This is a genomic window from Nitrospirota bacterium (genome assembly GCA_016212185.1).
In the GTDB taxonomy this organism is placed as follows: Bacteria; Nitrospirota; Thermodesulfovibrionia; order UBA6902; family DSMQ01; genus JACRGX01.
In genome coordinates, this window is the sequence record JACRGX010000090.1 from 57,133 (window position 1) to 99,228 (window position 42,096).

At 43.6% G+C, this 42,096-nt stretch carries 44 protein-coding genes and 2 tRNA genes (1 of these 46 only partly in view); 16 read left to right on the forward strand and 30 right to left on the reverse strand.

The window, feature by feature from the left end; genetic code table 11:
• On the forward strand, nt 1–21 hold the 3' end of the coding sequence (locus tag HZA10_10485) for a metal-dependent transcriptional regulator (protein ID MBI5196732.1). Its footprint begins 636 nt before the window's first position; only the last 21 of its 657 coding nucleotides appear in the window; the start codon falls outside the window, past its left edge; it ends in the stop codon at nt 19–21.
• Between the two features lie 9 nt (nt 22–30).
• On the opposite strand, the gene HZA10_10490 is transcribed toward HZA10_10485, so the two are convergent.
• The 5 genes from HZA10_10490 to HZA10_10510 all read right to left on the reverse strand — a co-directional run bounded on the left by HZA10_10490 (nt 31) and on the right by HZA10_10510 (nt 4,589).
• Nucleotides 31–345, reverse strand: a complete 315-nt coding sequence (locus tag HZA10_10490) for a hypothetical protein (GenBank protein MBI5196733.1) — start codon at nt 343–345, stop codon at nt 31–33.
• Between the two features lie 198 nt (nt 346–543).
• Nucleotides 544–2,673, reverse strand: a complete 2,130-nt coding sequence (gene recG / locus HZA10_10495; protein ID MBI5196734.1) for an ATP-dependent DNA helicase RecG — start codon at nt 2,671–2,673, stop codon at nt 544–546.
• 87 nt (nt 2,674–2,760) lie between these two features.
• Nucleotides 2,761–3,876: a transcription termination/antitermination protein NusA gene (nusA, locus tag HZA10_10500; GenBank protein MBI5196735.1), complete on the reverse strand. Its 1,116-nt coding sequence runs from the start codon at nt 3,874–3,876 to the stop codon at nt 2,761–2,763.
• A gap of 3 nt (nt 3,877–3,879) precedes the next feature.
• Nucleotides 3,880–4,344, reverse strand: a complete 465-nt coding sequence (locus HZA10_10505) for a ribosome maturation factor RimP (GenBank protein MBI5196736.1) — start codon at nt 4,342–4,344, stop codon at nt 3,880–3,882.
• A gap of 77 nt (nt 4,345–4,421) precedes the next feature.
• Complete coding sequence (locus HZA10_10510) at nt 4,422–4,589, reverse strand: hypothetical protein (protein MBI5196737.1); 168 nt, start codon at nt 4,587–4,589, stop codon at nt 4,422–4,424.
• Between the two features lie 256 nt (nt 4,590–4,845).
• Between HZA10_10510 and trpD the strand changes: the two genes are divergently transcribed.
• The 9 genes from trpD (at nt 4,846) to HZA10_10555 (ending at nt 13,751) form a co-directional block, all read left to right on the forward strand.
• Nucleotides 4,846–5,856, forward strand: coding sequence for an anthranilate phosphoribosyltransferase (trpD, locus tag HZA10_10515; protein ID MBI5196738.1), 1,011 nt, complete (start codon nt 4,846–4,848; stop codon nt 5,854–5,856).
• Nucleotides 5,857–5,974: 118 nt separating this feature from the next.
• Nucleotides 5,975–6,787, forward strand: a complete 813-nt coding sequence (locus tag HZA10_10520; GenBank protein ID MBI5196739.1) for a transketolase — start codon at nt 5,975–5,977, stop codon at nt 6,785–6,787.
• Nucleotides 6,788–7,762 carry a transketolase family protein gene (locus tag HZA10_10525; GenBank protein ID MBI5196740.1) on the forward strand — a complete coding sequence of 325 codons (975 nt, stop codon included), beginning with the start codon at nt 6,788–6,790 and terminating at the stop codon, nt 7,760–7,762. It abuts the gene before it with no gap.
• Nucleotides 7,759–8,421 carry a cell division ATP-binding protein FtsE gene (gene ftsE, locus HZA10_10530; protein ID MBI5196741.1) on the forward strand — a complete coding sequence of 221 codons (663 nt, stop codon included), beginning with the start codon at nt 7,759–7,761 and terminating at the stop codon, nt 8,419–8,421. The genes HZA10_10525 and ftsE overlap by 4 nt, the downstream gene beginning before the upstream one ends.
• Entirely contained in the window at nt 8,418–9,302 is an 885-nt protein-coding gene (locus HZA10_10535) for an ABC transporter permease (protein ID MBI5196742.1), read from the forward strand. Before ftsE ends, HZA10_10535 begins: the two co-directional genes overlap by 4 nt.
• Nucleotides 9,303–9,307: 5 nt before the next feature.
• Nucleotides 9,308–10,489: a peptidoglycan DD-metalloendopeptidase family protein gene (locus HZA10_10540; protein MBI5196743.1), complete on the forward strand. Its 1,182-nt coding sequence runs from the start codon at nt 9,308–9,310 to the stop codon at nt 10,487–10,489.
• A 51-nt stretch (nt 10,490–10,540) separates the two neighbouring features.
• Nucleotides 10,541–11,863, forward strand: coding sequence for a S41 family peptidase (locus HZA10_10545; GenBank protein MBI5196744.1), 1,323 nt, complete (start codon nt 10,541–10,543; stop codon nt 11,861–11,863).
• Nucleotides 11,864–12,161: 298 nt separating this feature from the next.
• Nucleotides 12,162–13,148 carry a potassium channel protein gene (locus HZA10_10550; GenBank protein ID MBI5196745.1) on the forward strand — a complete coding sequence of 329 codons (987 nt, stop codon included), beginning with the start codon at nt 12,162–12,164 and terminating at the stop codon, nt 13,146–13,148.
• Nucleotides 13,149–13,151: 3 nt separating this feature from the next.
• Nucleotides 13,152–13,751 carry a DUF3786 domain-containing protein gene (locus tag HZA10_10555; GenBank protein MBI5196746.1) on the forward strand — a complete coding sequence of 200 codons (600 nt, stop codon included), beginning with the start codon at nt 13,152–13,154 and terminating at the stop codon, nt 13,749–13,751.
• An 8-nt stretch (nt 13,752–13,759) separates the two neighbouring features.
• Here the strand turns inward: HZA10_10555 and HZA10_10560 are convergent, their stop codons facing one another.
• The gene (locus HZA10_10560; protein ID MBI5196747.1) at nt 13,760–14,335 is read right to left on the reverse strand and encodes a hypothetical protein; all 576 of its coding nucleotides are present in this window, start codon (nt 14,333–14,335) and stop codon (nt 13,760–13,762) included.
• A gap of 158 nt (nt 14,336–14,493) precedes the next feature.
• Here HZA10_10560 and HZA10_10565 point away from each other — a divergent pair, with 158 nt between their 5' ends.
• The gene (locus HZA10_10565) at nt 14,494–15,051 is read left to right on the forward strand and encodes a tetratricopeptide repeat protein (GenBank protein ID MBI5196748.1); all 558 of its coding nucleotides are present in this window, start codon (nt 14,494–14,496) and stop codon (nt 15,049–15,051) included.
• A gap of 160 nt (nt 15,052–15,211) precedes the next feature.
• Here HZA10_10565 and HZA10_10570 read toward each other — a convergent pair whose 3' ends face one another.
• The 11 genes from HZA10_10570 to HZA10_10620 form a co-directional block, all read right to left on the reverse strand.
• Nucleotides 15,212–15,445 carry a DUF433 domain-containing protein gene (locus HZA10_10570; protein MBI5196749.1) on the reverse strand — a complete coding sequence of 78 codons (234 nt, stop codon included), beginning with the start codon at nt 15,443–15,445 and terminating at the stop codon, nt 15,212–15,214.
• Nucleotides 15,442–15,648 (reverse strand): hypothetical protein, encoded by a 207-nt coding sequence (locus HZA10_10575; GenBank protein ID MBI5196750.1) that lies wholly within the window; start codon nt 15,646–15,648, stop codon nt 15,442–15,444. Before HZA10_10575 ends, HZA10_10570 begins: the two co-directional genes overlap by 4 nt.
• Nucleotides 15,649–15,870 (reverse strand): hypothetical protein, encoded by a 222-nt coding sequence (locus HZA10_10580; protein ID MBI5196751.1) that lies wholly within the window; start codon nt 15,868–15,870, stop codon nt 15,649–15,651.
• A 74-nt stretch (nt 15,871–15,944) separates the two neighbouring features.
• The gene (locus tag HZA10_10585) at nt 15,945–16,304 is read right to left on the reverse strand and encodes a helix-turn-helix transcriptional regulator (GenBank protein MBI5196752.1); all 360 of its coding nucleotides are present in this window, start codon (nt 16,302–16,304) and stop codon (nt 15,945–15,947) included.
• 105 nt (nt 16,305–16,409) lie between these two features.
• Nucleotides 16,410–16,805 carry a DUF1284 domain-containing protein gene (locus HZA10_10590; protein ID MBI5196753.1) on the reverse strand — a complete coding sequence of 132 codons (396 nt, stop codon included), beginning with the start codon at nt 16,803–16,805 and terminating at the stop codon, nt 16,410–16,412.
• 25 nt (nt 16,806–16,830) lie between these two features.
• A tRNA-Arg gene (locus HZA10_10595) sits at nt 16,831–16,907 on the reverse strand.
• A 130-nt stretch (nt 16,908–17,037) separates the two neighbouring features.
• A complete protein-coding gene (locus HZA10_10600) occupies nt 17,038–17,403 on the reverse strand; it encodes a four helix bundle protein (GenBank protein ID MBI5196754.1) in 366 nt (121 codons plus the stop codon).
• 48 nt (nt 17,404–17,451) lie between these two features.
• Nucleotides 17,452–17,528, reverse strand: a tRNA-Pro gene (locus HZA10_10605).
• A gap of 168 nt (nt 17,529–17,696) precedes the next feature.
• Complete coding sequence (locus tag HZA10_10610) at nt 17,697–18,041, reverse strand: YraN family protein (GenBank protein MBI5196755.1); 345 nt, start codon at nt 18,039–18,041, stop codon at nt 17,697–17,699.
• 246 nt (nt 18,042–18,287) lie between these two features.
• On the reverse strand, nt 18,288–18,611 hold the full coding sequence (gene hisI / locus HZA10_10615) for a phosphoribosyl-AMP cyclohydrolase (protein MBI5196756.1): 324 nt from the start codon (nt 18,609–18,611) through the stop codon (nt 18,288–18,290).
• A 26-nt stretch (nt 18,612–18,637) separates the two neighbouring features.
• The gene (locus HZA10_10620) at nt 18,638–19,120 is read right to left on the reverse strand and encodes an adenosine-specific kinase (GenBank protein ID MBI5196757.1); all 483 of its coding nucleotides are present in this window, start codon (nt 19,118–19,120) and stop codon (nt 18,638–18,640) included.
• A gap of 150 nt (nt 19,121–19,270) precedes the next feature.
• Between HZA10_10620 and HZA10_10625 the strand changes: the two genes are divergently transcribed.
• The 3 genes from HZA10_10625 (at nt 19,271) to HZA10_10635 (ending at nt 23,468) form a co-directional block, all read left to right on the forward strand.
• The gene (locus HZA10_10625) at nt 19,271–19,870 is read left to right on the forward strand and encodes a DUF4390 domain-containing protein (GenBank protein ID MBI5196758.1); all 600 of its coding nucleotides are present in this window, start codon (nt 19,271–19,273) and stop codon (nt 19,868–19,870) included.
• A complete protein-coding gene (locus tag HZA10_10630) occupies nt 19,867–21,861 on the forward strand; it encodes a HAMP domain-containing protein (protein ID MBI5196759.1) in 1,995 nt (664 codons plus the stop codon). The genes HZA10_10625 and HZA10_10630 overlap by 4 nt, the downstream gene beginning before the upstream one ends.
• Nucleotides 21,862–22,115: 254 nt before the next feature.
• Nucleotides 22,116–23,468 (forward strand): sigma-54-dependent Fis family transcriptional regulator, encoded by a 1,353-nt coding sequence (locus HZA10_10635; GenBank protein MBI5196760.1) that lies wholly within the window; start codon nt 22,116–22,118, stop codon nt 23,466–23,468.
• On the opposite strand, the gene HZA10_10640 is transcribed toward HZA10_10635, so the two are convergent.
• From HZA10_10640 to HZA10_10700, 13 genes are all read right to left on the reverse strand, one after another.
• Nucleotides 23,465–24,121, reverse strand: a complete 657-nt coding sequence (locus HZA10_10640) for a molecular chaperone TorD family protein (GenBank protein MBI5196761.1) — start codon at nt 24,119–24,121, stop codon at nt 23,465–23,467. The genes HZA10_10635 and HZA10_10640 overlap by 4 nt on opposite strands.
• 73 nt (nt 24,122–24,194) lie before the next feature.
• Nucleotides 24,195–26,729 (reverse strand): molybdopterin-dependent oxidoreductase, encoded by a 2,535-nt coding sequence (locus HZA10_10645; protein ID MBI5196762.1) that lies wholly within the window; start codon nt 26,727–26,729, stop codon nt 24,195–24,197.
• A gap of 14 nt (nt 26,730–26,743) precedes the next feature.
• On the reverse strand, nt 26,744–27,592 hold the full coding sequence (locus HZA10_10650; GenBank protein ID MBI5196763.1) for a 4Fe-4S dicluster domain-containing protein: 849 nt from the start codon (nt 27,590–27,592) through the stop codon (nt 26,744–26,746).
• A 117-nt stretch (nt 27,593–27,709) separates the two neighbouring features.
• Nucleotides 27,710–29,056, reverse strand: coding sequence for a hypothetical protein (locus HZA10_10655; GenBank protein ID MBI5196764.1), 1,347 nt, complete (start codon nt 29,054–29,056; stop codon nt 27,710–27,712).
• 178 nt (nt 29,057–29,234) lie between these two features.
• Nucleotides 29,235–29,810, reverse strand: a complete 576-nt coding sequence (locus HZA10_10660) for a molecular chaperone TorD family protein (protein MBI5196765.1) — start codon at nt 29,808–29,810, stop codon at nt 29,235–29,237.
• 61 nt (nt 29,811–29,871) lie between these two features.
• Nucleotides 29,872–30,447, reverse strand: a complete 576-nt coding sequence (locus HZA10_10665) for a 4Fe-4S dicluster domain-containing protein (protein ID MBI5196766.1) — start codon at nt 30,445–30,447, stop codon at nt 29,872–29,874.
• Nucleotides 30,448–32,970 (reverse strand): molybdopterin-dependent oxidoreductase, encoded by a 2,523-nt coding sequence (locus HZA10_10670; GenBank protein ID MBI5196767.1) that lies wholly within the window; start codon nt 32,968–32,970, stop codon nt 30,448–30,450.
• Complete coding sequence (locus tag HZA10_10675; protein MBI5196768.1) at nt 32,967–33,332, reverse strand: hypothetical protein; 366 nt, start codon at nt 33,330–33,332, stop codon at nt 32,967–32,969. Before HZA10_10675 ends, HZA10_10670 begins: the two co-directional genes overlap by 4 nt.
• 44 nt (nt 33,333–33,376) lie before the next feature.
• The gene (gene tatA, locus HZA10_10680) at nt 33,377–33,544 is read right to left on the reverse strand and encodes a twin-arginine translocase TatA/TatE family subunit (GenBank protein ID MBI5196769.1); all 168 of its coding nucleotides are present in this window, start codon (nt 33,542–33,544) and stop codon (nt 33,377–33,379) included.
• 213 nt (nt 33,545–33,757) lie between these two features.
• Complete coding sequence (locus tag HZA10_10685; GenBank protein ID MBI5196770.1) at nt 33,758–35,083, reverse strand: sigma-54-dependent Fis family transcriptional regulator; 1,326 nt, start codon at nt 35,081–35,083, stop codon at nt 33,758–33,760.
• Nucleotides 35,080–36,552: a HAMP domain-containing protein gene (locus HZA10_10690; GenBank protein ID MBI5196771.1), complete on the reverse strand. Its 1,473-nt coding sequence runs from the start codon at nt 36,550–36,552 to the stop codon at nt 35,080–35,082. The genes HZA10_10685 and HZA10_10690 overlap by 4 nt, the downstream gene beginning before the upstream one ends.
• Nucleotides 36,549–38,267 carry a phosphate/phosphite/phosphonate ABC transporter substrate-binding protein gene (gene phnD, locus HZA10_10695; GenBank protein MBI5196772.1) on the reverse strand — a complete coding sequence of 573 codons (1,719 nt, stop codon included), beginning with the start codon at nt 38,265–38,267 and terminating at the stop codon, nt 36,549–36,551. Before phnD ends, HZA10_10690 begins: the two co-directional genes overlap by 4 nt.
• Nucleotides 38,268–38,416: 149 nt before the next feature.
• Nucleotides 38,417–39,784, reverse strand: coding sequence for a phosphomannomutase/phosphoglucomutase (locus tag HZA10_10700; protein MBI5196773.1), 1,368 nt, complete (start codon nt 39,782–39,784; stop codon nt 38,417–38,419).
• Between the two features lie 107 nt (nt 39,785–39,891).
• On the opposite strand from HZA10_10700, the gene HZA10_10705 reads away from it, so the two are divergent.
• Nucleotides 39,892–41,397 (forward strand): long-chain fatty acid--CoA ligase, encoded by a 1,506-nt coding sequence (locus HZA10_10705; GenBank protein MBI5196774.1) that lies wholly within the window; start codon nt 39,892–39,894, stop codon nt 41,395–41,397.
• Nucleotides 41,398–41,717: 320 nt separating this feature from the next.
• Entirely contained in the window at nt 41,718–41,999 is a 282-nt protein-coding gene (locus HZA10_10710) for an integration host factor subunit alpha (protein ID MBI5196775.1), read from the forward strand.
• Nucleotides 42,000–42,096 lie beyond the last annotated feature (97 nt).

Consider the following 42,096-nt stretch of genomic DNA (forward strand, 5'->3'; position numbering starts at 1 on the left):
ATTTACGTCAGAAAAACCTGAGTAATGTCTTCATTCCTGCGGCTTGCTCAGGTCCTGAGCCTTATTTTTATAATCATCTATCTGTTCCCTGAGTTTTTTTATCTCCTCAATTGACTGAAGGATGATAAAATCCTTGAGCACTGCCTTTTCCTCTTTTTCTTTCAGCTCCAGCACCCTCCTGCCGATATCCCTGCAAAGATCCTCGACCTTTGCCTCAAGCTTACTGCTTGCATACAGCAATTGCGCCATAGAGGTCTCGGCCTTGAGCCTGTCGGCAAGAAAGGTGGCAACCCATTTTACGCTCTTTACACCTTCGTTAAGGTTTTTCCTTACCCTGTCAATCATAAAACCTCCTTTCCTGTATCCTGTTCTTAATATAACAGCATATGTGTCTGAGAAACTTTAAGGCAACACCTTAATGTCATGCTGCCTTTTTTTATGGTTCAGAGCAAATACTTAAAATTTTTTGCAGCATGACAGATAATAATCATCGTTGCATTTTTAAAGTTTTGAAGATATATATGCCGTTATATTGTCTCCTTCTCAACTTTTCACCAATTCCAGCTTCCCCATCCACTTTTTCTGCAGTCTTTTTTTAAGCAACGGATAATTTTTTAAATACGAGTCGGAATCAGCAAGGACAAAGGCCTCTTTCCTTGATGCCTCAAGAACGGCAATATCCCTTATTATACTGGCAATCTTTAAATCAGGCAGCCCGGCCTGTTTTGTTCCGAAAAATTCCCCGGGCCCCCTGATTAAGAGGTCTTCTTCGGCAATCTTAAAACCGTCGCCTGTTGACTCCATCACCTTGAGCCGCCTCTTTGCATCTTCGCTAAATGGCGGATATGCCATCAGCATGCAATAGGATTCATAACTGCCCCTGCCTATCCTTCCCCTCAATTGGTGAAGCTGTGCAAGCCCGAACCTTTCTGCATGCACAATAAGCATAAGCGATGCATTAGGCACATCCACGCCGACCTCTATTACCGTAGTGGATACAAGCATATCAATATCTCCGGACTTGAAAGAAGCCATAAGGCCTTCCCGCTCCTCCTGTTTTATCCTGCCGTGGATAAGCCCTATTCTCCTGTCCGGGAAAATTTTTTTAAATGCCTCAGCGCCGTCAATGGCGCTTTTAAGGTCCAGTTTTTCCGACTCCTCAATCAGAGGATACACTATATAAACCTGACGTCCTTTGGCAAGCTCGGTGTTTATACGGGAATAAATCTGTTCTTTCTGGCCCGGGAAAAAGACCTTTGTAATAACCGGTTTCCTGCCTGACGGGAGTTCGTCTATCACAGATATATCAAGGTCTCCGTACAATGTAAGCGCAAGCGTCCTCGGAATCGGCGTTGCAGTCATGATAATGATGTCAGGGTTAAACCCTTTTTTGCGGAGGCTGGCCCTCTGGACCACGCCGAATTTATGCTGTTCGTCAATTATTGCGAGCCCGAGGTTTTTAAATGCCACACGCTCCTGAATAAGCGAATGGGTGCCTATGACAATCTGCGTTGCTCCGACTGAAATATCGTCAAAAGGACCTGATTTAGTGCTTGAGGTCAGAAGCGCAGACTTTATGCCGAGAGGCTCAATCATTTTATGTATATTTATAAAATGCTGTTCTGCAAGAATTTCAGTTGGAGCCATAAGGCATGCCTGATAGCCTGATTCCACGGCAGTCAGCATGGAAGCCAAAGCAATAACAGTCTTACCGCAGCCGACATCACCGTGAAGAAGCCTGTTCATAGGCAAAGGTTTCTGCATATCAGTTTTTATTTCATCAAGCGCCCTCTTTTGAGCGCCGGTAAGTTTAAAGGGGAGGCTTTTAAAAAACTCCCCTGCCAGCGTCCCTTCACACCTGAAACTTATCCCCTTTTCATAAACCTCTTTCTTTTTTGTAAGGGCCAGCCCTAATTCAAGCAGGAAAAATTCATCAAACACAAGCCGTCTGTGCGCCGGGCTTAAACCTTTATTAAGCGCGTCTGCATCTGAAAAGTCCTCGGGAAAATGCGCCTCTTTAACTGCGCGGGGCAAAGACATCAGGCCGTTTTTCTGAAGCATATCCTGAGGCATAAAATCTTCAACAACAGCAAGGTGGGAATTTACTGCGTTAAACATCAAGGTCCTTAATTGTTTCTGCGTAAAGCCTTCGGTGGATTTATATACAGGCACAATCCTTGAGGTGTGTATATGCGTGTCATCATTTTCAACGTGTTCAAAATCAGGATTATCCATCTCAAAACCAATTCCTGCAAATGAACCTCCTTTCACAACGCCGCTTAAGATTATCTTTTGCCCCTTATCAAAATATTTTTTCATATAGGGCTGGTTAAACCACTTGCACTTAAGACAGCCTGTGTCATCCTTTACCAGAAGCTCAAATATCTTCATTCTTTTCCGGGGGGTGGTAATAACTTCAGAGGATACAACTTCGGCTAACACCGTCTCGGCATGCCCGAAGGCGAGGCAGGATATTTTCTTCAGATTTTTCCTGTCTTCGTAACGCCAGGGGAAGTAATAAATAATATCTTCCAGCGTTTTGATCCCAAGCCTTGCAAGGAGCAGCGCCCTCTTGGGACCCACTCCCTTTACATATTGCACAGGGGTATCGGCAGAGTAAGATTTATTGACCAGCGCGGATAATTTTTTTATTGCAAAATTATCAATTATCATTTCAAACTGCAAATTTTAACTGCTAAATTTTCAATGATAAATTTACAATGAATATTTTCTCAGCCTTCTCTGTGGTAAATCGCCTTTTTATGAGGTCCGGTTTTCTTTGCGCTTTTTCTCTTTAACAGGCGCCTCTATTTCTACTGCCTGTAATTCTTCTGCCTTCATCTTGTCATACTCGGTATTGCTGATTATATCAATATCCCAGCCGGTAAGCTTCATCGCAAGCCTAACGTTTTGCCCTTTCTTCCCGATGGCTACCGAAAGCTGCTGGTCGTTGACAACAACCATTGCGGATTTTTCCTCTTCATTTATCCCTATTCTTTCCACGCTTGCCGGACTCAGCGCCTTTGCTATAAGCACCCTCGGGTCGTCGGTCCATGGTATTATGTCAATCCTCTCACCTTTAAGCTCCCTGACAATGGACTGCACCCTTGTCCCCTTAATCCCTACACAGGCTCCTACAGGGTCAATCTGCTGGTTCTTTGAGGACACGGTTAATTTCGTTCTGTCGCCTGCCTCCCTGACAATATTCTTAATGGTAACAAGCCCCTCATAAATCTCGGGTATCTCCATTTTGAAAAGCTCGCCGACGAAGTTGGGGTGAGTCCTTGACAATAAAATTACAGGGCCCTTAGGGGTAATTCTGACGTCCTCAATGTACGCCCTGATCGTCTCACCCCTTTTAAGCGTCTCTGTGGGTATTGCCTCCTTTATGGGGAGCGTCGCCTCAGCCCTGCCGAGCGCAACAAAATAACAGCCCTTTTCCTTCCTTATTACAACACCGCTTATAATCTGTCCTATTTTATCCTTGTATTCATCAAAGATAGCGCCTCTCTCAGCCTCCCTGACCTTCTGAAAAAGCACCTGTTTTGCCGTCTGGGCCGCAATCCTTCCAAAGTCAAAGAGCGCCACCGGAGATTCTATTTCATCACCTATATTTTTTGCAGGGTCTACCTTTTTTGCCTCGGCAAGCGACATTTCTTCGTTTGGATTTGCGACCTTCTGGACAATTTTTTTGAATGCGGTTAAAGATATGTCTCCTGTATTTGGGGTAATCTTGATATTCAAATTTATATTTAAGCCGTACTTTTTGCGCGCCGCAGACAAAAGTGCAGTCTCAAGGTTCTCAATAAGAGACTCCTTTGAGATTCCTTTTTCCTTGCTCATCTGTTCAATAATGTTAATCAGTTCACGGCTCATATGTTAAACCTTCACCTCCAGCCTTGCTCTGGAAATATTTTCATATGGGATGGTTACCACCCGGCCCTTTGGCAGAAGCAGTTCTACTCCGGTGTTTCCCGCCCCGGATATTTCACCGATAAAAAATGTCTGATTCTCAATCGCCGTTGACGTAACGATTCTGACAGTCTTTCCTGAAAATCTCCTAAAATCACCCGGCTTCCTGAGAGGCCTGTCAAGCCCGGGAGACGACACCTCCAGTATATATGAAGCAGGCATAGGGTCCTGCACGTCAAGCTGCGCCTCTATTTCACGGCTTGCCTTTGCGCAGTCGTCAATAGTAACCCCGCCTTCTTTGTCAATAAATATCCGCAAAAGAAATTTGCTCCCCATCTTCATAAGTTCCATATCATCCAGTTCAACCCCCATGTCAGACAGTACAGGGGCGGTAATTTCTCTTACTCTCGCTTTTAACTTATCAATATCCATCTTTTTTACAAAAATAAAAGAGTGGGAAGACCCACTCTTTCAGTATAAAAGACTCCGTCGTAAACTTTATAAGATTATCACATTGCAAGCAAAAAAGCAAGGGGCAGGAAATGCTCCCCTGCCCCTCCATTGTTTGAAAATGTTACTTTGCTGGCTGTGCCGGTGCTGGTGCTGGTTCTGGCGCTGGTGCCGGTGCCGGCTGTTCCTGTGCCGGTGCCGGTGCCGGTTCCTCTGGTTTCTTGCAACCTATTGTAAGCGCTAAGGCCGCAATTAATAACATGGAGAACAATAATGCCATAAGTTTCTTCATTGTATATTCACCTCCTTCCAAAATCATATCTCAGGTTATTAAGTCCTGCAAACTAACACATTTAATATCATATCCTCATTAGAATTGTCAAGATTATTTTATGTCAAATTTATGCTTAATTTTCCGCTTGACAGGATATATTGTGTTAAAATAACTTGTTTAAAACCATAACGGAATTTTAAGGAGACGCCATGATTAAAGAAGCCATTAAAATCCTTGTTGAAGGCATAGACCTTTCTGAGAAAGAAATGATCGGGGCAATGAAAGACATCATGGAGGGCAATGCATCTGATGCACAGATTGCCTCTTTTCTTACAGCCTTGCGGATAAAAGGCGAAACAGTTCAGGAGATTACCGGCGCGGCAAAGGTCATGCGTGAAAAGGCGGTAAGGATAAATGCGCCTGAATTCACTGTTGATACCTGCGGCACAGGCGGTGACATGGCTCACACCTTTAATATCTCAACCACTACCGCCCTGATTACGGCGGCCTGCGGCGTGCCTGTGGCAAAGCACGGCAACCGCTCGGTCTCAAGCCGTTCGGGAAGCGCGGATGTGCTTGAGGCCTTAGGCGTAAAAATAGACCTCAAGCCTGAAAAAGTGGAGGAATGCCTAAAGGCCACAGGCTTTGGATTTTTATTTGCCCCGCTGTTTCACCCTGCAATGAAATATGCCATAGGACCCCGGAAAGAAATGGGCATAAGAACTATATTCAATATACTGGGTCCCCTTACAAATCCTGCCAATGCCAAAAGACAGGTTCTCGGGGTTTTTAGCGGCGAACTCACAAAGCCGATTGCAGAGGTGCTCGGGAATCTCGGAACAATACACGCATTTGTCGTTCACGGCGAAGACGGACTTGATGAAATAACAATCACAGACAGGACAAAAATATCTGAATTAAAAAACAACAGGGTTGATACATATTACATAGCGCCTGAGGATTTAGGGCTTTCAAGGGCGATGAAAGAAGATTTGCTCGGGGGCACGTCTGAAGAAAATTCAAAGATAACCATTGATATACTGAACGGTGAAAAAGGACCGAAAAGGGATATCATCCTGATGAACACAGCGGCGGCGCTGATAACCGGCGATGTAGCCAAAAACTTTTCAGACGCTGTAAAAAAGGCGTCTCACGCAATAGATTCAGGCGCAGCTTTAAAAAAACTGGAAGAGCTAAAGGTGTTTACAAACAGGTTTTAGCTAAACAAATCCATCGCCCTATTGCTAATAATTGCCTCATCGTTTTATAATTGTTTTTGTTGTTTAATTCCACTCATAAGGAGTTTAATCGCTAATGACTCACGCTACAGCAGGAAAAATCAGAGATATTAAGGCGCTTGAAGGCATTGCAAGAGAGATAAGGACCTACATCCTCAGAATGCTGACTGAGGCAGGCTCGGGTCACACCGGAGGCTCGCTGTCAGCCGCCGATGTAGCGGTTGCAATCTATTTCTCAAAGATGAACTTTAATCCTGATAATCCAAAATTGAAGGAAAGAGACCGTTTTATCCTCTCAAAAGGACACGCCGCCCCCCTGCTCTATTCCATTTTGGCAAAGGCGGGCTATTTTGACATTGAATCCCTGCTGACCCTCAGAAAAATTGACAGCTCGCTTCAGGGACACCCGTGCTGTGAAACAGTTCCGGGGGTTGAAATTTCAACCGGCTCGCTCGGGCAGGGGCTTTCTGTGGCTAACGGCATTGCCCTCGGATTAAGGCTTGATAAAAATCCGGCGCGGGTTTACTGCATTATGGGGGACGGCGAGATTCAGGAGGGACAGATATGGGAAGCGGCCATGACTGCGGCGCATTATAAAATTGACAATCTCTGCGCTGTTGTTGACAACAACGGCCTTCAGATAGACGGGCCCGTTGAAAAAGTAATGGGAATAGCGCCCGTGCATGACAAATGGACTGCATTCGGCTGGAATGTAATTGAGATTGACGGACATAACATGAAGGAAATACTTGCCGCGCTGGACAAAGCTGAAACAGTCAAAGGCAAACCCACTGTGATAATTGCCCATACAGTAAAAGGCAAAGGGGTATCTTTCTTTGAAGGAAAGGTGGAGTATCACGGCATTGCGCCGTCACGCGAAGAGCTTGAAAAAGCGCTGAAGGAGATTGGATAAATGGGAGAAAGACCGCAAAGCTCAGAAGGAAAGACTACCGTGTTACCGTCTAAAGCCACGAGAGATGCATATGGCGAAACCCTGCTTGAACTCGGCAAAAAACGAAACGACATCGTAGTTCTTGATGCAGACCTCTCAGGCTCAACCAAGACCGTGAAATTCGCAAAGGCATTCCCTGAGAGATTTTTTAATCTCGGCGTCTCTGAGCAAGACATGGTAGGAACTGCCGCAGGGCTGGCAATTACAGGAAAAGTCCCTTTTGCATCAACATTTGCAATATTTGAAACCGGAAGGGCGTGGGACCAGATAAGGCTAGTCGTGTGCTATTCAAATACAAATGTGAAACTCGTTGCCACGCACGGCGGAATAACTGTCGGAGAGGATGGCGCCTCGCATCAGGCGCTTGAAGACATAGCGCTGATGAGGGCGCTGCCCCATATGACCGTGATCGTTCCGGCCGATGCTATTGAGACTGTATCGGTAATCAACGTGATTGCGAACTTTACCGGCCCTGTTTATGTCAGGCTCGGAAGGGCAAAAGTCCCTCAGATTATGCCCCCTGATTACAAGTTCAATCCGGGACAGGCATATACCTTTCATACGGGAAAAGATGTTAATATAATAGCGGCGGGCATCATGGTGGATGCTGCGCTTAAGGCTTCGGCGATGCTTAAAAATGAAGGGATTGACGCAGGCGTTATCAATATGTCAACAATAAAACCGCTTGATGAAAAGACCATCCTGAACGCTGCAAAAAACTCAAGGCTTATCATAACGGCGGAAGAGCATTCAATTATCGGCGGACTTGGCGGGGCCGTGTGCGAATTCCTCTCTGAGAATTATCCCATGTCGGTAAAAAGGATCGGGATAAAAGATACCTTCGGCTGTTCAGGCGCTCCCGATGAATTATTAAAACTTTACAGCCTTACGCCTGAAGCCATCGCAGAAACGGCAAGAGAGGGACTCAGAAAATGATTCAATTCTCCGAGGTCTCAAAATTTTATGACAACGAGGCCGCACTTACGGATATAACCTTTACAATTGAAAAAGGCGAACACATTTATATCACTGGCCCGAGCGGAGCCGGAAAGACAACTCTGCTTAAGCTGATTTATGCCGCAGAACGCCCTGACAAAGGCGCGGTCTCTGTCGCAGGGCAGGACACGGAAAAACTTAAGCAGGGCGCCGTACCTTTCTTAAGAAGAACCATCGGCGTTGTGTTTCAGGATTTCAGGCTGCTGCCGAATGTTACCGTGTTTGACAACATAGCGCTGGCCCTCAGGATTCACGGGATAGACTCAAAAGAGATAAAAGAAAGTGTAAATGACGTACTTTCAAGCATCGGCATGAAGCATAAGGCTCATGAGTTTCCGCGCCATCTTTCAGGCGGAGAACAGCAGATGGCGGCAATAGCAAGGGCCATAGTGTCAAAACCCAATGTTCTGCTGGCCGATGAACCTACGGGCAATCTTGACCCCGGCACTGCAGATACAATCATAAAGCTTTTCAGAGAGATCAACCTGCGGGGCACCACCCTGATTATAGCAACTCATCATGATGCATTGTTTAAAAACACCGGTCACAGGGTAATCTATCTGAGAGAAGGCAAAATTGAAAAGGAGACCACAGATTGAACACCCTTACCTACTTATTTCAGACTGCGGTTAAGAATTTCTGGAGTGAAAAGTGGATGAACCTGCTCACGGTGCTTACAATTGCCGTCGGCCTTCTGATTATAAGCGCCTTTGCGCTCATCACATTAAATATAGACCTAACGCTTAAAAACTGGTCCAGCGGATTCGGCCTTGTCGTATATCTGAAGGATAATATGACTGCGGAAGAAGAAGGTTTAATAAAAAACCATTTTAAAAAAGACACTGACATCACTGCAGTTAATTACATAACAAAAGAACAGGCGCTGAAAGAACTCAGGCAGACATTAGGCAGCGCAACGCACCTGCTTGAGGGATTTGAAAGCAACCCGCTTCCTTCGTCATTTGAGCTTAAAATCAAAAGGGAGTCTCTTACGCCGGCCGGCATAAAAGAAAAGGCGGAGCGCCTGAAACAGCTCCCTGGAGTAGAGGATGTGCAGTACGGAGAAAAATGGCTTGCATCCATGGATTCACTGTCAAAGGGGATGAAGGTCATGACCGTCAGCTTCGGCGGCATTATACTGATAGCCCTTGCGTTTGTTACCTACAGCACTATCAAAATCTTGTTTTACAGAAGGGCTGATGAGATTGATACAATGAAGCTGTTAGGCGCAAGCAGGAGTTTTATAAGGCTGCCGTTTCTTATAGAAGGGCTTTTTATCGGCTTGTCCAGCGGCATAATAGCGCTGTTAGCGCTTTTCGGCATTTATGCAGTTACAACCGCAAGAACCGCAGAGCTCATACCTTCAATCAAATCATTTACAGTATTCTTTCCCCCTGCAGCGTACCCTGTCCTCCCGTTAGGCGGGGCCCTGATGAGTCTCATCGGAAGCCTTTTTGCAATCGGCAGAATTAAGTATTAAACAAAATGGGAAATGGAAAATGGGAAATAAGAAATAGCGGGAAGACAGCATTTTTTCTTGCTTTTCTTATTGCGTTCTCGGTTCTCAGTTCTCAGTTCTCAGTTTTATTCGCAAAAGACCCGAAGGATGAGCTCAAGGAGATCCAGAAAAAACTCAGCAGTGAAAAACAGAAGGTACAGGAGATTATAAAAAAAGAGGGCTCCATTCTTTCAGAGCTTGAAAAAATAGACAGGGCGCTGGCCCTAAAAAGGGAAGAACTTGCACGCTACGACAAACAACTGGCGCAGACCCGCACAAAGATAAGGCAGCTTGGGGGAGATATTACCATCCTTAGCAGCAAGCTTGAAAGCAGAAAACAGTTTTTAAAGCAGCGACTGAGGAGTCTTTACAAGCAGCAGCACGGCGACATAGCGGTCATATTATTTTCGGCAAAAGATTATCAGGACCTCATTAAAAAAAGCCGGTACATCAATTTTATTGCTTATTACGACCGCAAATTAATGGACCTCTACAGCAGCGAAATTAAGGAGCTTAATGAAAAAATGCAGCAGATGGAAGTCCTGAAAAAAGAATTGGAGATAAACAAAAATCAGGTCAAAAGAAAGACAGATGAAATGCAGGCAGAGCGCAGCAAAAAAGACTCTTTGCTTGCATCGGTCAAAAAAGAGCGGAGTTCTTATGAAAAAATGATCAAGGAACTTGAGGAGTCCTCAAAAAGGCTCATGGACCTGATTAAAAAGCTTGAAGAAAAAGAACTGCCGCCTTCCATAACAGGCAAAGGTTTTGCAGTGCTCAAAGGGCTGCTTCCATGGCCCATTGACGGGAAAATACTCGTCCCGTTCGGGAGCTACAAAAACCCTGAATTCAACATCCCTGTTTTTAAAAATGGGATTGAAATCAAGGCAGGCACCGGAGAGGCGGCAAGGGCGGTAGCCGGCGGAAAAGTGGTTTATGCAGACTGGTTTAAAGGCTACGGACAGCTTCTCATAATTAATCACGGAGACGGCTACCATACGCTTTATGCGCATCTTTCAGAGATCTTTCACAAAGTCGGTGATACTGTAAAGGCGCAGCAGGCGGTCGGCAAAGTAGGCGAGTCCGGACTTCTCAATACGCCGAGCCTGTATTTTGAGATAAGATATAAAGGCAAGCCGCTTAATCCGGCTCAATGGTTAAAAAAGAAATAGACAGGACACGTTTCACGGTGTTAACATAGAATATGGAGGAACAAATTAACGATGTTTAAGAAAAAATCAATCACCATGTGGGTGGTGATGCTTGCAGTTATCATTACCGGGACAATAATCGGGCAATGGGGTCTTGCCTGGGTAAACATGGAAGGCGGGCATTACGAAAAATTAAGGGTCTTTGCCGAAGTGCTTACACTGGTCAAGAAAAATTATGTGGAGGACGTCAAAGAAGACGACCTCATCTACGGGGCAATAAGGGGAATGCTTAATTCGCTGGACCCGCATTCATCCTTTATGCCTCAGGATGCTTTTAAGGAGATGCAGGTTGAGACAAAGGGAGAGTTCGGAGGTCTCGGGATACAAATCGGAACAAAAGACGACATGATTACTGTCGTTGCGCCCATTGAAGATACCCCTGCTGACAGGGCAGGCATAAAGGCAGGCGATAAGATTCTTAAGATAAACGGCGAATCAACAAAGGGCCTGAGCATGGATGATGCAGTAAAAAAACTCAGGGGCCCAAAAGGGACGCAGGTAACAATAAACATCTACCGGATGGAATGGGCTGAGCCTAAAGACTTCACCCTCACAAGAGACATCATAAAAATCCGCAGTGTAAAGAGCAAGGTGTTAGAGGACAAAATAGGGTATATAAAAATCTCTCAGTTTCAGGAGCAAACCGCGTCAGACCTTGGAGCTGCCTTGAAAAAATTGGAGCAGGACGATGTAAAATCCCTGATACTGGACCTCAGAAATAATCCCGGCGGGCTTCTGGACTCGTCAGTGGATGTAGCAGGTCAATTCCTTCCTGACGGCAAGCTTGTTGTCTATACAAAAGGGAAGAATGAAAGCAAAAAGGAATATCATACAAAGAACTCCAGGGAACACTTTGAACTTCCAATGGTAGTACTTGTAAATGAAGGCAGCGCCAGCGCATCAGAAATTGTTGCAGGCGCGCTTAAGGACTGGTCAAGGGCAGTAATCGTAGGGGCAACAACCTTTGGAAAAGGCTCTGTCCAAACGGTTATCCCTTTAAGCGACGGCTCGGGCTTAAGGCTTACAGTCGCCCGCTATTATACGCCAAAGGGAACATCCATACAAAACACAGGGATAACGCCTGACATTGTCGCAAAACCAAAGCTCAAAAAAGGTACAAGGGCGCACCCGGTAATAAGGGAAAAAGACCTTGAGAAACACCTTGAGAACGATACAAAGAAAGGGCCTGAAATCACGAAGGACTCTGAAAAAGAGCTTATGGAAATACCGGGAGAGGCGGCTGAATCCTCAGAGGAAGAGGACTTACAGCTCCAGCGTGCGATAGATGTAATTAAAACATTGAAGATATTTAAGGAGATGCAAAAGGCATCTTAGAAACAGTTAACAGTTATCAGTTAACAGTGAACAGTAAAGGATAAACTCAGAGGGGTGCGCAGGATAACCGCGCGCCCCTTCTTGTTTTGTGGATGTCATTCCGGCTTGTCCGGAATCTTTCTGATATAAATAAGGACTGCATGACGGCAAAGCAAGATAGCACTCCATCATAGAAAGCAATCCCCTGCTGAAGGATTTGTCACAGGAACGATTCCGGACAAGCCGGAATGACGGATATTAGGGATATGTGCCCACAGGAATCCCTGAAGAACCTTATTTTTTCTGCTATAATTCAGAAATGATAAAAAGACTTTTATACGCACTCATACTTCTTTTCTTCGTTGTTATGGCCGGAACTCTCGGCTATATGTTCATGGAGGGATGGGGCTTTGTTGATTCCCTCTACATGACGATTATCACCATTGCATCGGTCGGATACATGGAAGTAAACCCTCTCTCACAGCACGGCAGGATTTTTACGATATTTCTCATTGTATTCGGCATGGGCATACTGCTGTTTGGAATATCAACCTTTACGGCATTTCTGGTAGAAGGTGAGTTAAGCGAAATATTAAGGAGGCGGAAAATGGAGAAAAAAATCGCTGATCTAAAAGGGCATTATATTGTCTGCGGATTAGGCGGAACTGGAAGGCATATAATTGATGAGCTTCATAAAACAGGCAGGCACTTTGTTGCCATTGATACAAATGATGACATCTGCAGGGAACTGTCTGAAAAGGGATTGTTGTTTGTCAAAGGCGATGCAACAAGCAGTGTAGTCTTAAAGGCTGCAAACGCCCCGAACGCAAAAGGCATTTTCTGCTCGCTCCCCACTGACGCAGAAAACCTCCTCCTAATACTTACGGCAAGGGGGATAAATTCATCTTTAAAAATCGTTGCAAAGGCAGAGGAAGATGAATCAGATGAAAAGATGCGAAGGGCAGGCGCCGACGACGTTGTCTCGCCGGAATTCATCGGAGGTCTCAGGATGGCGTCAACAATGGTTCGGCCCGAGGCTGTTGGTTTTTTTGATATGATGGTAAAACATGCGGATGAAACTTACAGGCTGGAGGATTTAACTGTAGATGCCGGATGCCCGTTTGCCGGAAAGACATTGAAGGCATCCGGGCTTCCTGATAAAAGAGGGATTAGCGTTGTCGCGGTAAAAAAACGGGGAAAATATATTTTCAATCCATCTGCTGATGAACGGCTTGAAGGAGGAGACGTCCTCATACTTATCGGTGAAACAAACATGATAAGGGAGATTAAGGCGGCGGGAAAATAGGGCATGTCCTCCGGTGAAAAACAGGGCTGGGAAATCCTCACAAAACTCAATCCTGAAGATGTCTGCAAAAGTGCGCAGGCTGCTTACGATAATGCCTCTTCTTTTTATACCTTAAAATCATTGGGCATGGATATCCATATTTCTCCAAAGGAGGAAAAGATTTTCAGCCATGCCCCCGGAAGTCAGGTTATCCTGCAGAGGCTTGCATATTTTTCACACCTTTCAATCCTCAGATATCTGACAGACGCAAAAGACATCCCGCTGTCCGGAGAGTTGATAAAGCCCGTCAATCTGAAAGGCGGCCAGCTTTTTTTCAGAGGTACCCATGTCCTGCCCTGTAATGCGCTCGCTGAGAAATACGGGAATAACATTGAAGGATTTCTTGCAAAAGGCTCTGAACTTGGAGGGGAACAGCTCAAATACGGCGATGCGTCAATTAGACTTTTCCCGCTTCCTGGGATTCCGGTTGTGCTGATATTATGGAGAGCAGATGATGAATTCCCTGCACGCCTTGATTTGCTGTTTGATTCAACCTGCGAGATTCAACTGCCGATTGACATCATCTGGTCTGTTGCCATGATGAGCCTGCTGATAATGATGTAAGCTGATGTCTAAAATCTTAGACTCTTAAGCACCACAGCAAAAAAGTCTTTATCAACACGGTCAAAGTCCTTGTCCCGGGCAATGGCTGTCACACTATAGCGGTTTGTACCTTTAAAAAATATTGAATCTTTTATCTTCAGCAAATTATCATGAATTTTATCTGTATAAACCATTTCAACGCCTTTCACCTTGTTGTTTGGATTTGTGACAATGCGTGAAGACAGAAGCTTCGCATCCGGACGGTTTTTTTTATAAGAACCAAAAATATCTGCAACTGCCGCATCAAGCATTCCCGGAATTGACAGGTCAGGGGTGACCGCAGGCAGTTTCATATGACCTACGGATAAAGAGGCATTAATTTCTTTGTTCACAAAACTCACACTGCCGGGTGCATTTACATCCGCAGTTTCCTGCATCACCCATCCTGCCAACTCAGGGTATTCAAAAAAAAACCCTGTTTTCTTGTCGGCATAACGTTTCAATATTTGAATAGGTTTTGCATCCTCCCCAAGCACTGCTAACGGAATGATAAAGGTCAAAACTAAAATTGTTGATGCTAACATCAATTTTTTTGCCTTATGCATTTGTCACGCCTCACTTTGTAATTGTTAAAGGTAATTGATATTAATGACAAAGAATTTTAACATGGTTTCCGCTCATATGCAAATCGGCAGGTTCAACCTCCCCTCTTGACATCCTCTGAATTGTTTTTCATACTACCAATCAAAAAAGGGAGAAAAAAATGGAAGCAAAAGAATTATTCCGGGAAGGACAAGGCTTCTTCATGGAAGGAAAGTATGGAGAAAGCATCGCATCATTTTCAAAAGCCATTGAGGCCGGAGAGAAAACAGAAATAGCCTTTTTAAGCAGGGGTGTTGCATCTTTCAGGATGGAGCAGTTTGATAAGGCGATGCAGGATTTCAGCTTTGTCATTGACATAAACAGCCAGAATTTCCGGGCTTACTTTTACCGCGGGATATCATATATGGCAAAAGAGGATTATGAAAATGCCATAAAGGATTTTGATAGTACCATAAAAATCAACTCCGGCTACGGAGCCGCCTTTTTCGCCCGCGGCACGGCTTATGCCCAGATAGGGAATGAATATGAAGCGCAGCGGAGCATCCAGTCTGCAATAGCCTGCTCTGAAACATCAATGCAGTGGATTACAGACCACTACGGTATGTTCCGGACGCAGTTTGACCAGGCCATGGCGCTTATGCCGGGTGAAAACGATTTTTCTGAAAGCTACGAAGAGCGGATAAAAAAAATCAGAGAGTCTTTTGAGGAAGAGAAATAGGGGGTTTTATGGAAGGCTTTTAGGGACGGCGGAGAAAAATGGTGCCCCCTGCAAGAATCGAACTTGCGGCACCAGGTTTAGGAAAAGCATCAAGTAGCGAGTGATTATGGATTGGAATTAAGACCTGCGGCTGCCAAGATATTAGCGTAGCACAGATATTTCAAGCTGCAAAAACTTCCTCAGTAGAAATAGCCTTAGATGCATAAAGAACCGCTGCTCTTATATCGTCATTGGCCAAGAAAGGATAATCTTTAAGGAGGCTCTCATAAGTTGCGCCGTAGGCAAGTTTTTCAAGTATAAGTTCCACAGTAAGCCTTGTTCCCTTTATCACAGGCTTTCCGAGCATAATCTTTGTATCTATTGCTATCCTTTTAAGAAGACTCTCATCTTTCATTTCTTCCAGTGCTTCTTTGCTCTTTCAAAAATATCTTCTACCGTCTGCCCTGCATAAAGGCGTCTGGATATCTTCACATAATCGGTAGGCTTGTGATGTAAAAGCGTAAGAAATCTCAGGGCAGCGGTAGGCCCCAGAGTTTTATTCAATGCCTCAATGCCTTTTAACTTGATTTCTGTATCATCAACAGTCTTTGTCTTCATTTATTCAGCCTCTCTTATATATTCTACTGGATTCATAACCTTAATCTCAAGGGACAATTTTTTAGCGTACTTTATCAACTCCTCATCACAGGTTAGGAAAAACTTGCACTTTGCATGAGATGCACAAGCTAAATGCACATTGGGGTCAGACTTACTTATTAACATTTGGTAAAACCCGGCTCCACATCCCGTATTTTTCTTCCCGACTATTATATAAAACATATCTCCATCATGCCATATATAAAAATATATTTCAAAAACCCATCAGAAATTTGGCAATTTGCAGAGAGTCGGACTCATAAACCTTTTTTACTGCGTTTGACATGGTACGCCGCAGGCGCTTCTGCCACATGCAGCAAGCGCTCTTTTTTTTCAGGTTCAAACACAACATGCACCTGTGCGTGAAGCGCTTCTGCTACGCGGCGGAGCATGCTGAGGGAGTGGCCTTCATAGCCGGGAGATTCAAGCCTGCTGATCTGCTGCTGAGAGGTTTTGAGGAGTTTAGCTAAATCTTTTTGTGAAAGCCCCGCCTTACGGCGAAGGGCAGCAATCTGTATCGCAACATCCCATGCTTCTCCGGCACGCTTAAAGCGTTCAGCAAACACAGGGTCTTTTAATTGCTCCTCAAGATAATAATCAAAATTAGTTTTTTTCATTGCCCCATTCTCATATAATTCTACCGTAAAATCCATATCTATGTCAACATCAATTTTGATGTATTAACGTAGTATCCATATGTTATGTTTCTTTTTTCGACCTGATTACACTGACAACTTCCGGTAAAAAGCATCTTTCGCACATACTCCGCGCCAACTGCATTCTTTGCAGTATGAAGAAACCCACTCGGAAAATATTTCGGGAATCCTGTTTTTAAGCGCATCCCATTCAATCTGATCGTTATATGAAAGTCCGAGAAGCATGAGGGCTTTTGCATCCATCCGCCGGATTGATTCTTCGGCATTCTCCGCATACCGGCATTCATTCTGTTTAAGATGCAGACAGCTTGCACACACATTATCAGCGCTGGAGGATACAGTGATTATCTCCTTTTCCGCAAGACTCAGCGTATGCGTGAGGTTTTCTATGAAGGCTTCATCATATCCTTCTCCATTAAAAAAGTGCAGGCATATCAGGTGATGTCCTCTTAGTAATGGCATAGGCGTTTGGGAGTTATAGAAAAAATGGTGCCCCCTGCAAGAATCGAACTTGCGGCACCAGGTTTAGGAAACCTGTGCTCTATCCAACTGAGCTAAGGGGGCATTCTTAGTTAACAGTTAACAGTTAACAGTTGACAGTTAACAGTTCATAGAAAACCGTTCATAGTTAACGGTTGACAGATAACAGAAAACTATTGACATCAGCTAACCGTTGACAGATAAGACAACAGTTTTATGATTTGTCAGCTTTTAAAGATCTGATTAATCCGTTAACCATCATTGACAACTCATTGCATTCAGTTGTCAATTCATCAAAAATAGATTTCTTAATATAATTTTCCTTAAGAGCTATCTCCAAAAGAGGAATACACTCATAAATAGAGCTCCTGGCTATCCTGAGAAATTGGACAAAATCTTTCTTATGATATCTTCCGCTTCCTTCTGCAATATTAGAAGGAACCGAAATTGAAGCCCTTCTTATCTGAGACGTAATACCGTATATCTCATTTGCAGGAAAATCTTTAGTAATCTTATAAATTTTACCTGCAAAATCAACTGCCCTCTTATATACGCTTAATTTCTCAAAACTAAATCCCATCTTTATCTTGAATACTGTGAACTGTCAACTGTGAACTGTCAACTAAATTGGTCGGGGCGAGAGGATTTGAACCTCCGACCCCACGGTCCCGAACCGTGTGCGCTACCGGACTGCGCTACGCCCCGAAGTCATTTCAATAAAACTAAAAATTAAACGTGTGCGCTACTCCCGACAAGTCGGGACGCTACGCCCCGTGTGAAAATAATACCATATTTCCTAAGATAAATTCTTTTCTCTCTTAGGGTCCCCTTTGATTATTTTAGGTCTGTAAATAACTGCGAGGGTTAAAAATTCTATACTTCAAACGCATCCTTAATCAGCTCAAACTCAGGCTTGCTGTCTTTGTAATAAATGCTGAGCACGTCAAACCTGCATGAAGGAGTTTCTTTAAATCTCTTGAGATACGAAAGCGCCACCTTTGCAATCTTGCGCCTTTTGTGATAATTCACCGCCTCAAACGGCATGCCGAATTCAAGGCTTTCTCTTGTCTTGACCTCTAAAAAGACCAGCGTTTCTTTGTCTCTGGCAATTATATCAATCTCGCCCATAGGCGTCTTGTAGTTTCTTTCAACGAGCATATACCCGTTCTTTTTTAAAAACTTTCCCGCAAGCTCCTCCCCGTCCCTTCCAAGACTCATTCCATTCCTCCGCGAACAGCTTACAGCGTTATAGCGTTTTCAAAACAACAGCATATATGTTTGAAAAACTTTAAGGCAACACCTTAGAGTCATGCTGCCTTTGAACAAATTGTTAAGGGTAAATACTTAAAACTTTTTGCAGCATGACAGATAATAATCATCGTTGTTTTCTTAAAGTTTTGAGGGCATATATGCTGTTGTTGCTCATCCTTCATCCCGAATAAGTCGGGACAAGTCCTTCATACCTCAACCTTCCTCAATGCTTCTGTAAAAACAGCTTCTGTTGCCTGTGTGGCAGGCTCCTTCGCCAATCTGCTCAACCCTTATAAGAAGCGTGTCTTCATCACAGTCATAAAGAATCTCCTGCACAAGCTGAATGTTGCCTGAGGTCTCGCCCTTCATCCAGTATTTCTGCCTTGAACGGCTCCAAAAATGCGTCCTGCCGGTTGCTACCGTCCTCTCAAGCGCAGTCTTGTCCATATAAGCCAGCATCAAAACTTCGTTGTCCTCTACGTCCTGTATTATTGCCGGGACAAGCCCCTTTTCATCATATTTAAGTTCCGGTATCATTAATCCTCCAAAAAAAACAATTATTATTACAGTTTATACCCTATCTTCCTTAAAAATTCCTTCCTGTGCATTTTATCAGATGCAGTCTCAACACCTTTCGGTGAAAAACCGTCTATGATCCCGATAATCCCCCTGCCCTGCTTTGTCTCGGCAGCCACAACCTCCACGGGGTTTGCAGTCGCACAATAAATATTGCAGACTTCAGGGCAGTTCTTTACGGCATTCAGAACATTTATCGGGAACGCGTCTTTAAGTGCAATGCAGAAGACATGGCCTGCTCCGATTTCCTGAAGGTTTTTGACACACACGTCAATCAGTCCCGCATCATTGCCCTCTGTCCTTATTAGACACGGCCCTGACGCCTCTGTAAAGGCGATGCCGAATTTTGCCTGAGGCACAGTCGTTGCTATAATCTCATAAAGATCCTCGGTTGTCTTTATAAAATGTGTCTGCCCGAGGATGATGTTGCACTCCTCCGGAACATCAATTCTTACTGTTTTTATTTCCATCACAACCTCCTTAAAGACCGTTATGGGTTATGCGTTTAAATGCCTTCTGCATCCTGTTCTCTTTTGCTCATCACGCTTCACGTCTTACACCTCACGGTTGTAAAGTATGTTATAATCAAAATAAATTTTTGAGGCATTGTCAGGCAATAAATGGTAAATTTTTCAAATAATTTTCAGTCCGGAAAATTATTTACCTTAATTTTCTGTGCATATCTAATCTCAACGGCATCCGCCGCAACTGCTGAAATCATCGGACCTGCCATAAAGATACAAAACAATAATATCATGATAGGCACGGGTTTTTCCAATATCAAGGAAATAGAGAATGCCATAAAGTCAGGGGTTGAAAAAGAAATCGTCTTTACCATAGAGCTTTTCAGGGAATGGGATTTCTGGCCTGATGAATTTGTACATGCAAGGAAAATCCAGAAGGTCATTAAATATGACAACCTGAGGGGGCAGTACAGGACATCGTCTCATGACGGAACAGTTGTTAAGGAACGCTACTTTAAAGAATTCAATGACCTGAAGGAGTGGCTCTTTACGGTCAAGGATGTTAACCTCATTAATGTCAAAGAGCTTGAGCAGGGCAAATATTTTGTCAGGGTTGTGGTTGAATCAAAAAGCAGGGAGATTCCGCCTGTCATAGGCTTCTTTATGCTATTCATTCCCGAAATAGAAACAAGCCTTGCCAAAAAATCCCCGACATTTGTCGTTGGGGAACACCCGGCTCTGAGGAATCCCCGATGAAACCGCTCAAGACGCTTTTAGGCCTTTTTGCCATCAGCATCCTCGCAATAATTATCACCGGCTTTGTGCTTAAATATCTCGGGATTGAGCATGGTCCTCTGATAATAAAAACCGGCATTGTTTTTCTTGCGGTAAATATTGTACTTTACCTCCTTCTTCTGATTATTTTCGTAATCCGCAACCTCACTGCGCTTTACTATGAAAAACAACAGAAAATCATGGGGTCAAGGTTCAGGACCAGGCTTGTCATTGCCTTTGTCGGGCTTACCTTCATACCGTCAATACTGCTTTTTATCCTTTCAAACCAGCTCATAAACAATACCATTGATAAATGGTTTTCTATTGAGGTTCAGGGTCCGGTAAGCGATTCAATGGCAATTGCCAGAGTCTTTTACCAGAAAGAAAGAAAAAACGCACAAAGCTATGCAGATTCATTGGCGGCAAACAGGACAGCAGTCAACAGGGAAACCGGAAACTATAAAACTTATTTTCTAAGACAATCAGACGGCTCCGGCCTTGTTGACGACGCCTTTAAGGGACTTGCCGATACGGAGATAATATCAAAAAACAGCGGCGACATTATCAGGGCGGCATCTCCAGTCAGAGAAGGGGGTATAGTCTCCGGAGTGGTGCTGGTTGAGACAGCCATTCCTAAAAATATTGTGGAGAAAATGGAGTCCATCAAAAAGGCTTACAACGAATACCAGCAGATCGGGACGCTTCAGACCCCGATGAAGTTTATCTACTTTCTGATTCTCACAGTCACCACACTTGTAATTATTTTTCTTGCGCTCTGGATTGCGCTCCGCATTGCAAAAGGCATAACAATACCCATTAGGTCCCTTGTGGAGGCTACAAAAAATGTTGCGGACGGGGATCTGAATATCAGGATTGATTTAAAAAGGGACGATGAAATAGGCCTGCTGATTAATTCATTCAACAAGATGGTCGGGGATATCCGCAAGGCATATCTCAGCATGGAGGCGATAATTGAAAATATAAACACCGGCGTGATACTCCTTGAACGCTCAGGCAGGATTTATACACTGAACAACGCAGCATGTTCAATGCTGAATTTAGACCGCGCCTCTGTTACAGGGAAAAGCCCGAGAGAAATTCTCGGCAAAATCAAATCCGAAGAACTGAACTCCATGATAAATCAATTAGGGGAAAAGAACTTCAGGGCGATAGAGCGTGAAATTCACGCAAACGTAGAGGGCAAACTCGTGAATATGCGGGTTTACATTACGGCATTGAAAGATGCAGGCGGTAATTTTATGGGAATACTTGTCGTCTTTGACGACATCACAGACGTCATAAAGGCGCAGCGTGCGCTGGCGTGGCAGGAAGTCGCCCGGCGCATTGCCCATGAAATAAAAAACCCGCTTACACCCATACAGCTTTCAACTGAACGGCTTCTTAAAAAATGGGATGAAAAATCCGGAGATTTTGATGAGGTCTTAAGGAGGTCGGCAAAAACTATTGTGAATGAGGTCAACAGCCTGCGAAACCTTGTCAATGAATTTTCAAGGTTCGGCAAGATGCCCAAGCTGAACCTCCAGCCGACTGATATTAAACCCGTAATTGAAGAAATATTAAACCTCTACAAAGACGTGAAGGAGGTAAATATTACGACATCGTTTCAGGACACGCCTGAGATTGAAGCGGATCAGGAACAGTTAAAAAGGGCCTTGATAAATCTCATAGACAATGCCATTCATGCAAAAACAGAAAATATATGGTTAAATATATTCTACGAGCCATCTCTGGAAAGCGTCAGAATAGAAGTCATAGATGACGGAATCGGGATAAAAAATGAAGACAAGGACAAGCTCTTCCTGCCTTATTTTTCAACAAAAGAAGAAGGCACAGGGCTCGGCCTTGCAATCGTTGATAAAATAATATCAAGGCACAGGGGATACATAAGGGTAAAAGACAACAAGCCGAAAGGCACGCAGTTTATTATAGAACTGCCTGTTGTAAGGAAATGAGGAACAACTGTTGCAGGTTGAAAGCTGAGCAGCAACGGCATATATGCCCTCAAAACTTTAAGAATACAACTTTGATTATTATCTGTCATGCTGCAAAAAGTTTTGAGTATTTGCCCTGGACTATTTGTAAAGAGGCAGCATGACATTAAGGTGTTGCCTTAAAGTTTTCGGACATACATGCCATTGCATAAGACTTGAAACTTGCGCAATAAACGCTATAACACGATAAACGCTGTACACGGGATGGAGAGACAATGACACAGGCTGCAAAGGCCACAATACTTGTGGTGGATGATGAAAAAAATATCAGGGAAGTCCTTGCCGATACCCTCGGTGATGAAGGCTATGAGGTTATAACCGCATCTTCAGGCGAACAGGCGTTAGACTCTGTCAGGGAATTTTCTCCTGAGGTTATATTCCTTGACGTATGGATGCCGGGGATGGACGGCATAGAAACCCTTAAGGCCGTCAAGGATGCAAGCAAGGAATCATCCGTGATAATGATCTCAGGACATTCCAATATAGATACCGCAGTACAGGCGACTAAATTAGGCGCTTATGATTTTCTGGAAAAACCGCTTGCAACTGAAAAGGTGCTTATTGTTGTCAGGCGCGCGCTGGAAAAACAGCGGCTTGAGAAGGAAAATATTGCATTAAGAACCAGCGGATGGGAGATAATCGGGGAGAATCCGAAAATGAAACTTCTCAGAGATGAAATTTCAAAGGCGGCGTCTTCTCAGGGCAGAGTGCTTATATTCGGCGAAAGCGGAACAGGGAAAGAGCTTGTCGCAAGGGCATTGCACGAATCAAGCGACAGGAAAGACAGGGATTTCATAGAGGTAAACTGCGCCGCAATTCCCAATGAACTTATAGAAAGCGAACTGTTCGGTCATGAAAAAGGCTCTTTTACCGGCGCCTTTGAACGCAAAAAAGGCAAATTTGAACTTGCAGACAAGGGAACGCTTTTTCTGGATGAAGTGGGAGACATGGCGCTTGCCACACAGGCAAAGCTCCTGAGGGTGATTGAGACTCAGGAATTTCAGAGGGTCGGAGGAAGCAAAAACATAAAGGTTGATGTAAGGATAATTGCGGCAACAAACAAAAACCTGCAGGATGAAATTAAGAAGGCAATCTTCAGGGAAGATCTGTATTTCAGGCTGAACGTAATTCCGGTAAATGTCCCTCCGCTCAAGGAAAGAAAGGACGACATCCCGCTTCTGGTAGAGCACTTCCTTAAAAATTTCGCCATGCAATACGGCAGGAAGGCAAAAAAGATTAGTCAGGCAACACTTGACGCCCTGATAAGCTATGACTGGCCCGGCAATGTAAGGGAGCTTAAAAACACCATTGAGCGTTTTGTAATAATGAACTCCACTGAAACCATTGACTCAAAGGATCTTCCCTCCCTCAGCAGCGCGGAGCCTGATTATCTCGGTTATAAGACGCTGAGAGAGGCGCGGGAGCAGTTTGAAAAATATTTCATTCTGAAAAAACTCAGTGAAAACAACTGGAATGTCTCAAAAACAGCAGAAGACATGGACATAGAAAGAAGCAACCTCCACAGGAAAATCAAGGCGCTGGGGATAGATTTGGGACGCAGTGATTAATGAAGTCCTTCAAGGCACTCTGTCTTTTCAATCTCAATAAAACTTTTAGTCAGTCTTGCCATCTCCCTGTAGAATGACAACTCTGCTTCATTAATAATTTTACCGCTAAATGCGGGTATCCATTTTAACAGATGTTCTTTAATGAATTTTTTCTCAATCTCTCGGCACTTTAATGCACTCTCAATATCTTCTGCCTCCAAAGCATCTGCTTCATTTTTAGTAAGTTCATGCATAAATTCTAATTCCACACTGATATGGTCTGGCAGACCTTTATAGTCTGATTTATATTGGAACCCAAGTGATTCAACAAACTTCTTAACCTCTACTGTAGACCTGCCCCACAACCTTCCCCAATCGCCGTCAGCCCTTTCATGATGAACTGACTCATGGGGAGATATGTGTCTGCCCGGGCCCAAAAACAGCCTTGCGAACTCAACTGACAGGTCTTCAAGGAGTTTTTTTTCAGGCTGATCAAAAAAACCTTTATCAAATTTAATCCCTAAATTGGACAGGACAGACAAAAATCCTTTATCCGTGATTCCCCTAAGCAGAACCGCTGTTGGTTCTTCCCTGTAAATCATGGCTAATAAGCCATAGACATTACTTCTGTGCCTTGCCGTCTCAGCCATATTTTTAGCTTTTGTGTTTTCCATAAGGGAGGCTAATAAAACATCCCCTCCCACAAAAAAGAGGGGATGTTTTAGATGTTATAAACTATATGCCCTGCTATGCCTTTGTAACTGTAACAACCGTATCCATACCCCGGTGCTGTCCGCCTATCGGGTCGGGAATATTCGGTATTATCCAATTAGGATGCTTTCCGTGTTCCTTCCACCACATAAGTCTGAGGTCCGAGTCATTATCATGCGCCCCGCCTTCAACAGACGCCTTCTTGCCTGATGCATACCTCCCGTATTCCCAGTGCCCTACATGGTGCGAGATTGCTATAATACCCGGCACAATTCCCTCTGTTACTTCTGCCTTTGTGGTAATCTCGCCAATAGCGGATTTAACCTTAATCTTATCGCCGGTTTTAATCTTCAGCATGGCCGCTGTCTTAGGGTTTATTTTTGCGGGATTGTCATGATATATCTCGCTTAACCATTTGCAGTTTGCAGAGCGGGATTGCGTTATGACAGCAACCTTATATGTTGTGAGAATCAGTTCGTTTGGTTTCATCTTTTCATGCTCAGGCACCTGCATATAACTCGGCAGAGGGTTAAACTTCTTATCCTCCATAAGCACAGAATAAAGCTCCAGATAACCTGACTTGTTAACCCTGTCCGGCTTGAAGCCGGCATAAACTTTATCACCTATTTTCTGGCCCACATATCCCTTCCATGCTTCCTTTGTATGAGTGTAGCCTTTCTTCTTAGCGTCTTCCTCATTCTCAGCCTTTGATTTCTTCCATTCCCAGTAAACCTGTGCCTCTTCATCAAAAATGACGCCTTCTTTTTTGATATCCTCTTCCTTAACCTCTTTCTTGTATGAGAAAAATTTCGGCTTGGCAGCCGGGTCATGCCATACCCCATTTTTGATCATGTAATCAAACCCGCCGGCTGCCTTTATCTCCGGAGTCATGTCGCATGACTGCCTGACAAATTCCTCCATAGAATTAAATCCTAAGGAAAAACCCATCTTATTTGCAAGATCACAGGCTATATCTGCAAAATTTCTTGCCTCACCCAGCGGTTTAATAAACGGCTGTCGGATCTGATATTCGGCAATCTGCATTGGAGAGACTTCACCGTCCCAATCCCATCTCTCAGTATAAGGGGTATCGGGCAGAATAAGGTCAGCCAATGCCGCCGATTCATCATAGAACGGATTGACGCACACAGTGTAAGGAATCAGACTTTCATCTTTAAAGATATCTATTATCTCCTGACACTCGCCATTGGCATAAACAGGGGCATAGCAGTACCACATATATACCTCAGGCCTTCCTTCCTTCCCGTCTTTAATCATCTTAAAGACCTGGTGGTCCACATGATGATTCGGATATGCTACCGCGCCTTTAAACCCGTCAAGGATATTTAATTTCTTTGCCGCCGGCTTATCTTTCGGCCCGGCTGGAAATTTCCACGAAGCTGCAACTGCCTTGCACCTGCCGCCCGGATTGTCTATGTTTCCTGTTATTGCAGAAAGCATCTGCGCAATACGTTCATTTTCAACTCCGTTATAATGAGCCACCGCGCCCCTGTATGTTATAAGGCATGCAGGTTTTGTCTTTGCAAATTCAACTGCAATGGATTTAATCTTTGCCGCGCTTACCCCGCTTATCTTCTCCGCCCACTCAGGAGTATATTGGGAAAGGTGAGATTTCAGTGCAGTTATCTTTTCGTCCGCTGAGGCATTAGGGTTTTTTGCCGCCTTGACAAAGGTCAAGAATTCCTTATCATAAATACCTTCATTTATTATAACGCTGCACATGGCAAGCATAACCGCGCCGTCAGTGCCCGGTTTAATCGGCACCCATTCATCCGACTTAGCCGCTGTGTTGGAAAGCCTCACATCAAAGGTAACCAGCTTTATCCCTCTGTCAACCTTCGCCCTTATCAGCCTGTGCGCCGTCGGGATATGATTGGTATGAGCCTCAAGTACATTGCTCCCGAAATTCAGCACAAATTGGGTATTGTCAAAATCCCAGTTGTCATAAGATTTACCCCATGTCAATTCCTGAGCTACCCATTTGGCACCTTCGCAAATAGTCGTGTGCCCGCTTACGGTTCCCGTGCCGTAAGTCCCAAGGAAAACATCTTTTATCAGCTTCTCTGAACTTGCCTTCATCCTGCCGTAGTGAAATTTAAATTTCTCCGGATGCCCTTCATCACGAAGTCTTTTCAGGCGTACAGCCACTTCATCAAGGGCTGCATCCCATGAGATTCTCTTCCACTTCCCCTCGCCGCGTTTGCCAACGCGTTTCATCGGATAAAGTATCCTGTCAGGGTCATTGGAGTGGTTTACGCCTCCTTGTCCCTTAGCGCACATTTTGCCTTCTGTTCTGATGGAGTCAGGGTTTGACTCTATTTTAACTAACCTTCCATCCTCTACATAACCGATGTTCGGACATCTGGTAACACACTGCCAGCAGGAAGAAGGAATTGCCTGTCTTTCAACTCCTGTTAAAGGTGTAAAATCTTTACCTCCCGGCGCTAATGTGCCGGCAAGGGCGCGGGATTTAAAAACCTCTCCGGCAGCCAGCAGGGCGCCGCTGGCTGCACCTAATTTCATAAAATTACGGCGAGTAAGTTTAAACATGTCCTCCTCCTTCTTTATATTATCTGGTCGTTAAATTCAGCCTCTTTTTTCTTCGAATTAATTTTGTAGGCTTTCAGCACATTCTTCGGGTCAATATAAAATACATAAGGCTCTGTCTTTTCCTGAGGCAGAAGTGTAGTTTTTTCCCTGTCCTTCAGTAAATTAAATTCTTTGACAAGCCTTGATACCTCGCTGTCAGGGTCATTTAAATCTCCGAATATCCTTGCACTGCCCTGGCAGGTATTTACACATGAAGGAATAAGCCCCTTGTCAACACGGTGCTGGCATAATGTGCATTTGCCGATACCGTTTTTAGTGTTATCTTTTCCTGCAGTCACAAAAGGATTAAAGTAACGGACGCCATACGGGCATTTCTCAATGCATTTCCCGCATCCTATGCACTGTGAATTATCAAAGAGAACCATTCCGTCCGGACGTTTATAAGTGGCTCCGTCCCTGTATTTGTGCACCTTGCCGTCAGGCGTTACAAACTCTTTTCTATCAAGGGGATACTGAGGGCATATCTTAACGCATGGAGGCACTTCTTCCTTCCCGCCTGAGCAGTGATTGCACAAACGCGGCAGAAAATCCTTTCTGGCCTTGGGATATTTGCCTGACTCTATTTGTTTGACAACTGCGCTCCACCTGCCGAGCGGAACGCCAAACTCCGACTTGCAGGCGACAGTGCATCCCCTGCAGCCGATACATTTGCGAAGGTCAATAATCATTGCCCAGCGGGGAAGCCCCGCATTTGCGCCTTCGGCCTTCGATATGGGTAGAACTCCCGCAACAGCAGTAGCCGCTGCCGCAGCGCCGCCTGTCTTAAGCAAATCGCGACGTGATAATGCCTTGTCTTCACTCATAACGCCCTCCTCGTTTATAGTCTGATATTAATAAAATTTACTCTACTCTTAGCACAACTTCAATCAAAAAATTAATATCAAATATTACTATTAATAAACATTATCATAAATGTCCGTCTATTTAAGAGAATCAATTATCCTCTCAAAGCTTGTATATGCAGAGTCAAGCAGCGCCATCGCATATTTTTTATTATGCACCCCATTCCCATATTCAACAATACGGACCTTATACTGACCTTCCTTGAACATTGCCATTGCTTTTTTAAATTTGTCATTAGGGATTTTGCCTTTTGAATTTACAATAGTTTCTTCTGCCTTTTTCTCAAGTTCCAGGACTGTTTTCAATTCTTTCTGTATTACAGCAATATCATCTTTTAACAGCTTCTCGTATTCCAATGAATGGCATAACGCACATGACACGGCTGAACCTTTTACAATTTTTACCCCTTTTCTCCCAACAGTTTCTTCAATATGGCAGCCGACACAGGTCGTATGCGCATTAAACATCGGGCTGGGCGTCTTTTCTATCCCCTTCATTGCCTCGCCCATTAAAATCCTCTTCTGATATATATGCTCATCTAATGTATGGCAGATAAGGCAGTTTTCCCTTGCAGGCTCAAGATAGTCTATAACCTTGCCATGCCTGATAGGCTCATGACAGTTAAAACACTGGGCCGTGTGTCCTGCAACATGCTCCTTATGCATTAATTCCTTGTCTGCCGATTTTTCAAGCATATCAGCCGAATACTCATGACAGCTGAAGCAGTCTTCTTTTTTAATTCCTCCTTTGCCGCCTATAATCTCCCAGTGACAGCCGCTGCATGCCACCTTTGCTTTTTCAAGCATCTGATGGGTAATAGGTTTTTTCCCTTCCTTCTGAAGTGATTTTGTAGGTATTTCATGGCATAAGGAACATTTGCTTCTGCCTTCATTAAAGTTCGTGTTCTTAAAATGACAAAGATAACATGCCAGCTTAGGCACCTGAAAATGCTTGCCTGTCCTTACATGCTGGTGGCATGTATTACAGTGCAGTTTCTGCCCTGCTATTGTTTTTTCCAAATGTGTCTTGTGAACAAACGGCACTCCCCTGCCACCGTCTTCCCCTTTAAACACAATCTTCTTTGTTTCAAATTTTTCAGAAGGGTGGCATACAGAAGCTAAACAGCTGATGTCATTTATTACTGCAGTTTTTCGGACCTCTTTTTCTCTTGTTGAAAGATATGAAAAAAGCTGAGCCAACCCTTTCATCCTGGCCTTTACAGTGTACTTCTCCCCGGGTGCGTAATGGCACTCTACACAGGCGACCTCTTTATGTTTGGACACTTCCCATGTTACGTAAGGCTTTTTCATTATGTGGCAGGTAGTACCGCAAAATTTAGATGTTGAGGTATATTTATTTGTGACAAGTATTGCTGCAGCAATTGCAACAGCAAGGATGAGCAGAAGGATAATTGATTTTTTCATGCTTCTACTCATTGCTTAATATTATTAACAAGCATAGCGAAAATATCAAGCTGTATTTCTCAAATTATGGAAGCTAAGTATTTTTTATTATCTCATTATACAGAAAATACTTCAGGAAGGGAACGAAAAACATGGAAAAAATCAAGGCGCAGGGGATAGATTTGGGACGTCATCAGTATCAATGCAATTTATGAATAAAATTCCTTGTTGACATTGCTAATGCTCTATAAAAAAACGAATCCGCTGCATCTTCCATATCCCGGGTAAATGTCGGAACCCATTTTATGATATGCTCATCTAAAAATCTAATTGCTATGTTTGTACAATAAAACATTTTCTCAGGCTCACTATCAATTCTTTGAAACAAAACAGCCAGAAAATTCAGTTCTGCCCCTATATGGTCAGACATTATATCAGGGTTATTGACAGCAAGACCGGCTTCATTATAAAAATTCAGAACTTCATCGTATGCATCCTGCATCATAAGCTTTCTGGATGAAGTATATACAGACTCCCACGGCGGGCAGGGAAGCCTATAAGGACCTATAAAAAGTCTTGTATATTCCCACAGTAAGTCCTCAAGCGTCTGTTCTGAATTAAGGTCTATATTATCAATTGAATTCTTTAGGTCCGCCATAAAATCAGGCACATCCCCTGAAAGCAATACCTTCCAGTTTTCTAATGCCTCTTTCGTGGGCTTGCATAAATACATAGTGCTTAGTAAATTAAAAATCTCAGGAAAATCCAATGTCATTTCAGTCATATTTCTAAGGAAAAGGCGGAGCAGGCATACCCTGCTCCGCTTTCGTATTCCTTTACTTATTCTCTGAAAATTTTACTGATGGGCCTGTTAATTTAGGGTCGGCAAATCCGGGCAATTTGTCTTTGAGTGGTCTCCTGTATATCTCCGGAGGCGTATTCTGAGCCTCAATGTCTGACATTTTACCATGCCATAAGGCATAACTGGGGCATGTTCTTGCACAAGCAGGCGGAAGTCCTTCCTTCAACCTGTGATAACAGAGTGAACATTTATCCATCTTTTTCTTTTTCTCATCAAACTGGGGCGCTCCGTAAGGACAGGCAGCAGCACAGCGTTTGCAGCCTATGCACTTTTCCTGGTCATGCAGGACAACGCCGAACTGAGGCTCCTTAGTATATGCGCCGACAGGACATGCCTTAAGGCAGGCAGGCTCTTCACAATGATTACACGCAGTTGAAATATATCTAACTTTTACATCAGGATATTTCCCCTCTTCCTTAATTATCACCCTTCTGCGTCTTACACCTATCGGAAGGTCAAACTCCTGCTTGCATCCTGCCTCACAAGCCCTGCAGGCTATGCAATTGTTTTCATTAAAATACCATCCTATTTGATTCGGATTCTTTGCCACTTATATCACCCCCTCTGCCTTTATTACCTTCACACCAATTTCTTTTGCAACAATCTGCCCTGAAAATTTCTCGGCCTTGCCGGATAAGAACTGCCCGTCTGCAGTACCGGCGGGCGACCATCTATTAATCTTGTTAAGGCTTCCTTTTGCTACCTTGCCAAATGCCCAATGGCCATAGCCGTGCTGAAGGGCTACTACCTCGGGATGAATCCTCTCGGTTATCTGCACTGTACCCTTTGCCTTTGCATAAGGAGATTCTATCCAGACAGCGTCTCCGTCCTTCAGCCCGAGGCTGGACGCAGTCGCTGAATTCATGAGTAAAGGATTATCCGGCTTCATCTCCATCAGGTAGTCATTGTTAAATGTTCGCGAGTGAGTATGTTCATTTTGCTTATAGCCGACCAAGTACAGCGGAAATTCGGCAGTCGGCTTGTCTTCAGGTTCACTGTATTCAGGAAGTCCGCTGTAATTGTTCTTTTTAAGCAATGCCGATGTCAGTTCAAGCTTCTTTGTCGGCGTCTCAAAACCCTTGCAGATTTTATCACCTATCTTTACTCCGACCGCTTTAGCTTTACCGTCTTTGTCAGGCTTTTCCTTTACAACCCCGGTCTTCTCATCAACACTGCCGCCTTCAGGCATCTTTACTTCCTTCCTGAATTTTTCATATTCTGTCTTGCCGCTCATGATAAGCGTAGTCTTCTTAAATGTCTCCCAGTCCTGTTCCTTGGCAAAAGCGGTTGGGTTGTATTCATCGGCATAAAATGCATCATAAGAAAGGTCTGCAGGAGAATAATTATTTTTATCCTTTAAACCCATCTTTCTCATCACCGCCATCCAGAACTCAACCTCTGTCATACCATTAATCACCGATTTAATTACCGGTCTTCTTAAGCCGAGGACAGGCCATGTTACCCAATAACCGGTAAAATCATATCTTTCAAGATATACGGACCCGGGAATAACTATATCCGCCATCTCGGCAGTCTCGCTCATAAATATATCCTGCACCACCACATATTCCAGCTTTTTCATAAAATCCATATTCTTTTTTGTATTAGGCACAGACATCATAAAATTCTGAAATACAAAAATGCCTGCCTTTGGCACACCTGAACCCGGAGTTGACTCCTTTCCGTTTAAAACCACTTCCCTTGTTTCAACATAGATTCCAGAGCCATGCCCGAGAATATATTTTGTCCCTTTGCCGTCCACCCTCGGCTTCTTCAGTGAAGGGATATCAACCTCAAGTTCGTGATGCTTATTGCCTTTCTTACTGGGCTCTATCATTGTGCCCGGTTTATCAATCATGCCAAGTAAAGCCGGCAGGATTGTAATAGCATAACCGCCAAGTGTAGCATTTGTATGATGTCCTGGACCGCTCCATGTATCAATAATAACGGGCTTTCCTGCCTTTGCAGTCTCACCTATTTCTGTTGCGATTCTTTCAATGGTCTTTGCAGATACGCTGGTTATTTTTTCCGCCCATTCAGGGGTTTTGTCCGCAACATATTTTGCATATTCATCAAAACCAATACACCACTCATTAATAAAGGGTTTATTTACAAAATCTTTCTTTATTAATACATGCCCGATGGCAAGCGCCATGGCGCCGTCAGTGCCGGGCCTTATGGAAACCCACTCATCTGCCTTTGCAGCAGTCTGGCTATAAAAAGGGTCAATATAAACCATCTTGGCGCCCTTTGCCCGGCCCCTGTTCCAGATGCCCGGCAGGTGTATCCACTTCATCGCACCGAGGAGATTCCACCCAAATATAAGAGCATACGAAGTGTCTTCAAAGTCGGCAAGGGGGCGTTCATTACCCATCACAAGTTTGAAAGATGCCTTTCTTGCAACATCACAGAGATTGGAATGATTATGGTAGTTGGGCGTACCGTACATCTTGCAGAAATCACTTTGGATATGAGTAAAGCTATGGTCTTCACTGAACCATGCAAGGCTTTCTGCTCCGTGTTTCTCCCTGATTTTCTGTAAATTTTCAGCAACCTGATTAATCGCCTCATCCCATGATACAGCCTTCCATTTGCCGCCGCCCCTCTCTCCAACCCGCACCATTGGTGTCTTCAGCCTGTCAGGGTCATAAACTGTCCTCAATCCCGAGTTACCCTTGGCGCAAATTCTCCCTGCTGAATCTTTATCGCTAAATACAGCGCTAAGTTCACTTAAAGCCTTTTCATAGTTTGCGGATATGTTTGCTATATTGTTAGGATTTGCTATTCCCTCTATCTTCACTGCCCTGCCGTTGACAACCTTAACCTTAATGCCCGACTGGCCGCCGCACATATTGCAGTTGCTGTAAATCCATTCGCCCTCCTTTAATAATTTCTCCTGGGCGCTTGCTTCTCTAAAAAGTCCAAACTTGTCATCCCATATAAGGCCGCTTGCAATTGCAGCGCCTGCAAGCGCCGAGGCCCATTTAAGAAAAGACCTTCTTGTGAATTGCTTGCCCGTTACCTGCTCAAAAAGACCCTTCTCTTCTTGTGTTATAACTCTTTTCTCGCTCATTTACCCTCCTCCTGCTTAAATAATACTTTTGCGCCTTCCAACCCGCCGCTGTGGCATCCTGCGCAATTAGCCGGGTCCACCTGTTTTCTCAATGCAGCGGCAGACCCCTCCCTTAAATCAACTGACTCGTGACAGTCAGTGCAATCTTTCGGGGTTTGAAGTTTTGATTCAAGGTGGACTCTGTGATATGTCTTAAATTTCTTGTTAAGCGATATGTCTTTTTTAATATTGGCATGGCATGCAAGGCATTCCTTATTGCTGAGCTTTCCCGCATTTTTATGCAACTCAATAAGATTTTTTTCTGCTGCCGCTGCCGCTGAGGCAAAAAACAACACTAAACACACAATTAAAGCCTTTTTCATAATCCTCCTCCTCTATCAACTTTTTACATTAAATTTCAAAGCTCTCAGGATTTCTCTATCTTGTCCGGTGTTTTGTCTTCATTGATTGCATTCTTAAATCCTGATATCGCTCCGCCAAGGCTTTTGCCTATTTGCGGCAGTCTTGACGGGCCAAAAATAAACAATAAAACTATCAGAATTACTGCCATTTCCGGTAATCCTATTCCAAACATATTTTCGCCTCTCTTTTGATGAAACCTGCTTAGTTTAAAGCAACTTTCATGCTATTTGTAACTAACGGGATTTAAATAATATTTTTAGGGGGGAATGTTACGAAAAAGAAACAGTTTACAGCAGACAAAAAGACTTAACTCTTCTGAATTGTTAACAAAAAGATACTTCTGCAGATAAAAATAAGGATTGTTACGATTAAGGAACAATCCTTTTTAATTAATTCCGTATGCATTCATTTTTTCCCAGAGAGTCTTTCTGCTTATCCCGAGAAGCTCGGCAGCTCTTGATTTACTCCCTTTTGCACTCTTTAACACCCTGATGATATATTCTTTCTCCGCCTTTGCCGATATATCCGACAGAGACAGCCGGCCGATATTACTCTCCTTCTTTAGAACAAAAGCCGGCAGGTCCTCCTTTTTAATAGTATCTGAAGAAGAGATGGTCGCACCCCTTTCTATTATGTTTTCAAGTTCTCTTACATTACCCGGATAGTCATATTCAAGGAGTACATCCATAGCATCCTTTGAAACACGGATATTGCGTGATAACTTATTTAAAAAAAAGTCAATCAGGAGGGGAATATCCTCCTTCCGCTCCCTTAAAGAAGGAATCGTTATCGGTATCACATTCAGACGATAATAAAGGTCTTCCCTGAAACGTCTTTTTTTAACCTCTTCTGACAAGTCCATATTTGTCGCCGCAATTATCCTTATATCCACATTTAATGTTTCGGTTCCGCCGACCCGTTCAAATGTCCTCTCCTGAATTATTCTTAAAAGCTTTGCCTGTGTGGAAAGCGGAAGGTCGCCGACCTCATCAAGAAAAATTGTACCGCCGTCGGCAAGTTCAAACCTGCCGGGTTTCATCTTTATTGCACCTGTGAATGCCCCCTTTTCATGTCCGAACAACTCACTCTCTATAAGGCCTTCCGGCAGAGCCGCACAGTTAACCTTAATCAAAGGCTTATCTTTTCTTTTGCTCTGATAATGAATTGTTGTTGCTATAAGTTCCTTTCCCGTTCCGCTTTCTCCGAGTATTACTATGGTTGAATCTGAGCCGGCAACCTTCTCAATCAAGGAAAATACCTTCTTTATTTCAATGCCTTCACCTACAATATTGGGGAAACAGTAACACTTGCTAAGGTCTTTTTTAAGCCTTAGATTTTCCTCTTTAAGCCTCTTTATTTCCAGCGCCCTCTCAATAAGCAGGAGAAATTCATCCAGGGCAAACGGCTTGGTTATATAATCAAATGCCCCTAATCTCATTGCCTCAACTGCATCTTTTATCGTGCCGTAGGCTGTCATTACAATAACTTGTGTATCCTTAATCGGGATAATTTCCCTAACAATATCAAAGCCGTCAATATCAGGCAGTCTTATGTCCGTAACTACAATATCAAAAGAATTGGTTTTCAGGGCCTTTAATGCCTCAATACCTATCTCAAAAGATGTGACCTCATAGCCTGCTGATTTCAGGGCGTCTTCAAGGGTTATCCTCATCAGTTTTTCATCTTCAATTAACAGGATGCTGTTTTTCATACGGATTTATCATTTGGAAAGCTCAAGATAAACCTGCTCCCTTTCCCTATCTCACTTTCTACGGAAATCTCTCCGTTGTAATTTTTGACTATCTCATAAGTCAGCCAAAGGCCGAGGCCTGTTCCTTCAGCCGTCGGCTTTGTGGTAAAAAAGGGGTCAAATATCCTGCCCATATTTTCCTTTGCAATGCCGCTGCCGTTGTCTTTCACCTCTATTTTAACCGCTGAATTACCCTGATACCCCCTAACTTCCAAAATGCCGCCGGTTTTCATAGCGTGAATTGAGTTAATGAAAAGATTGATAAGCATCTGCTGGAAGTCATGCAGGTCAATAACAAGGTGCAGATTGTCCGGCACTTCATTAACAAAGTTAATTTTACCTTTTTTAAGTTTATATTCAACAAAAGAATAAACGCTGTCAACAGCATTTCTTATATTGACGCTAACCGGTGCATGTTCCGGCTTTCGCGACATCCACAAAAGTTTGTTTACAGTATTTTCTATCCTATCGAGGCCCTCCCTGATAAGGTCCAGATACCGTTCTCTGAATTCCGCATTGTCCGGATTCTGTTTGAGCATCTGAAGGCAATTGAAGAGTCCGCCGAGCGGGTTGTTTATTTCATGTGCAACACCTGCGGCAAGAATACCTATGGATGCAAGTTTTTCTGACTGAACCAGCTTTTCGTGGGTTTTCTTCAACTCCTCATTTGCCTGTTTTATTCTCTCAATCATACTGTTAAATCTCTCTCCCAGCATAGCAAGTTCATCATGCCCCTTTACGTCAACTTTAACATCAAGGTAATCACCCCTTGTTTTCTCCATTGTGCTGGCAAGCTGAGTTATGGGACTTATAAATCGCTTGCTCAGAAGCAGTATAAGCGCAAACCCCGCAAGAAGAAGGAATATTGTTAAGATAATTATCCTTTTAACTGTAGCAATAGTTTCATGCTCAACATTTTCAAGGGATATTCCGAATTTCAAAGTTCCCCATCTTTTCTTTCCTATTAGAAGAGGAATGCCGAAATCTAAAACATTGTGTTTACCCCCCGAATACCGTTGGACCACAGTATCATCCACCATCAGCGCCTTTTGGGTCAGCGGGTCTGTATAAACTTTCCCAAACTCAGTAATATTATTATGAGAAAATACCTTGCCCTCCGCATCAAGAACTGCGATATAAAGCAGCGCAATATCCTGTCTTTTGAATATCTCCAATAAATAGTTATCAAGAAGGCCGCCCTCTTCAACAAGACCAAGCCTTTCATAAATGAGATCATTTATGATGGGAATTGCAAGAGTCTCGCCCAGAAGCCTGCCCTGCCTTTCAACTTCGGTATAAAGGATATTTTCTTCCCTCTTAACTGCCATATATCCTATAACGCTCATAACAAAAATAATCGCCATCATGGTAAAAAATATAAATTTATACTGAAGACCCATCCTGGAGAAAAAAGCAAAATTAGGTTTCATAACCTTATTTTCGGATGACAACCTCTTCCGCATGTCTGCGGAACTGCATTAATCTTTGCCCGTATATTTGTATAATCCATGTCGGATGCTTCTGTAAAACCATTCTTAAAATCTTCATCAAGCTTTTCCAGAACTTTCCGCCCGACACTATCTTTAAGGTTTAATTCCAGGAGCGCCCTTTTGATATTCTCTATTACTGAAAAAGCCGTTCCGGGACCTGCGACAAGCGGGCCGGTGGGAATAGGTTCAGACTCGGCAATAATTTCTATTCCGAGCTTCATATACTTCCTGGCGACAGAGTCTCTTACAGCTCCGGCATCATACTGCCCCTTAAGAATCGCCTTTACCACAGAATCATGATAATCAAAATTAACATAGCTGCTGAGGTCGCTGAGGTGTATCCCATAGTTAGCAAGAAGATAGCGGGGGATAAGGTTACCTGATGTAGATTTAGATGAAGCAAAAGCAACACTTTTACCCTTAAGCTCAGCAGGGCTTTTAGCAGGAGACCCCTTCTTCTTTATTATAACGCTTCTATAGCTTGCATTGCCGTTTTCCCCTATTGATTTCAGGATGCATATTGCGCCATATTTTGCATGGGCTTCCAAATATGTCAGCGGCCCAAGCAAAGCCACATCCACCTCCCTGCTGCCAATGGCATTGACTGTTTCCTCATAGTTTTTCTTTAGCACAAGTTCATAGGTATAAGGCGTTTTTGCGGAAAGATAATCAAGAAGGGGCTGATACTTTTCATACATAATGCGCGGATTATCTCTCGGAATTACTCCAAAATAAACAGTCTGCTTGCCTTTCGTTTTTCCCGTAACCTTTGAATTACTTCCGATAGCGCGCTCCATATCCCTTATGGAGTCATAGTCTGTATCGGGAACATCAACAAATCCGTCAATCATCATAGCGTCAAGTATTGCCTTTCCCTTCGTTGTTTTATGCATGTTCAAAAAGGCATTTTTTATTTTTCTCTTAAGTTCAGGGGCAATATCACCTGTAACAACAACGGGGGGAATACCAAACAGCGGTGAACGCTTTATTACTCTGGTTTGCTTTACATATGGAGAACCCTTCTTCAGCATATATTCATAAATAATACTCTCAACTGCCGCGCCATCAACAATTTTTTTTGCAACCATCTCCACTGATTTATTGTGACTGTAACTATATATAAATTTTTTAAAAAACCTTTCTGGCTTAAAACCCATCGTCTTTAAAAGATATGCCGGATACAGCTTGCCGCTGTTGGACCTCGGGTCGGTGAAAGCAAATACCTTCCCTTCCAGTTCCTGAAAAGATTTAATAGCGCTATTGTTGTGGACAATAATATATGAACTGTATTTAGGACTTCCATTCACACTTGGCGCTGCGAGAAGTTCAACACCAAACCGTTCCTTATCAGCTACATAGGGGGCAGAACATATAAATGCAACCTTAACCTCACCTTTTTCAAGTAATGTATCCATCTCTTCATATGTCCTTCTGTGAATCATCCGGACAGGCTGCTTTATCTGCTCACCGATATAATCAATTATCTCCTGATAATATTTGACTGTATCAATAGGGGTAATCATGGAGGCTACACCGATTTTTATAACAGTTTCCTGCTTTGCAAAAGAATCATCCGGAAGGCAGACAGTCAAAAGAATAGTAAAGGAGATAAAAATCAAACCCAAAATGTATCTTTTCCCATTGAGGAAATTCATTGGAATCTCTATCAAGAGCAATAACTTGTGCCTTTAATGATAAACTGCTGCACTGAAAATTGTACAGCAACTAAACTAAATCGCAGAATAGCCCCAGAGCTTTCTGTCTTTAGCTGACACTTGCGCAGTATACCCGTTACTTAAATATTTTAAGTTTCTTTTATTATCTTATTGAGCCTCGTTTCAACGAAACTTTTTATCTCTTTCAGCCGGTCATTGTTCTTTGCCTCAAACCTCAGGACCAGCGCAGGCTGGGTGTTGGACGCCCTGATTAAGGCCCAGCCTTCTTCAAATTTAATCCTTATGCCGTCAATGGTAACAGAAGGGTATTCCCTGAACGCCTCTACGGCTTTATCAACAATCTTAAACTTTATATCATCCGGGCAGTCAAATCTTATCTCCGGGGTTGACGTCATGCGGGGCGCGTCCTTCAACAGCGCCTTTGTGCTATAGGGCTGTCCTGCTTTCTTGATTATTTCCAAAAGCCTGAGGCTTGCATAAATTGCATCATCATAGCCGAAATACCTATCGGCAAAAAACAAATGCCCGCTCATCTCTCCGGCAAGCATGGCATGTTCTTTTTTAAGCTTCTCTTTTATCAGGGAATGTCCTGTCTTCCACATAATGGGAACCCCGCCGTGCGCGGAAATGTCGTCATAAAGCGTCTGAGAGCATTTGACCTCGCCTATTATTTTTGCTCCCCTATTTTCTTTCAGAATATCCCTTGCAAAGATAATCATCAGCCTGTCGCCCCAGATGATTTCACCCTCTTCGTCAACTGCGCCGATCCTGTCCGCATCGCCGTCATAGCCTATTCCTGCATGAGCCTTTGCCTCTTTTACCTTTGCAATCAAGTCCGCAATGTTTTTTTCAACCACAGGGTCAGGGTGATGATTAGGAAATCTTCCGTCAGGCTCGCAATACAGCTCAACAACCTCTGCGCCAAGCAGTTTTAACAGCTTCGGCGCAACAAGACCGCCGACGCCGTTGCCTGCGTCAACTACCACCCTGAGCCCCGATAGACTCTGAAATTTATCTTTGATGAAATTTATATAGTCGTCAATTACCGGATAGCTTTCAACCGTGCCCTTCCCGCTTCTGAAATCCTTTTCATCCAATACCTTTTTCACAGCCTGAATGGTATCACCAAACAGAGTTTCCCTGCCCACACTCAGTTTAAAGCCGTTAAATTCAGGCGGGTTGTGGCTGCCGGTTATCATAATACCGCCGTCTATGGGAAGCTTAAAGAGTGAATAATACTGCAAGGGCGTCGGGCATACGCCAAGGTCTACAACATCAATTCCCGAGTTATTTAATCCTTTGACAAGGCTCTCCTGAATTATCCCTGAGTGCAGTCTTGCATCCCTGCCGACGCTCACCTTGGCCCGTTCTTTGTTAATGGACTTAAGCAGGTAAGAGGCAAAGGCCCTGCCTATAAGTTCTGCAACTTCTTTTGTTAAATCCTTTTCCCATACGCCGCGTATGTCGTACTGCCTGAAGATAGAAGGATTGACCATTTATTGCCTCCAATAATTTTTTTATAAGTATAACATAACATTATTTTTCAAAACATCATGCAGGGCTCTTAACTTTTTTACCTGTGTTATAATTTTCAATAATAAAGATGATGACACTGAGCGATTTACTGTCAAAAAGGGCAGAGGAACATCTCCGCAAGACATTCATCAGGTTTGAAAAGAGGAAACTCACATATTCAGAGGCAGATGAAAAAATCAGCCTCACAGCCGGAGGGCTGAAAAAACTTGGATTAAATGCAGGAGACCGCACTGCACTACTCATGGAGAACTGCCCTGAATACATCATCTCTTATTTTGCCATACTCAGGGCAAGCGGCATAGTTGTCCCCATAAACACATTTCTGACGGCATCAGAGGTATCTTATATCCTGAAAGACTGCGGGTGCAGGATTCTGATATACGGCGAAAAATTCTCATCCCACGCTGAAAAAATAAAAAATGACCTGCCTGATATCAGGATTTTGATGTTTGATGAAATACCGATGTCAGTCAACAGTCAACAGTCAACAGTCAACAGCATAACCGATGAGAATGACACTGCGGTATTTTTATATACATCCGGCACAACGGGTTTTCCAAAAGGCGCAATGCTTACACACAAAAACCTGCTCTCAAATGCAGAGGCTTGCATAAAAGTCATGCACCTCACATCAAAAGACAGGGTCTTATTATTCCTTCCCCTGTTTCATGCATTTACATTTACCGTATGTGTAATCGTTCCAGTGTATTCAGGAGCCTGTATAGTTCTTCTGCCCTCGGTAAAACCATTTTCCAGAGTTTTAAAAAGTATTTTCAAAGACAGGATAACGCTGTTTGTTGCTGTCCCGGCAATTTACAACATACTTGCCAGAAAAAGACTGCCGTCCTTTTTAAAGCACATACTTAAATATTTCCTGAAGATAAAGACATGCGTATCAGGCGCGGCGGCATTGCCCGAAGAAACGCTTAATACTTTTGAGAAGCGGTTTAACCTGCCGCTTCTTGAAGGCTACGGACTTACCGAGGCCTCGCCTGTTGTGTCCGTCAATCCCCTGCACGGCATGAGAAAGGCAGGCTCTGTGGGTCCCCCGCTTCCGGGGATTGAAGTAATTACAGTCGGAGAAGACGGCAGGTTTCTTGAAAAAGGAAATACAGGAGAACTTGCGGTCAAAGGGGCTAATGTCATGAAGGGGTATTTCAACAAGAAAGAAGAAACAGAGGCCGTGCTGAGAAACGGCTGGCTTTACACCGGAGACATCGCAAGGATTGATGAGGACGGATATATCTATATCGTTGACAGGAAAAAAGACCTTATAATCATTGACGGAATGAATATCTATCCCCGCGAGGTTGAGGACCTCGTATTAAAAAATCAGGCAGTTGAGGAGTGTGCCATGGTCGGCATACCTGACGGCAAAGGGTCTGAAATTCCCCTGCTCTATATAAAAAAGAGGGACGGCGCAGTGCTTAATGAGCATGAACTGAAAGGATTTTTAAAGGGGAAGGCAGCGCAATTTAAAATGCCGAGAAGGATAATATTTATTGAGGAATTTCCAAAGACAGCCACGGGCAAGATAAAAAAAACGGAGCTGAGAAAATTGCCGTCTCCGTAAGATTCAGACCATGTCTCATAGAGGTTGTCAAAATTGAATTATACTGTTAAACTATTATCTCTTGACAACAGGCGTATGTCTCTTATAATTTAAGAAAAACCGGAGTTTCACGGAAACTAAAAAAAATGAAACCACAGAGTCCACAGAGAATTACTCAGTGTCCTCTATCTAAACTGCTGGAGCAGTTAAAAAGAAAATAAATTTGAGGGCACCGAGGTGAGTAAAATAAAAACATTTAAGCTTATTAATATATTTAGTGATTTTCTCTGTGTTCTCTGTGGTAAAATTTGACAAGATAAAAAACCATCAAGGAGGTTAATATGACAAAGGCGGATTTAGCAGACACGATTTTTGAAAAAGTCGGTCTTTCAAAAAAGGAATCAATGGATATTCTGGAAACCCTTTTTGATTCAATGAAGGCAATCCTTTCAGAAGGAGAGTCCATCAAAATAGCCGGTTTCGGAACATTTCTGGTCAGGAAGAAAAAGGCGCGCAAGGGAAGAAACCCTAAGACAGGGGCGGAACTGCAGATTACTCCGAGAAAAGTAATTACATTTAAACCGAGCATACAGTTTAAAACTGCTGCGGATAAAGGTCTGTAGACTGCGGTTTTTGAATACAGCCCTTGCCTGTGAAGAAAGCAATGCCTGAAAAGCTTTTTTATAAAATCGGTGAGGTAAGCGGGATAGCAGGGGTTGA

What these genes read in the sequence shown, in the direction of transcription:
- HZA10_10490 (MBI5196733.1), bottom strand. Translation starts at nt 345, where the DNA reads ATGATTGACAGGGTAAGGAAAAACCTTAACGAAGGTGTAAAGAGCGTA.
- recG (MBI5196734.1), bottom strand. Translation starts at nt 2,673, where the DNA reads ATGATAATTGATAATTTTGCAATAAAAAAATTATCCGCGCTGGTCAAT.
- nusA (MBI5196735.1), bottom strand. Translation starts at nt 3,876, where the DNA reads ATGAGCCGTGAACTGATTAACATTATTGAACAGATGAGCAAGGAAAAA.
- HZA10_10505 (MBI5196736.1), bottom strand. Translation starts at nt 4,344, where the DNA reads ATGGATATTGATAAGTTAAAAGCGAGAGTAAGAGAAATTACCGCCCCT.
- trpD (MBI5196738.1), top strand. Translation starts at nt 4,846, where the DNA reads ATGATTAAAGAAGCCATTAAAATCCTTGTTGAAGGCATAGACCTTTCT.
- HZA10_10525 (MBI5196740.1), top strand. Translation starts at nt 6,788, where the DNA reads ATGGGAGAAAGACCGCAAAGCTCAGAAGGAAAGACTACCGTGTTACCG.
- ftsE (MBI5196741.1), top strand. Translation starts at nt 7,759, where the DNA reads ATGATTCAATTCTCCGAGGTCTCAAAATTTTATGACAACGAGGCCGCA.
- HZA10_10540 (MBI5196743.1), top strand. Translation starts at nt 9,308, where the DNA reads ATGGGAAATGGAAAATGGGAAATAAGAAATAGCGGGAAGACAGCATTT.
- HZA10_10545 (MBI5196744.1), top strand. Translation starts at nt 10,541, where the DNA reads ATGTTTAAGAAAAAATCAATCACCATGTGGGTGGTGATGCTTGCAGTT.
- HZA10_10550 (MBI5196745.1), top strand. Translation starts at nt 12,162, where the DNA reads ATGATAAAAAGACTTTTATACGCACTCATACTTCTTTTCTTCGTTGTT.
- HZA10_10555 (MBI5196746.1), top strand. Translation starts at nt 13,152, where the DNA reads ATGTCCTCCGGTGAAAAACAGGGCTGGGAAATCCTCACAAAACTCAAT.
- HZA10_10560 (MBI5196747.1), bottom strand. Translation starts at nt 14,335, where the DNA reads ATGCATAAGGCAAAAAAATTGATGTTAGCATCAACAATTTTAGTTTTG.
- HZA10_10565 (MBI5196748.1), top strand. Translation starts at nt 14,494, where the DNA reads ATGGAAGCAAAAGAATTATTCCGGGAAGGACAAGGCTTCTTCATGGAA.
- HZA10_10570 (MBI5196749.1), bottom strand. Translation starts at nt 15,445, where the DNA reads ATGAAAGATGAGAGTCTTCTTAAAAGGATAGCAATAGATACAAAGATT.
- HZA10_10575 (MBI5196750.1), bottom strand. Translation starts at nt 15,648, where the DNA reads ATGAAGACAAAGACTGTTGATGATACAGAAATCAAGTTAAAAGGCATT.
- HZA10_10580 (MBI5196751.1), bottom strand. Translation starts at nt 15,870, where the DNA reads ATGTTTTATATAATAGTCGGGAAGAAAAATACGGGATGTGGAGCCGGG.
- HZA10_10585 (MBI5196752.1), bottom strand. Translation starts at nt 16,304, where the DNA reads ATGAAAAAAACTAATTTTGATTATTATCTTGAGGAGCAATTAAAAGAC.
- HZA10_10590 (MBI5196753.1), bottom strand. Translation starts at nt 16,805, where the DNA reads ATGCCATTACTAAGAGGACATCACCTGATATGCCTGCACTTTTTTAAT.
- HZA10_10600 (MBI5196754.1), bottom strand. Translation starts at nt 17,403, where the DNA reads ATGGGATTTAGTTTTGAGAAATTAAGCGTATATAAGAGGGCAGTTGAT.
- HZA10_10610 (MBI5196755.1), bottom strand. Translation starts at nt 18,041, where the DNA reads ATGAGTCTTGGAAGGGACGGGGAGGAGCTTGCGGGAAAGTTTTTAAAA.
- hisI (MBI5196756.1), bottom strand. Translation starts at nt 18,611, where the DNA reads ATGATACCGGAACTTAAATATGATGAAAAGGGGCTTGTCCCGGCAATA.
- HZA10_10620 (MBI5196757.1), bottom strand. Translation starts at nt 19,120, where the DNA reads ATGGAAATAAAAACAGTAAGAATTGATGTTCCGGAGGAGTGCAACATC.
- HZA10_10625 (MBI5196758.1), top strand. Translation starts at nt 19,271, where the DNA reads ATGGTAAATTTTTCAAATAATTTTCAGTCCGGAAAATTATTTACCTTA.
- HZA10_10630 (MBI5196759.1), top strand. Translation starts at nt 19,867, where the DNA reads ATGAAACCGCTCAAGACGCTTTTAGGCCTTTTTGCCATCAGCATCCTC.
- HZA10_10635 (MBI5196760.1), top strand. Translation starts at nt 22,116, where the DNA reads ATGACACAGGCTGCAAAGGCCACAATACTTGTGGTGGATGATGAAAAA.
- HZA10_10640 (MBI5196761.1), bottom strand. Translation starts at nt 24,121, where the DNA reads ATGGAAAACACAAAAGCTAAAAATATGGCTGAGACGGCAAGGCACAGA.
- HZA10_10645 (MBI5196762.1), bottom strand. Translation starts at nt 26,729, where the DNA reads ATGTTTAAACTTACTCGCCGTAATTTTATGAAATTAGGTGCAGCCAGC.
- HZA10_10650 (MBI5196763.1), bottom strand. Translation starts at nt 27,592, where the DNA reads ATGAGTGAAGACAAGGCATTATCACGTCGCGATTTGCTTAAGACAGGC.
- HZA10_10655 (MBI5196764.1), bottom strand. Translation starts at nt 29,056, where the DNA reads ATGAAAAAATCAATTATCCTTCTGCTCATCCTTGCTGTTGCAATTGCT.
- HZA10_10660 (MBI5196765.1), bottom strand. Translation starts at nt 29,810, where the DNA reads ATGACATTGGATTTTCCTGAGATTTTTAATTTACTAAGCACTATGTAT.
- HZA10_10670 (MBI5196767.1), bottom strand. Translation starts at nt 32,970, where the DNA reads ATGAGCGAGAAAAGAGTTATAACACAAGAAGAGAAGGGTCTTTTTGAG.
- HZA10_10675 (MBI5196768.1), bottom strand. Translation starts at nt 33,332, where the DNA reads ATGAAAAAGGCTTTAATTGTGTGTTTAGTGTTGTTTTTTGCCTCAGCG.
- tatA (MBI5196769.1), bottom strand. Translation starts at nt 33,544, where the DNA reads ATGTTTGGAATAGGATTACCGGAAATGGCAGTAATTCTGATAGTTTTA.
- HZA10_10685 (MBI5196770.1), bottom strand. Translation starts at nt 35,083, where the DNA reads ATGAAAAACAGCATCCTGTTAATTGAAGATGAAAAACTGATGAGGATA.
- HZA10_10690 (MBI5196771.1), bottom strand. Translation starts at nt 36,552, where the DNA reads ATGAAACCTAATTTTGCTTTTTTCTCCAGGATGGGTCTTCAGTATAAA.
- phnD (MBI5196772.1), bottom strand. Translation starts at nt 38,267, where the DNA reads ATGAATTTCCTCAATGGGAAAAGATACATTTTGGGTTTGATTTTTATC.
- HZA10_10700 (MBI5196773.1), bottom strand. Translation starts at nt 39,784, where the DNA reads ATGGTCAATCCTTCTATCTTCAGGCAGTACGACATACGCGGCGTATGG.
- HZA10_10705 (MBI5196774.1), top strand. Translation starts at nt 39,892, where the DNA reads ATGATGACACTGAGCGATTTACTGTCAAAAAGGGCAGAGGAACATCTC.
- HZA10_10710 (MBI5196775.1), top strand. Translation starts at nt 41,718, where the DNA reads ATGACAAAGGCGGATTTAGCAGACACGATTTTTGAAAAAGTCGGTCTT.